This window comes from Caulobacter sp. SRI_014 (assembly GCF_057586315.1).
Genome location: NZ_JBYCZQ010000015.1, coordinates 1 through 57,671 on the forward strand (window position 1 = coordinate 1; position 57,671 = coordinate 57,671).

44 protein-coding genes and 1 pseudogene (1 of these 45 running past the window's edge) are annotated in these 57,671 nt (G+C 67.1%); 27 read left to right on the top strand and 18 right to left on the bottom strand.

Annotated features, from left to right (window positions below):
- The 7 genes from AC2YG9_RS21705 to AC2YG9_RS21735 all read left to right on the top strand — a co-directional run.
- On the top strand, window positions 1-1,118 hold a 1,118-nt coding region (locus AC2YG9_RS21705; RefSeq protein ID WP_487300088.1), incomplete at its 5' end, for a hypothetical protein.
- An 80-nt stretch (window positions 1,119-1,198) separates the two neighbouring features.
- Window positions 1,199-1,462 (top strand): flagellar biosynthesis protein FliQ, encoded by a 264-nt coding sequence (gene fliQ / locus AC2YG9_RS21710; RefSeq protein ID WP_487300089.1) that lies wholly within the window; start codon window positions 1,199-1,201, stop codon window positions 1,460-1,462.
- An 8-nt stretch (window positions 1,463-1,470) separates the two neighbouring features.
- Complete coding sequence (gene fliR / locus AC2YG9_RS21715) at window positions 1,471-2,238, top strand: flagellar biosynthetic protein FliR (RefSeq protein ID WP_487300090.1); 768 nt, start codon at window positions 1,471-1,473, stop codon at window positions 2,236-2,238.
- A gap of 3 nt (window positions 2,239-2,241) precedes the next feature.
- Window positions 2,242-3,327 (top strand): flagellar biosynthesis protein FlhB, encoded by a 1,086-nt coding sequence (flhB, locus tag AC2YG9_RS21720; RefSeq protein ID WP_487300091.1) that lies wholly within the window; start codon window positions 2,242-2,244, stop codon window positions 3,325-3,327.
- 85 nt (window positions 3,328-3,412) lie between these two features.
- Window positions 3,413-5,479, top strand: coding sequence for a cell cycle histidine kinase CckA (cckA, locus tag AC2YG9_RS21725; RefSeq protein WP_487300136.1), 2,067 nt, complete (start codon window positions 3,413-3,415; stop codon window positions 5,477-5,479).
- 38 nt (window positions 5,480-5,517) lie between these two features.
- Window positions 5,518-6,111 (top strand): hypothetical protein, encoded by a 594-nt coding sequence (locus AC2YG9_RS21730; protein ID WP_487300092.1) that lies wholly within the window; start codon window positions 5,518-5,520, stop codon window positions 6,109-6,111.
- A gap of 40 nt (window positions 6,112-6,151) precedes the next feature.
- Entirely contained in the window at window positions 6,152-6,703 is a 552-nt protein-coding gene (locus tag AC2YG9_RS21735) for a hypothetical protein (protein ID WP_487300093.1), read from the top strand.
- Window positions 6,704-6,866: 163 nt separating this feature from the next.
- Here AC2YG9_RS21735 and AC2YG9_RS21740 read toward each other — a convergent pair whose 3' ends face one another.
- Window positions 6,867-8,180, bottom strand: coding sequence for a calcium-binding protein (locus AC2YG9_RS21740; protein ID WP_487300094.1), 1,314 nt, complete (start codon window positions 8,178-8,180; stop codon window positions 6,867-6,869).
- 220 nt (window positions 8,181-8,400) lie between these two features.
- Between AC2YG9_RS21740 and AC2YG9_RS21745 the strand changes: the two genes are divergently transcribed.
- Window positions 8,401-8,721, top strand: coding sequence for a hypothetical protein (locus AC2YG9_RS21745; RefSeq protein ID WP_487300095.1), 321 nt, complete (start codon window positions 8,401-8,403; stop codon window positions 8,719-8,721).
- A 3-nt stretch (window positions 8,722-8,724) separates the two neighbouring features.
- On the opposite strand, the gene AC2YG9_RS21750 is transcribed toward AC2YG9_RS21745, so the two are convergent.
- On the bottom strand, window positions 8,725-11,178 hold the full coding sequence (locus tag AC2YG9_RS21750) for a hypothetical protein (RefSeq protein WP_487300096.1): 2,454 nt from the start codon (window positions 11,176-11,178) through the stop codon (window positions 8,725-8,727).
- A gap of 233 nt (window positions 11,179-11,411) precedes the next feature.
- Between AC2YG9_RS21750 and AC2YG9_RS21755 the strand changes: the two genes are divergently transcribed.
- Entirely contained in the window at window positions 11,412-13,244 is a 1,833-nt protein-coding gene (locus AC2YG9_RS21755; RefSeq protein ID WP_487300097.1) for a DUF885 domain-containing protein, read from the top strand.
- A gap of 112 nt (window positions 13,245-13,356) precedes the next feature.
- On the opposite strand, the gene AC2YG9_RS21760 is transcribed toward AC2YG9_RS21755, so the two are convergent.
- On the bottom strand, window positions 13,357-15,177 hold the full coding sequence (locus tag AC2YG9_RS21760; protein WP_487300098.1) for a trypsin-like serine protease: 1,821 nt from the start codon (window positions 15,175-15,177) through the stop codon (window positions 13,357-13,359).
- 20 nt (window positions 15,178-15,197) lie between these two features.
- Window positions 15,198-16,187: a hypothetical protein gene (locus tag AC2YG9_RS21765; protein ID WP_487300099.1), complete on the bottom strand. Its 990-nt coding sequence runs from the start codon at window positions 16,185-16,187 to the stop codon at window positions 15,198-15,200.
- Window positions 16,188-16,407: 220 nt separating this feature from the next.
- Between AC2YG9_RS21765 and AC2YG9_RS21770 the strand changes: the two genes are divergently transcribed.
- Together AC2YG9_RS21770 and AC2YG9_RS21775 are read left to right on the top strand one after the other, a co-directional pair.
- Window positions 16,408-18,363, top strand: a complete 1,956-nt coding sequence (locus AC2YG9_RS21770) for a winged helix-turn-helix domain-containing protein (protein WP_487300100.1) — start codon at window positions 16,408-16,410, stop codon at window positions 18,361-18,363.
- 39 nt (window positions 18,364-18,402) lie between these two features.
- A pseudogene (locus AC2YG9_RS21775) lies at window positions 18,403-18,504 on the top strand (DUF885 family protein); the annotation flags it as partial.
- A 4-nt stretch (window positions 18,505-18,508) separates the two neighbouring features.
- Here AC2YG9_RS21775 and AC2YG9_RS21780 read toward each other — a convergent pair.
- The 4 genes from AC2YG9_RS21780 to AC2YG9_RS21795 all read right to left on the bottom strand — a co-directional run bounded on the left by AC2YG9_RS21780 (window position 18,509) and on the right by AC2YG9_RS21795 (window position 26,023).
- Entirely contained in the window at window positions 18,509-18,901 is a 393-nt protein-coding gene (locus AC2YG9_RS21780; RefSeq protein WP_487300101.1) for a hypothetical protein, read from the bottom strand.
- A gap of 27 nt (window positions 18,902-18,928) precedes the next feature.
- Window positions 18,929-24,466: a hypothetical protein gene (locus tag AC2YG9_RS21785; protein ID WP_487300102.1), complete on the bottom strand. Its 5,538-nt coding sequence runs from the start codon at window positions 24,464-24,466 to the stop codon at window positions 18,929-18,931.
- A gap of 90 nt (window positions 24,467-24,556) precedes the next feature.
- Window positions 24,557-25,462: a CsgG/HfaB family protein gene (locus AC2YG9_RS21790; protein WP_487300103.1), complete on the bottom strand. Its 906-nt coding sequence runs from the start codon at window positions 25,460-25,462 to the stop codon at window positions 24,557-24,559.
- A 195-nt stretch (window positions 25,463-25,657) separates the two neighbouring features.
- Entirely contained in the window at window positions 25,658-26,023 is a 366-nt protein-coding gene (locus tag AC2YG9_RS21795) for a hypothetical protein (protein ID WP_487300104.1), read from the bottom strand.
- Window positions 26,024-26,236: 213 nt separating this feature from the next.
- Here AC2YG9_RS21795 and AC2YG9_RS21800 point away from each other — a divergent pair, with 213 nt between their 5' ends.
- Window positions 26,237-27,331, top strand: a complete 1,095-nt coding sequence (locus tag AC2YG9_RS21800; protein WP_487300105.1) for a hypothetical protein — start codon at window positions 26,237-26,239, stop codon at window positions 27,329-27,331.
- Complete coding sequence (locus AC2YG9_RS21805; protein WP_487300106.1) at window positions 27,328-27,987, top strand: response regulator; 660 nt, start codon at window positions 27,328-27,330, stop codon at window positions 27,985-27,987. Before AC2YG9_RS21800 ends, AC2YG9_RS21805 begins: the two co-directional genes overlap by 4 nt.
- Here the strand turns inward: AC2YG9_RS21805 and AC2YG9_RS21810 are convergent.
- Both AC2YG9_RS21810 and AC2YG9_RS21815 read right to left on the bottom strand, forming a co-directional pair.
- On the bottom strand, window positions 27,984-29,756 hold the full coding sequence (locus tag AC2YG9_RS21810) for a sensor histidine kinase (protein ID WP_487300107.1): 1,773 nt from the start codon (window positions 29,754-29,756) through the stop codon (window positions 27,984-27,986). The genes AC2YG9_RS21805 and AC2YG9_RS21810 overlap by 4 nt on opposite strands.
- A gap of 402 nt (window positions 29,757-30,158) precedes the next feature.
- Window positions 30,159-31,781: an EAL domain-containing protein gene (locus AC2YG9_RS21815; RefSeq protein ID WP_487300108.1), complete on the bottom strand. Its 1,623-nt coding sequence runs from the start codon at window positions 31,779-31,781 to the stop codon at window positions 30,159-30,161.
- A 219-nt stretch (window positions 31,782-32,000) separates the two neighbouring features.
- Between AC2YG9_RS21815 and AC2YG9_RS21820 the strand changes: the two genes are divergently transcribed.
- From AC2YG9_RS21820 to ppc, 5 genes are all read left to right on the top strand, one after another.
- Window positions 32,001-33,149 carry an amidohydrolase family protein gene (locus tag AC2YG9_RS21820; protein ID WP_487300109.1) on the top strand — a complete coding sequence of 383 codons (1,149 nt, stop codon included), beginning with the start codon at window positions 32,001-32,003 and terminating at the stop codon, window positions 33,147-33,149.
- A gap of 126 nt (window positions 33,150-33,275) precedes the next feature.
- Window positions 33,276-34,346, top strand: a complete 1,071-nt coding sequence (gene recA, locus AC2YG9_RS21825; protein ID WP_487300110.1) for a recombinase RecA — start codon at window positions 33,276-33,278, stop codon at window positions 34,344-34,346.
- 301 nt (window positions 34,347-34,647) lie between these two features.
- Entirely contained in the window at window positions 34,648-35,481 is an 834-nt protein-coding gene (gene kduI / locus AC2YG9_RS21830) for a 5-dehydro-4-deoxy-D-glucuronate isomerase (RefSeq protein ID WP_487300111.1), read from the top strand.
- A 10-nt stretch (window positions 35,482-35,491) separates the two neighbouring features.
- Window positions 35,492-36,247: a 2-dehydro-3-deoxy-D-gluconate 5-dehydrogenase KduD gene (gene kduD / locus AC2YG9_RS21835; RefSeq protein WP_487300112.1), complete on the top strand. Its 756-nt coding sequence runs from the start codon at window positions 35,492-35,494 to the stop codon at window positions 36,245-36,247.
- Window positions 36,232-38,904, top strand: a complete 2,673-nt coding sequence (gene ppc / locus AC2YG9_RS21840) for a phosphoenolpyruvate carboxylase (RefSeq protein WP_487300113.1) — start codon at window positions 36,232-36,234, stop codon at window positions 38,902-38,904. Before kduD ends, ppc begins: the two co-directional genes overlap by 16 nt.
- A 97-nt stretch (window positions 38,905-39,001) precedes the next feature.
- Here ppc and AC2YG9_RS21845 read toward each other — a convergent pair whose 3' ends face one another.
- A complete protein-coding gene (locus AC2YG9_RS21845; RefSeq protein ID WP_487300114.1) occupies window positions 39,002-40,339 on the bottom strand; it encodes a pectate lyase family protein in 1,338 nt (445 codons plus the stop codon).
- 267 nt (window positions 40,340-40,606) lie between these two features.
- On the opposite strand from AC2YG9_RS21845, the gene AC2YG9_RS21850 reads away from it, so the two are divergent.
- The 5 genes from AC2YG9_RS21850 to AC2YG9_RS21870 all read left to right on the top strand — a co-directional run bounded on the left by AC2YG9_RS21850 (window position 40,607) and on the right by AC2YG9_RS21870 (window position 47,590).
- Complete coding sequence (locus AC2YG9_RS21850) at window positions 40,607-43,555, top strand: TonB-dependent receptor (RefSeq protein WP_487300115.1); 2,949 nt, start codon at window positions 40,607-40,609, stop codon at window positions 43,553-43,555.
- A 95-nt stretch (window positions 43,556-43,650) separates the two neighbouring features.
- Window positions 43,651-44,322, top strand: a complete 672-nt coding sequence (locus AC2YG9_RS21855; RefSeq protein ID WP_487300116.1) for a bifunctional 4-hydroxy-2-oxoglutarate aldolase/2-dehydro-3-deoxy-phosphogluconate aldolase — start codon at window positions 43,651-43,653, stop codon at window positions 44,320-44,322.
- Window positions 44,319-45,422 (top strand): PfkB family carbohydrate kinase, encoded by a 1,104-nt coding sequence (locus AC2YG9_RS21860; RefSeq protein WP_487300117.1) that lies wholly within the window; start codon window positions 44,319-44,321, stop codon window positions 45,420-45,422. Before AC2YG9_RS21855 ends, AC2YG9_RS21860 begins: the two co-directional genes overlap by 4 nt.
- Window positions 45,423-45,492: 70 nt before the next feature.
- Entirely contained in the window at window positions 45,493-46,716 is a 1,224-nt protein-coding gene (locus tag AC2YG9_RS21865) for a hypothetical protein (RefSeq protein WP_487300118.1), read from the top strand.
- Entirely contained in the window at window positions 46,703-47,590 is an 888-nt protein-coding gene (locus tag AC2YG9_RS21870; RefSeq protein WP_487300119.1) for a hypothetical protein, read from the top strand. The genes AC2YG9_RS21865 and AC2YG9_RS21870 overlap by 14 nt, the downstream gene beginning before the upstream one ends.
- 35 nt (window positions 47,591-47,625) lie before the next feature.
- On the opposite strand, the gene AC2YG9_RS21875 is transcribed toward AC2YG9_RS21870, so the two are convergent.
- Window positions 47,626-48,132, bottom strand: a complete 507-nt coding sequence (locus tag AC2YG9_RS21875) for an RcnB family protein (RefSeq protein WP_487300120.1) — start codon at window positions 48,130-48,132, stop codon at window positions 47,626-47,628.
- Window positions 48,133-48,521: 389 nt separating this feature from the next.
- Here AC2YG9_RS21875 and AC2YG9_RS21880 point away from each other — a divergent pair, with 389 nt between their 5' ends.
- Entirely contained in the window at window positions 48,522-48,791 is a 270-nt protein-coding gene (locus AC2YG9_RS21880) for a sel1 repeat family protein (protein ID WP_487300121.1), read from the top strand.
- A 9-nt stretch (window positions 48,792-48,800) separates the two neighbouring features.
- On the opposite strand, the gene AC2YG9_RS21885 is transcribed toward AC2YG9_RS21880, so the two are convergent.
- The gene (locus tag AC2YG9_RS21885; RefSeq protein WP_487300122.1) at window positions 48,801-49,562 is read right to left on the bottom strand and encodes a polysaccharide biosynthesis/export family protein; all 762 of its coding nucleotides are present in this window, start codon (window positions 49,560-49,562) and stop codon (window positions 48,801-48,803) included.
- An 88-nt stretch (window positions 49,563-49,650) separates the two neighbouring features.
- On the opposite strand from AC2YG9_RS21885, the gene AC2YG9_RS21890 reads away from it, so the two are divergent.
- The 3 genes from AC2YG9_RS21890 (at window position 49,651) to AC2YG9_RS21900 (ending at window position 52,827) form a co-directional block, all read left to right on the top strand.
- On the top strand, window positions 49,651-51,153 hold the full coding sequence (locus tag AC2YG9_RS21890) for a GumC family protein (protein ID WP_487300123.1): 1,503 nt from the start codon (window positions 49,651-49,653) through the stop codon (window positions 51,151-51,153).
- Window positions 51,154-51,206: 53 nt separating this feature from the next.
- Window positions 51,207-51,908, top strand: a complete 702-nt coding sequence (locus tag AC2YG9_RS21895) for a P-loop NTPase family protein (protein ID WP_487300124.1) — start codon at window positions 51,207-51,209, stop codon at window positions 51,906-51,908.
- A 124-nt stretch (window positions 51,909-52,032) separates the two neighbouring features.
- Window positions 52,033-52,827: a hypothetical protein gene (locus AC2YG9_RS21900; protein ID WP_487300125.1), complete on the top strand. Its 795-nt coding sequence runs from the start codon at window positions 52,033-52,035 to the stop codon at window positions 52,825-52,827.
- On the opposite strand, the gene AC2YG9_RS21905 is transcribed toward AC2YG9_RS21900, so the two are convergent.
- The 5 genes from AC2YG9_RS21905 to AC2YG9_RS21925 form a co-directional block, all read right to left on the bottom strand.
- Window positions 52,734-54,017, bottom strand: coding sequence for an O-antigen ligase family protein (locus AC2YG9_RS21905; RefSeq protein WP_487300126.1), 1,284 nt, complete (start codon window positions 54,015-54,017; stop codon window positions 52,734-52,736). The genes AC2YG9_RS21900 and AC2YG9_RS21905 overlap by 94 nt on opposite strands.
- Window positions 54,018-54,163: 146 nt before the next feature.
- Window positions 54,164-54,913 carry a polysaccharide deacetylase family protein gene (locus AC2YG9_RS21910; protein WP_487300127.1) on the bottom strand — a complete coding sequence of 250 codons (750 nt, stop codon included), beginning with the start codon at window positions 54,911-54,913 and terminating at the stop codon, window positions 54,164-54,166.
- On the bottom strand, window positions 54,913-55,842 hold the full coding sequence (locus tag AC2YG9_RS21915) for a glycosyltransferase family 2 protein (protein WP_487300128.1): 930 nt from the start codon (window positions 55,840-55,842) through the stop codon (window positions 54,913-54,915). The genes AC2YG9_RS21910 and AC2YG9_RS21915 overlap by 1 nt, the downstream gene beginning before the upstream one ends.
- Complete coding sequence (gene hfsF / locus AC2YG9_RS21920) at window positions 55,839-57,287, bottom strand: polysaccharide biosynthesis protein HfsF (protein WP_487300129.1); 1,449 nt, start codon at window positions 57,285-57,287, stop codon at window positions 55,839-55,841. Before hfsF ends, AC2YG9_RS21915 begins: the two co-directional genes overlap by 4 nt.
- 4 nt (window positions 57,288-57,291) lie before the next feature.
- Window positions 57,292-57,671, bottom strand: the end of a protein-coding gene (locus tag AC2YG9_RS21925) for an exopolysaccharide biosynthesis polyprenyl glycosylphosphotransferase (protein ID WP_487300130.1). The gene runs 1,177 nt beyond the window's last position; only the last 380 of its 1,557 coding nucleotides appear in the window; its start codon lies beyond the right edge, outside the window; the stop codon is at window positions 57,292-57,294.

Sequence of the window (57,671 nt, forward strand, 5' to 3'; positions counted from 1 at the left end):
GGCAACCGTCGACTGCGAAAGAATGCGCGGTCTACACTGGAACTCAAGGAGGCGAGTTGCTGGAGATGACTCTAATTGCTGCCTTTATCAGCGCTGACCATGTTCGCGTCATCGGGGACATTCTGGTGACAGACGAAGGTAGTGGTGCCTCCGAAACCCTTCTGCATCCGACCAAGATAATTCCCTTTGAGAAGGGCTCCTCCGGCGTAGCGGCACTGATTCAAAAGGTTGTCGTCATATCGCCGCAAAAGGTGGTTCTGTGGGCCGGCAATGTCGACAGGGCGCTGAAAATACTCCGAGTTCTGGAGGAGGCTGACCGGACAAATGTTGGCGGAAGTGTAGTCGAAGTCCTTCGCGAGTTTGGCTTGGAAGAAGAGGATTGGATCGATGTAAGTGTTATATTCGTCGAGATTGGTGACCGGCGAATATACCATAGCTGGATAAACGCTTCGGAACGTCGCTTAGAGGACGGTCTTTTGCTCTTTGCGGGGAGCGGGGCGGACGATTTCCTGACAGGTATTCAAGTCGATGATCCGGCCTTGGAGCCAGAGAATCCGACTTGGCAAAAGTTGATGATGAACGTCGCCCGCGCCATCGGCTCTGACGATTTCAACAACCTTCCGCGAAGCGCCGACTATGGTGCGTGGTTCGAAGTTGTAGACTACGCAAATGGTGAATTTCAGAAAATTCCCCTAGCGATGATCCGGTGGGACGTAGTTGGTACAGATTTAGTTGACGTACGAAGCTCATCGCTTTCTTACTATGATGGATTTAACATAATTGTTGAAACAACATTCTACAAAGACACGCCGGAAGTAGAGCGAGCGATGCGAATGATCTCGCCAGATCCACTTTGGCGAACTCCGATTACATATGATCGGGTGAGTAAGATGATTTCCCCGGATCGGGCATATCGCCACTCATTCCACATCGTTGATGGTGCAGCTGCTGAGGCGGTGATGGTCGCCTATTGCGAACATTCTGCTGAGGATCTCACCTATAGGGGCCTTAGCGGGTTGACTGTGGCAGGCACCCTTTACGAACGAGTTTGCTTGTTCGTTGATCGCGCTCAGCGTCCTGAGAACATGGTTGGAGTGCCAGCGAAGTTTCAGATCTGAAGGGGGCCTTCGTAAACACCCGTTAACCATACTGCGCCAAATCTTGAGCCTCGTTTTAGATTCCACTGTGAGGCTTTCCCATGAACGGCGCTGAGGTGCTCGACGTCGGCCGCGACGCCATCTGGCTGACCATCCAGCTGTCCGCGCCGGTGCTGATCGTGGGGCTGATCGTCGGGGTGGGGATCGGCCTCATGCAGGCGCTGACGCAGATCCAGGAAGCGACCCTGGTCTATGCGCCCAAGATCGTCGCCATCTTTGTCTCGCTGCTGCTGTTCCTGCCGCTGATGGGCGCGCTGATGAGCGGCTTCATGAAGAATATCGCCGCCCGCATCGCCGGCATGTAGGGGCAGGCGTGGAAGCCTACGCCACCGCCGCCCAGGTCTATTCCGCCGGGCTGATCTTCGCCCGGGTCGGGGCGTTGGTGATGCTGATTCCGGGCATCGGCGAGCAGAGCGTGCCGCCGCGCATCCGCCTGTCGTTCGCCCTTCTGATGTGCCTGGTGCTGGCCCCGCTGGCGGCGCGCAATGTCTTCGTGCCGGCGACCATGGGCGATGTCGGCCTGCAGGTGATCCGCGAAATCCTCATCGGCCTGACCATCGGCATGATCATGCGGCTGTTCCTGTCGGCCCTGGCCACGGCGGGGGAGGTGGTGTCGATCCAGACCACCCTGGGCTTCGCCCAGACCGCCAACCCGATGCTGGGCCAGCCGAACGCGACCCTGTCGACCTTCCTCAGCCTGATCGGCGTGGTGCTGATCATGACCACCGATCTGCACCACCTGTTCATCGGGGCCATGGCCAACAGCTATGAGCTGTTCCCGCTGGGCAAGGCGGGCATTCCGGTCAGCGACGCGGGGACCCTGGCGGTGAGGACGGTGGCCGGCAGCTTCGCTCTCGGCATCCAGCTTTCGGCGCCGGTAATCGTGTTCTCGCTGATCTTCAACCTGGCGGCCGGCCTGGTCGGGCGGATCATGCCGCAGTTCCAGATCTATTTCGTCACGTCGCCGCTGGCGGTGATCTTCGGCCTGTCGATCTTCGCCCTGTCGCTGGGGCTGGTCGGGATGGTCTGGGTCGGCCGTTACCGCGACCTGATCGGCGTCTTCGCCGGCACGGGAGGCTGATCCGTGGCGGAAGACAACGAAGCAGCCTCGAAAACAGAAGAACCAACACCCCGGAAACTCGAGGAAGCCCGCAAGAAGGGCGACGTCGCCAAGACCCCGGACCTGCCGCAGATGTTCAGCTTGGCCGCCGTGGCCGGGGTGATCCTGATGGGCGGCGGCTGGCTGGCCACCGACATGACGGCGAAGCTGTTGCCGTTCATCGCCCATCCCGAAGCGATGGACATGTCCGGGACCGGCGGGGTGGGGATCGCCAGCCAGGCGATCATGGCCGGGATGCCGGCGCTGGTCGTGGTGATGGTCGCGGCCATGCTGGCCGGGATCGCCGGCAATGTGGTGCAGCACGGCCTGCTGTTCACGGCCGAGAAGATGAAGCCCGACTTCAAGAAGGTCAGCCCGATGGAGGGCTTCAAGCGCATCTTCGGGCCCGACGGGCTGTTCCAGTTCCTCAAGAGCTTCCTGAAGATCGGGGCGACGGGGGCGGTGACCTGGATGGTGCTGAAGCCCCACGCCCATGAGCTGCAGGCGCTGGCGGCGGCCGATCCGGTGGCCATCCTGCCGGCGACCATGGCGCTGGTGAAGGCGCTGTTCTTCGCGGTGCTGTGCTTCCTGCTGGTGACGGCGGGGGCCGACTGGCTGTGGCAGCGGGCCCGGTTCATGAAGCGGATGCGGATGAGCCGCGAGGAACTGAAGGACGAGTACAAGCAGTCCGACGGTGACCCCCACATCAAGGCCAAGCGCAAGCAGATGCAGATGGAAGTCTCGCGTCGGCGGATGATGCAGAACGTGCCCAACGCCACGGTGGTGGTGATGAACCCGACCCACTACGCCGTGGCCCTGCGCTACGAAGCCGGCGAGACGGCGGCGCCCGAATGCGTGGCCAAGGGCCTGGACGACCTGGCGCTGCGGATCCGGGCTCTGGCCGAGGAGAGCGGTGTGGCGGTCATCGAGGACCCGCCGCTGGCCAGGGCGCTGTATGCGGCGACCGAGGTCGATCAGGTCATCCCCGAGGCCCACTACCAGGCGGTCGCCAAGATCATCGGCTTCGTCATGAGCCAGAAGCGGGCCGAGCGGGCGAAGACCTTGCGATGAGCACCCGGTGGGCCCGATTCGGGGCCGGTTCCATTAACGAGTATCCTCCCCAATGAGTGATTCGACGCTGACCCCCAAGGAGCCGATGGCCCGAGCGGATATGAGCGAAAAGCGGAAGTTCCGGTTCGATCCCCTGGTGGGAGCGGCCGCGGTCTTCTTCGTGCTGGCGGTGGGGTTCGCCGCCTATCCGGCGCTGGAGGCCGGGATCGAGACCCTGGCCGGGCTGCTCTTGCTGATCGGGCTGGCCGGTGTCGCCTGTCTGGGACTGTTGGCCTTCCGGGCGTCAGGGACGCAGACCGAGGCGGACGATACGCCGATGCTGGAAGCCATGGTCGAGGCGCTGCCCGAGGCGGCAGCCGTGGCCGGGCTGGACGGCAAGATCATTGCGGCCAATGAGCATTGGGGCGCCGAGCTGGGCGCCGGCGGACGGCTGCCGCGCAACGGCCAGGCGGCCGGGCTGTACGGCGCCTTCAACCGCGCGCGCCGGGGACTGCCGGCCCATACCTCGCTGAAGCTGAAGGATGGCGACCGTGACCTGACCGTCGCGCCGCTGGGGCCGGGCCGGTTCCTGCTGCGGCTGGCGGCCGAGCGGGCCCAGGCGCTGCCGCCGACCGAAATCAGCGCCAAGGCGCTGGCCATTCCGACGGCCGATGAGGCAGGACTGGACGCGCTGGCCGCCGCCTCGCCGTTCGGGGCGGCGTTGCTGGACGGGGCGGATGTGTTCACCGCGAAGATCGTCGAGGCCAACACGGCGCTTGGCGAGATTACCGGCGGGGCGGCCAAGCCGGGCCTGGTGTTCGGCGAGCTGGTGGCGGAGAGCTCGCGGCTCGATGCCGGTCTGGGGGCGGCCGAGGGGCGGGCCGGACCCTTCGAGGTACGGCTGAATCATGACAACACGCGGATCGGGCATCTGTACCTGAACCGCCAGGGCGGGCGGCTGACGGCCTATCTGGTCGACGTCTCCGAGCAGAAGCAGATCGAGCTGCAGCTGGCCCAGGCCCAGAAGATGCAGGCCATCGGCCAGCTGGCCGGCGGGGTGGCCCACGACTTCAACAACCTCCTGACCGCCATCCAACTGCGGCTGGACGAGCTGCTGCAGCGCCATCCGTTGGGCGATCCTTCGTATGAGGGACTGAACGAGATCCGCCAGACCGGGGTTAGGGCGGCGGACCTGGTGCGCAAGCTGCTGGCCTTCAGCCGCAAGCAGACGGTGCAGCGCGAGGTGCTGGAGCTGGGCGAGCTGATCAGCGAGTTCGAGGTCCTGTTGCGCCGCTTGCTGCGTGAGGACGTCAAGCTGGTCACCGATTATGGGCGCAACCTGCCCCTGGTGCGGGCCGACAAGAGCCAGCTGGAGACGGCGGTGATGAACCTCGCCGTCAACGCCCGCGATGCGGTGCGGGCGGCGGGCAGCGGCGGCACGGTGCGTATCCGCACGGCCCGGGTGACCCACGTCGAGGCGGCGAGCATGGGCTACAACGGCCTGCCGATGGGCGACATGGCCCTGATCGAGGTCAGCGACGACGGTCCGGGGATTCCGCCCGAGGTGGTCGGCAAGATCTTCGACCCCTTCTTCACCACCAAGCCGGTGGGTGAGGGCACGGGCCTGGGGTTGGCGACCGTGTACGGTATCGTCAAACAGTCGGACGGCTGGATCCACGTCGAGAGCGAGCCGGGGCAGGGGGCGGTGTTCCGCATCTTCCTGCCGGTGCACACGCCGGTGGCCGGGGCCCTTCCCGTGGCCGAAGTGGTCAAGCCGGCCCGCCAGGCGGCCCGCGACCTGTCGGGCGTCGGCCGCATCCTGTTCGTCGAGGACGAGGACGCCGTGCGCGGGGTGGCCGCCCGGCTGCTGCGGGCGCGGGGCTATGAGGTCATCGAGGCCTGCGACGGCGAGGAGGCCCTGGAGCTGTGCATCGAGCACGCCGGGACCATCGACCTGTTGATCAGCGACGTGATCATGCCGGGCATGGATGGGCCGACCCTGCTGAAGAAGGCGCGCATTCATCTGGGCGATGCGCCGGTGATGTTCATCAGCGGCTATGCCGAGGCCGAGTTCAGCGACCTGCTGGAAGGCGAGGAGGGGGTGTCGTTCCTTCCCAAGCCGATCGACATCAAGACCCTCGCCGAACGGGTCAAGCAGCAGATCGCGGCCTAGGGCTGGGCGGCCTGGCGGGCGTCGGCTAGGGTCGCGAGATGTTCAAGCTTCGTGTTTTCGCGCTGGCCGCCTTTCTTCTGACCGGCCAGGTCTCCGTCAGCGCCGCGCAGACACTGTCGGTTCCGCCGCCGATGCTGCCGCGCGGCGAGCCCGCGCCGGCCGACGCCGGTCAATGCATGTGGGATCGCCTCCCCGCCGCGATCAAGACGGAGGCGCTGCAACAGGAGAGCGGCATCGCCGCGCAGCTGTGGATCATTGATGCCCTCAAACAGTCGGAATACGGGGCGCTCGAGGTTTCGGCCAGGGCGTGCGGCGTAAGCGATGAGCAATTCAGGTCGGCCGGGCGGCGGCTGGCCGGATGGATGGGACGGGTCTGGTCGGAGGACCATCTGGCCGGACGGGTGTCCGCCGCGCAGCTGGACGAGGCCTATCGGTCAATCCCCGCCGCGGACAAGACAGTGCTGATGTCTGACTCCAGGCAGAACGAGGCGCTCAAGCCGGCGCGCAGGTCGGCTTTGATGCGGTTCTTCGACAAGCTGGGCGTCGATCCGCAGAATGAGGACGGGACGACCGTTCTGTTCTATCTGCTCTCGCGGCTTGGCGATGAGGCCGATCTGGCCGCCGGCCTGTGAGACCGTTGGCCTGACGGTCGACCTCGTCTAGGCTCGGCGGATGAGCAAGCTTCGTCTTCTGGTTCTCGCCCTGGCCCTCTGCGCCGGCCAGGTTTCCATCAGCGGCGCCCAGGCGCAGACGCTGGCGGCCGATCAGGCGCCGCTCACGGCCGGCAGCTGCATCTGGGGCAGGATGCCCCAGGCGCTGAAGGATCAGGCCGTGGCCAAGGATACGGCCATGGAGGGTCTGACCCTGGTCATGGAAACCCTGACAGACGGCGAGATCGAGGCGTCGGCCAAGGCCTGTGGCGTCGCCAACCACCAGTTCGGCTCGGCCGGGGAACGGCTGACCCGGTGGATGTTCAAGTCGTGGGCCGAGAAGAAGCTGGAAGGCGTCGCGTCGGCGTCGCGGCTGGATGCGGCCTATCGGGCCATCCCCGCGGCCGACAAGGCGTTGATGAAGGCGGGCTTCCTGCGCAAGGGCGACTACCTGGACACCGAGAACGCGGCCTTCGCGCGGTTCTTCGCGGGGCTGGGACTGGATCCGGGCAACGCGGCCCAGCGGACGCCGGTGTTCATGTACCTGGCGTCCCGGGTCCGGGACGAGGTCTAGGCTCTCCTGGAAGGTGGCGGGCACATGATACGGGCGCTTCGCCGTCTCTGCCGATCCAGAGGCCTTAGGCGAGGCGCACTGTAGGGCGTTGCAAGCCCGCAGGGGACGTGACGGGCCGCCGCGCGACAGGCCGTCGCGCCGGCGCCCGAAACGGGGCTTTCGGCTAGAGAATCCAGTATTCGAAGTTGTTGTCGAACCCGGTGCCGTAGCTCTCCATGCGGACCTGATAGTCGACCCTGCCGTCGCCGGTGACATCGACCTTGGCGTACCACCAGTTGCCGACTTCGGTCAGGGTCATCTGGCCGGCCTGCTTGGTGAAGGCGGCGACGATGACGAATTCCTGATTGCCGTCGAGGTTGGCGTTGGCGTCCATCCGCTCCCAGTCGAGCCAGTCGCCGTTGCCCATGCCGTAGATGGTGTCGGTCTCGAGGGCGGCGTTGAACAGGGAGTCGTCATTGATCTCGAAGGTGTCGCCGCCGCTGCCGAAGTCGGCGTACATGATGTCGTTGCCACGGCCGCCGACGACATAGTCGGACCCGTCCCGGCCATCGAGGACGTCATTGCCGTCGTAACCGTAAAGCCGGTCGTAGTCCTGGTGGCCCTGGATATTGTTGTTCAGGGCGTTGCCGTAGCCGCTGAGCCAGGGTTGGGCCGAGTCCAGCAGCACCAGAGCCTCGACGTTGTCGGGCAGGCGGATGGAGTCGAGGCTGCGGATGATGTCGTAGCCGCCGCTAGCGTCTTCCGTGATGGCCAGGGTCGGCGGGGCCATGAAGCTCGTCATGTTGTAGTCGACGATATAGACGTCGTTGCCGGCCCCGCCGATCATCACATCGGCGGCGTCGCCGTAGAAGGTGTCGTTTCCGGCGCCGCCCTCCAGGCGGTCCAGACCCGCGCCGCCGTCGAGGATGTCGTTGCCGTCGCCGCCGTAGAGCTGGTCGGCGCCGGCGCCGCCCCAGGCTTTGTCGTTGTCGGCCCCGCCGTAGAAGATGTCGTCGAACAGGTCGCCGTAGAAAGTGTCGGCCCCAGCCTCGCCGTAGACGAATCCGCCGCCGTAGGTGCCCGTGCCGTCGCCGGCGTGGAGGATGTCCGCCCCGGTCCCGCCGTAGAGGATGTCTTCGCCCGCGCCGCCCCGCAGGACGTCGTTGCCGTCGCCACCCTCGAGGTAGTCGTCGCCGTCGCGGCCATAGAGCTGGTCGGCGCCGGCCTCGCCGGCCATCACATCGTCGCCCGCGCCGCCGTCGAGCGTATCGTTGCCGATCCCGCCGAAGACCTGGTCGTTTCCGTCGCCGCCGAACACGCGGTCGACGCCGCCGAAGGCGATGATGTAGTCGTCGCCGCCTTCGCCCTGCAGGGTGTCAGCGCCCTCGGCGCCGACCAGGTAGTCGTCGGCGTCACGGCCGAAGATGATATAGGCGGCGGTCGCACCGATCGGAGCCCGAAGGTCGTCCTCGCCCGGAGTTCCGTAGATGGTCGGCATGGCTCAACTCCCCCTGATACGCGGGCGGCGTGCGGCAGGCACGCGGCTCCAGTTCCCCATTTTGCGTTTTCGAGGGTCGTTTACGGGTGTTAACAGGAAGTGACTGTTTCGGCGAAAACGCCTCATTCCGGGCGGCCGACAGCGTCTTGGTTTTGCCTCAGAGACCGATGATCCTGCAAAGGCGCTGGCGATGCGATCCGCCAGCGCCTAAGGAACATCCGTGAACGACTATATCGAACTCGAAGGCGCCGATGGCGTCGCCCTGCGCTTTCGGCTCAACACCGATCTGGCCGAGCTGCCCGCCATGGCAGGAAACTTCGTCTGCGTGCGCCGCAAGGACGGCGCCCTGGACGTCATCTGCGCCGGCGCGGCAGGCAGCCTGCAATCGGCCGCCAAGGCCTGGAAGGCCGCCAAGGACAAGGGCGCAGAGGCGATGTATGTGCGCCTGAACGTGGCCGGCGCGACCCGCACCCAGGAGCTGGAAAGCCTGGTCGAGCGCTATCGTCCGCCGCAGGTGATCAGCGAAGGGCCCCCTGCGTAGGGGTCAGAGCGACCAGCCGGCGGAGTCGCCGGTGACATCCCCATTGATCTTCATCTGATAGTCGACCCGCGCATCGCCGTTGAGGTCGAGCCGCAGGGTGGTGATCCCGGCCGCGAAGGTCAGGGTCATCTGGCCGGCGACGCGGGTGAAGGCGGCGACCAGGGTGAAGGCGTTATCCGACCCGCCGGCCACGGCGTCGATCTGTGAGAGGTCGATGATGTCGCCCTCAGCTGTGCTGAAATCGAAGACCTGGTCGGTTTCGAGGGTGGCGCCGAAGGCGTGGGCGACACGGAAGTCGTCGCCGCCGGTGCCGCCGCGCAGGAGGTCGTTACCCTCGCCGCCGATGATGGTGTCGTCGCCGTCGTTGCCATTGATGGTGTCGACCCCGCCCAGGCCCAGCAGGAAGTTGTCGCCGCTGTTGCCCTGCAGGTTGTTGGCGCCGGCGTTGCCCGTGCCGTTGGCGTTGCCGCCGCCGCCCAGTTCGAGACCCTCGATGTTGTCGGCCAGGGTCCAGGTGAGGGCGGTGCGGACGATATCGAAACCTTCGCCGGCGGCCTCGATGGTGGTGTCGCCAGCGTCGTCGACGATGAAAACGTCGTTGCCGAGGCCGCCGGTCATGCTGTCGGGACCGGCGCCGCCGTCGATGTAGTCGTTGCCGCCGCCGCCGGAGAGGGTGTCGCCGGCGGTGTCGCCGTCGAAGCGGTCGTTGCCGTTGCCGCCGTTGAGCTCGTCCGTCCCCGCCCCGCCGAACAGCTTGTCGGCCCCTTCGCCGCCGTTGAGAATGTCGGCCCCGTCGTCGCCCGTCATCACGTCGCCGCCGTCGCCGCCGAACAGCTGGTCCTCGCCATTGCCGCCCGAAAGGGTGTCGCCCAGGGCGCCGCCGTCGAGCACGTCGTCGCCGTCGAGGCCCGAGAGATTGTCCTTGCCGGCGCCGCCGCTGAGGGCGTCATCGAACCCACCGCCGCTGAAGGTGTCGTCGCCGGTGGTGCCCGTGAAGCTGATGTCGCTGGGGTCTGCGTAGATGACATAGACCGTGCCGTTCAGGCCGTTGGCCCAGGGGGCGGCGATGATCAGGTCGCGGCCGCCATCACCGTTGACGTCGCTGGCGTCGAGCGAGAAGCCGAGCTGGCCGGTGCTGACCAGGCCGTTGATGCGGAAGCCGTTGGTCCCGTTGATCGAGCCGGTGGTGAAGTTGCTCCAGCCGCTGGCCTTGCCGTAGACGACATAGGCGACGCCGGTGTCGGCGTTCTCGCCATCATGCTGGTCGGCGCCGAACATGAAATCGTCGAAGCCGTCGTTGTTCAGGTCGCCGATGCCGGTGACATCGCGGAAGCCGGCATAGTTGCTCGTGCCGTAGACGCGGAAACCGTTCGTGCCGTCGAGGTCGTTGAGGGTCAGGCTGGCGCCGAAGCCGCCGTTCTTGCCGAACACGACGTAGACGGCGCCGTCGCTGTAGTCGCCGTAGCCGTAGGCCAGCACCGCCACGTCAGCGAAGCCGTCGCCGTTGACGTCGCCCACGGATGAGACCGAACTGCCGGCGAACTGCAGGTTGCTCGAGGAAACGATGGCGAAGCCGTTGGTCCCGTCGAGGGTGCTGATATTGGCGCTGGCGACGAAGGGATTGGTGCTGCCGAAGATAACAAAGGCGGCGCCGCGGTAGCTGTTGCCGTTGGGCGATCCGATGATCATGTCGTCCAGGCCGTCACCGTTGACGTCTCCGGCCGAGGCGATGGATTCGCCGAAGCGGCTGTTGCCGCCGCCGGTCAGCCGAAAGCCGTTGGTTCCGTCCAGGCCGGCCGGGTCGACATCGGCGGTAAAGGCCGTGGACTTGCCGAAGATGACATAGACCTCGCCGCCGACCGGGGTCTGCCAGGCGCCGACGGCGATGTCGTCGATGCCGTCGCCGTTGATGTCGCCGATGCCGGAGACCGCCCTGCCGAGCTCGCCGTAACTGAACTGGCCGGGAACCCGGAAGCCGTTGGTCCCGTCGAGGCTGGAGAGATCGAGCTGGGCCCCGAAGTTGCCGGTCTTGCCGAAGACGACGTAGGCGGCGCCCTCGTTGCCGTTGACAGTGGTGTTGACCCGGGCGGCGCCGATCAGGAGGTCGGTGACGCCGTCGCCGTTGACGTCGCCGGCGTCGGAGACGGACCAGCCGGCGTAGTCGTCCTGGGCCACGCCGTTGATGCGGAAGCCGTTGGTCCCATCGAGGGTGGAGAGGTCGAGGTTTGCGGGGAGGCCGCCGGTGTCGCCGTGGATGACGTAGACGCGGCCGGCCTGGGTTCCGCCAGTCGTCGGCGCGGAGATGGCGCTGACTACGAAGTCCCGGTAGCCGTCGCCGTTCAAGTCGCCCGTACCGGTGACCGCGTATCCCGTCAGGGAAGCGGCGGCCGCCGAGCCGATGACGAAACCGTTGGTCCCGTTGAGGCTGCTGACGTTGAAGTTGGCGGGGAAAGGCATGGGTGGGGCTCCCGCGCGGGCCCGGACATTGGGCGACCCGCGTTACGCGGAGCCTAGGCTCGTACGGTGAAGCCCTCAACGTGAGCGCCGCTCAATATGAGCGCTGGCGGCCCGAAATGAGCGGGCGCCCATTACGTCGAATTAACGCCCGGCCCGTTGCCGCCGGGGGAAGGGCGGCTTACCCCTGTCGGCCTGCAAATTCGGCGCACCGCGCCAATGGGGAGCTGTTTTCAATGATGAACCGCCGCGAACTCTTCGCCTCCGCCACCGCGCTCGCCGCCCTTGCCGCCACGCCGCGCCTGGCCAACGCCGCCGCGCCCACGGGCGAGGCCGCCAAGATGTACGCCATGTTCGACCGGGCGATGGACGAGGCCATGCGGCGCTCGCCGGAGCTGCCGACCTACCTCGGCATCGACAACGGTGCGATGGCCTGGAGCAAGAGCCTGCTGAGCGACAATTCGGCGACTTCGCTGGCCGAGGGCCGGGCGCAGAACACGCAGCAGCTGGCCGAATTGCGGGCTATCGACCGCAAGCAGCTGACCGGCATGGACGCGGTCAACTACGACACCGTCGAGTTCGTGCTGTCGGTGCAGGACGAGGGCAACCGCAAGTTCGCCTACAACAACGGCGGCTCGGGCGCCCCCTATGTGCTGAGCCAGCTGACGGGCAGCTATCAGTCGACGCCGGACTTCCTCGACACCGCCCACAGCATCGAGACCAAGGACGACGCCGACGCCTATCTGTCGCGCATGGAGTGCTTCGCCCGCACCCTCGACAACGAGGCCGAGACCGGCCGCCGCGATGCGGCCATGGGCGTCATCCCGCCGGACTTCGTGCTGGCCAAGACCCGCACCCAGATGGAGGCCTTCCTGGCCACCAAGACCGGCGAAACCACCCTGGTGTCCTCGCTGGTCCGCCGGGTGGGCGAGAAGAAGATCGAGGGCGACTACGCCCGTGTCGCCGGCGCCCTGTACGACGAACGCATCCGTCCGGCGCTCGAGCGTCAGCTGGAGCTGGTCAAGAGCTGGCAGCCGAAGGCGGTGCATGACGCCGGCATCAAGCGCCTGCCGAAGGGCGACGAGTACTATGCGGTCAGCCTGAAGAACTACACGACCAGCGACATCACGCCCGAGGAGGTCCACAAGATCGGCCTCGACATGGTCAAGAGCCTCGGCGCCAAGGCCGACAAGCTGATGAAGAAGGCCGGCTACACCAAGGGCACGGTCGGCGAGCGCTACGCCGCCATGGTCGCTGACCCCAAGCAGCACTGGCCCAACACCGACGAGGGCAAGGAAGCCCTGCTGGTCAGCCTGAACGAGCAGGTCAAGGCGATCACGCCCAAGCTGCCGCAGTACTTCGGCCAGCTGCCCAAGGCGCCGGTCGAGATCCGACGGGTGCCCAAGGCGATCGAGGCCGGCGCGCCGGGCGGCTACTACAACTCGCCGTCGCTGGATGGCAAACGGCCCGGCATCTACTGGATCAACCTGCGTGACAGCGGCGAGCAGCCCAAGTTCCTGCTGCCGACCCTGACCTATCACGAGGCCATTCCGGGCCATCACCTGCAGCTGGCCCTGAACAATGAAGCCGGCGATCTGCCGCTGATCCGCAAGGTGATCGGCTTCTCGGGCTACAGCGAGGGCTGGGCGCTCTACGCCGAGGAACTGGCCGTCGAGATGGGCATGTACAAGGGCGACCCCGTCGGCGAGGTCGGCATGATCCACGACGCCATGTTCCGGGCCGTCCGCCTCGTGGTCGACAGCGGCATGCACTTCTACGGCTGGAGCCGCGAGCAGGCGGTCAAGTACATGGTCGACAACATCGGCGACCAGGAGAGCGCGGCGATCACCGAGATCGAGCGCTACTGCGTGTGGCCGGGCCAGGCCTGCAGCTACATGGTCGGCAAGATCACCTTCCTGGAACAGCGGGCGCGGGCGAAGAAGGAACTGGGCGGCAAGTTCGATATCCGCAAGTTCCACGACTCCGTGCTGCTGTCCGGCGGCACCCCGCTGAAGGTGCTGGAGAACGTGGTCGGCGATTACATCGCCGCGACCAAGGGCGCGAAGTAGGGCAGGAGTGCAGGGGACAGGTGATCTCAACCTGTCCCCGCCCGCGCCTGGCCCATCTTGATGGCGTCCTGCTGACGGGGATCGGCCCGTCAGCAGGCCTCATTGGCAGTTCTCAGTCGTAGAAGTAGGCGTCGCGGATCGCCCCGTCCGGGCCGGCGAACCACAGCTCCATGGCGTCCGGGAATCGGGACACGGCCGTCACGCCACCGCGTCCGGAGGCCCGCCCCGCAGGCAGCAACTCGAACCTCCTCCAGGTCCCGCCCTGGTACCAGAAGGCGTCCTGAAGCGATCCGTTCGGCGCGACCCACCAGATTTCCAGGGCGTCGGGATTGCGCGATACCGCGCCGATCGCGGTTTCGGCGTGGGCTGCTCCGGGCGGAGCGACCCGTTGGCGCGTCCAGGCGCGGCCTTCGTACCAATAGGCGTTCTCGATCGAGCCGGTCGGGCCGGTCCACCAGATCTCCATGGTGTTGGCCCGTCTGGCGAGCGCCGCGATCTTGGAGCCGGCGGCGGCGCTGCCGTCGGGCGCGATCTGATGGCGTGTCCATCGACCGCCTTGATACCAATAGGCGCCCTCGATCGAGCCGCGGGGCCCGATCCACCAGATCTCCATGGTGTTCGACGACCGCGTAACCGCCGCCAGGCCACCGCCCAGGGCGGCCGCGCCCGGGGGGGCGATCTGCTGGCGCGTCCAGCGCCCGCCCTCGTACCAGTAGGCGTTCTCAATGGAACCCTCGGGGCCGATCCACCAGATTTCCATGGTGTTGGGCAGGCGGGCGAGCGAGACGACGGCGCCTTGGTCGGCCGCCGCCCCCTGGGGCGCGATCTGCTGGCGCGTCCAGCGCCCGCCCTCATACCAATAGGCGTTCTCGATCGAACCCTGGGCGCCGATCCACCAGATCTCCATCGTGTCGGGACGCCGCGCCACCGCCGACACCGCCCCACTGGCCGAGGCCGAACCGTCAGGCGCGATCTGCTGGCGGCGCCAGTTCGCCCCTTCGTACCAGTAGGCGCCCTCCAGGCCGCCCCGCGGACCGACCCAGAAGACCTCCATGGTGTTGCGCGCCCGCGAGACAGCGTCGAACTCCGCCGTACTGGATCCGGCCCCGTCGGGAGCGATTTCCAGATTGCCCCAGCGGGGCGGCTGGTCGCGGATCGTCTGCAGGATCTCGTCGCGCAGGGTGATGAGGGGCGCGCTGTTGCAGCTGGTGATGTTGGTCGCCCAGGGCCATTCTTCCGGCTTGTCCGGCGCGAAGACGCCGACGCAGGAGGACTGCACCGAGGCGATGCCGAGATGGGAGCCGTTCGGCGCGGTGACGAAGTCCGGCCCGCCGCTGTCGCCGCCGTGTCCGACCGCGCCGCCGGAGGCGGGAATGGTGATCACGGCGTTGTTCGCGACGCTCGCCTCGGCCGTGATGGTTCGGTACTGGCCGTCGGAAGGGGCCGGGGTCACCGTCGCCCCCGACACGGTGGCGAAGCCGTGGATGCCGCGCCCGTACTTGGTCAGATAGTTGCCGGCGTCGGGATCGTAGGGCTGATGGTAGATGAGCTGCAGGGTGGTGTAGTCGAGCTCCTCGCCGATCTGGATCAGCGCCACATCCAGCCCCCGCCCACCGAACCGCACGTAGCGGATAGGGCGGCCGACCTTCGTGGTCCAGGCGGCGCGAATCTCGACGCTGCTCGGAGGGATTTCGACTCCGGTCTTCTTGTCGCTCAGGCAGTGGTCGGCGGTCAGCACCCAGTATCGATTGAGCAGGGTCCCGCTGCATCCGACCGACACCGTGACAAGGCCCAGTTCGCGCTGACGCGCGACGGGGACCAGCTCGGCGCCCACGAGAGGCTGGCGGACCGTCCTGATGGGCTCTGCCCCGGCAGGCCCGCTTGTGACGAGGCCGAGCGCGCACAGGGCGCCGACAAGAAGAGTTCGTTTCATGGGGATTGTCCTCGCCTCCATCATTGAACCGTGCGGGATGCAGCCAACTCGTTCTCCCGGCGCACGAGCGCGCGGACGTCGGGCGTCACGCAAACCAGATCGCCGTCGAAGGCCTGTCGCCAGACGAACCCGGCGGCGCAGCTTTGCGCGCCGTAGGGGCCGTTCGGATTGACCCGCGACCGGGCCGTCGCGTTCTCCCGGCGCACGCGATCACGCGACTCCGGCGGAACGCAGACGAAGTCGCTGGGCGAGGCCTCGCGCCAGACAAAGCCGCTTCGGCAGCGCCGGGCGGCGAGGGGCGCCCCGATCAGGCTCTCGCGGCTGACGATCCTGGGGTCAGCCTTGATCGGCGCGGGCTTGGCAGGAAGATTCAGCGCGCCCGGCAGCATCACCATGCGCGCCGGGGAGGGGGCGCAGATCAGGCCGATCCGATCGACGTAATTGCCCGCGGCGCCGTAGATGCCGACAGCGATGTCGCCGGCGTCGCAACGCGGCATGACGTTCCAGTTGTAGTCGACGGTGGTCGACGAGCCGACGCCCGGCTCGGCCTCGCGGTCCCGGCGGTCGGCGATCGAGGTCCCGAACTGCTCCGGCCCGATACGGCGGGTGGTCCGGGCGGTGTCCCGCGCCGTGACGCAGGCCGGAACCAGCAGCGCCACGTTCCCGTATGAATTGGGCGCCCGTTCGACAAGCAGCGCATTGAGCGCCGAACTGTCCTGACAGCGAATCTCGGCCTGGCCCCCGCCGCTGCCTCCGTGCATCGGTCCGACCCCCGGCTCGAGAAAGACCCGGCGTTTGACATCCCAATGGGCGCACAGGGGCGCGACGGCGTCGATGAAGTCGCCCGCCCGCGCGCGCAGGCCCACCAGATAGTCGCCCTGTGCGCAGCGCAGCGTGAACGGCGTTCCCCCCGGTCCGCCCTGGCTGCGGGACTGGTAGTCCGCCGCTGAAGCGCCGCCGGCGGACGCCAACATGGCGAACCCCGCGTAGAGGCCGATCAATGGCTTCATGACATTCCGCTCCCTTGAGATCGGGAACAGGGTGACCGTTTCGGCCAGGAGAAACCCGGATGATTGGCTGATGATTTGCCGATGATTGGATGATCTGCGGCGCTGCGGGCCGACGAGCCGGGCGACTGGGGGAGCGCGGCGTGCGCCGATTGCGCAACCGGGCGAGGGGCTGCAATAGTGGGGCCGGGGGGGCGACGCGTGCGATCACGTCGAACAGGTCATGGCTGACGGAGCACGGTCGACCGCCGACGGGGCCGCCCCGATCGACCTCGCCGCCAGCGCGGACGCGGCGGCTGGCCCGCTGCTGATCCGGCCGTCACTCTGCGAAGTCCAGATCGGCGATCTGACCGAAAAGCTCGAGCCTAGGGTGATGCAGGTCCTGGTGGCGCTTCATCGCGCGGAGGGGCGGCTGGTTTCGAGGGACGATCTGATCCAGCTGTGCTGGGGCGGCCTGATCGTCACCGACGACGCCATCAACCGCGTCCTGGTGCGCCTGCGCCGGCTCGTCGCCAAGACCCGTGGACGGGTGAGGATAGAGACGATCCGGTCGATGGGCTATCGGCTGATCGCGGAGTCGGGGACGGCGGCGGCAACGCCTTCCTTGCGGACCCGCAGAGGAATGGTGATCTCGATTTTGTCGACCGTCGCGGTTGCCGCGGTCCTGGCGGGGGCGGTCCTGCTTTGGCGCCCGGCGCCTGACGAGCGGCTGGCCGTGCTCCCGTTCCGTGCGGAGCCCTCCTTGCGCACCGTGTCCGAAAGGATGGCCGAACGGGTCCGCGGCGCGCTCAGTATCGGCGACCTCGACACCCTGGCGCGGGTGCGTCCGGAGGACTATCGGAGTGAGGAGATGTCGCGCCGGGCCGCCCGCGACTCCGTGCGGTTCGTCCTTGACGGCGTCGTCATCCGGGAGGGCGACGACCTGGTGGTCACGATGCAGGTGATCGACGCCCCCGCCAACCTGGCGCTCTGGACCAAGGAGTATCGCCGCCCCCGCTCCGAAGCGCTCTGGCTGGAAGAACAGATCGCGGCGCACGCCGCCGAGGTGCTGCGCTGCGCTCTCGTGTCACGGCGCCAGGGCGACGCGCCGGTCAAGCCGGCGGTCATCGCCGCCTTCATGCGCGCTTGCGACAGGGTCGAGCAGTTCGAGGCCGGCGGCAGCGACATGCTGGCCGCGGCTCGCGAGCTGACCGTCCGGGCGCCGCGGTTCAGCCGGGCATGGTCGATGCTCGCCGTTTCGGCCGCGATGGCCGCCGTCAACGTCCCGGCGACGCGGGCGCGGGCCCTGCGGACCGAAGCCAGGCAGGCGGCGGAGCGCGCCCAGCAGCTGGACCCGTCCAATGGCGAGAGCTTCCTCGCGCTTTCATTCCTGTTGCCGGAGGGGAGCGCCTTCCAGGAACGGGACGCACTCATCTCGCGGGCCATCAAGGTCGACCCGACCCTGTCGGACGCTCATGTGGTCCGCGCCGGCCTGCTGATGGAGGTTGGGCGCACGTCCGAGGCGCTGGCGCACCTGCGCGACGCCGCGGCCCTGGATCCGCTGGCGCCAAGCCACTGGGTCGCGCTGGTCCCGGTGCTGAGCACCAACGGGCAGTTCGCCGAAGCGGCGCGCCTTCGCGAGCGGCTGCTGCAGGTCTGGCCCCAGTCCCCCGCCGCGCGGCACAACGCCTTCAAGAACCGCATGTTCAACGACTCTCCGGCCGAGGCGCTGGCGATGCTGGATCGCGGGACCGTCGCGTTTCCTTCACCGGTGCAGTCGGCGATCCGCCAGTTTCTGGAGGGATTGGTCGCCCGGGATCCTTACCGGCTGAGAGCCTCCGCCCGGGCGCTGAACGACCTCGCGCGCCGCGGAGTCTACGACCCGCGCATCGCGATCTCCAGCGCCTCGATGGCCGGCGACCTGGACCTCGCATTCGACCTTTCGGGCGCCTACTACGCCGGCGCGCTCTCGGGCCTGAGCCCGTCGACGCCCGCCCGCGCGGCCACGTCCCATTTCATGTTCCTGCCCCCGGCCGAGAACATGCGGCGCGATCCAAGGTTCATGCAGCTCTCGGCGCGGGCAGGCCTCATCACCTACTGGCGCGCCACGGGGGTCTGGCCCGACTTCTGCCGGCGACCCGGCCTGCCGTACAACTGCGTCACCGAAGCGGAAAAGGCCCTTCCGCCCGGACGCGGATAGAAAGCCCGGGAGACAAGGACTTCTGCGACAGGGTCCGTCGGCGAGGTCGGCATGATCCACGACGCCATGTTCCGCACCGTGCGCCTCGTCGTCGACAGCGGCACGCACTACTTCGGCTGGAGTCGCGAGCAGGCGGTCAAAGCGCTCATTTCCTGTCGGTCGAGGACAGGCCGCAGACCAGGGTGTTCCTGACCACGACGGTGTCTCCGGCGCCGCCTGACTGACCGGCTGGATAGCTGACCACCCAACGGCAAGGCGGCGGCGGGGACGACGGCTTCGGCTCGCTTACCGTGCACCGTACGGACGCGGGAATGGCGAAGCTTTGCGTCAGGCTGCCCGGGGCGGTGGCGAGCACCGTGAAGTCAGGGCCGGTCGAACAGTCGATGTTGAGCCGGAAGGAGCCGGCCGGCGTCGGGCGACCGGTGGTGTTGACGATCTCCTTGACCACCTGCAGGCGGCCGGGAATTGCAGCGGCCTGCCCCGCACCGGCCGCCAGGAGCGGCAACGCCAGGAGCAGCGCCAGTGCAGGTTTCAGCATGGGATACTCCTGGGTTGGGGGCTGGGATCAGAACAGGGTCCCGTTGACGCTGCGGGTGTTGTTGGCGGCATTAGGATCGGTGTTGCCGATGGTGGTGACCGTCACCGTGTAGTTGAAGGCCGAACCGATGGCGGTGGACGGGTAGGAGGTCCGCAGCGTCAGCGGGATGAGGCCGCCGCTGTAGCCGGACGGCACTGTGTAGATGCACTGGAAGGCCGACCAGGTGGTCGGGCTGCAGTTCCAGTTGGGCGAGTTGACGACGGTCATCGGCGAGAAGGTGCTGGTCCCCCAGGCCGAGGTCAGTGAGCCGTTGATCTTGATCTGATACCCGGGAATGACCGCCGGATTGCTGCTCACATAGATCAGGTAGTCGTTGAAGCCCGGGGCGCCCGGGGCGGCGATGAAGTTGCTGTCGACGCCCATGTCGAAGCGGGGCGGGCCCATGCCGGCGCAGGAGGTGGGCAGACCCGGCGCGTTGAGCCGGGCGCAGTTGGTATCCGGCGGGATCGGCGGCTGCATGTCCATCCACAGGGTGGCGGAGATCATGCCGTTCTGCGGGATCGTGACCAGGCCCGAAGTGCAGGTCATCGGTTGCGACCCGCCGCAGGTCCAGCCGGCGGGGAAAGGTGCGACCAGGGAGACGTTGCCGGTCGGCGATCCCAACGAGGTGACCAGATCATAGAATGTCACCGTCCCGATGTAGGCGCCCGGCCCGTTGTTGAAGACGCGAATCTTGAAGCGGCAATGGATGTCGGGCGGGGTTCCCGTACAGTCCTTCTCCACGACTTTCTCGATCGACAGGACCGGTGGCGTGCTGTTGACGAAGGTGATTGGCACACAGGAGGGCCCGGGCTGGGCGGCGTTGACCGGGGCGGTCAGCTGCGCGCAGTTCTGGGTCGGCAGCACGGGGCTGCTGATTGTGAAGGTGGCGTTGAAGCTGGTGTTGGCGCCGCCGGCCAGGGAAACGTTCCCTTGGCACGAGGAGGGTGAGCCCGGCGTGCAGCTCCAGCCGCCGGAGACACCGCTGATCGAGATGCCGTTGGCGGGCGCGTAGGTGACGGTGTCGCTGAGGGTGACCGGGCCGTTGTAGGGAACCGAGCCCGCGTTGGTGACCGTGAAGGTGAAGGTGCAGATCACTCCGACGTTGGTGTTCTGGCAGGGGGCTGCCAGCGTTTTGGTCAGGGACAGGTTGGGCGACGGCAGGGGGGGCAGGGTGACCGTCACGCAATCGGTGTTGTTGGCCGTACTGCTCTCGCCCAGCGGGGTGCTGGAGGTCGAGCTCGGATAGGCGGCCACGGTGGCGCAGTTGGTGTAGCCCGGCAGCTGCGGCCCGGTGAAATAGAAGGGGTGCTGCATGGGGACTGTGCCGCTGGTCGGCAGGCCGTTCGGCAGCGGGTGGGTGCAGACATAGTTGATGGGACCGGTGACGGGCGAGGCCGGGGTGCAGGTCCAGAGGCCGGTGGGGGAGGTTGCGATCATGCCGGCCGGGAGGCTGTCACTGATGGTCAGTTTGCCGCCGGGCGGTATCGGGGGACCGAGATTGGTCACCAGCATGTTGAAGAGGCCGCCGCCGTTGTAGCTGGCGGTGTTGTTGTAGAGGCTCTTGTCTATCGACAGGTCGTAGATGACGGGGGTGGGCCGGACGACCTCGCCCTTGATGCAGCTGCGGTTGTCGCCTGGCGCCACGTCCGGGGCGGGCCGGATCTGGCCGTTCTGGTCCCTGAAGCCGATGATGGCGCAGTTTGTCCAGGGACCATAGGCGCCGGCCCTTGCGGTGATGGTGATCGTCGGGAAGGGGCTGGTCGGCGGCACCGGCGGACCGATGTAGTCGCAGTTGACGGTGAAGGGCGGCACCGTGTTGGGGACGTTGCAGGTCCAGTTGGGACCACCGTTGACCACAACCGGGCTGCCGAAGTTGATCGGCAGGCTGTCGGTGATCGCCAGGCCCATCGTGCTGGTGACGGTCGCCGGGCCGGTGTTGAACGGCGACAGGGTGAAGGTGGCGATCTGGCCGCCCTCGATCACGGAGGGGCCGGTCTTGACGATGCGGACGTCGACCTTCTTCTCTTCGGTCACCTTGCCGTCGACACAGCCCTGGTTGTTGCTCGGGACGGTATCAAGGGTGGCGGGGTTGATGCTGATACGGGCGCAGTTGGTGTAGGTCGCGGCCTTGGTCGCCACGACGCTGACCGTGATCGGCGGCATCAGCCCGGTGACCGGCGCGCCGATGTAGGTGCAGCTGACATTGAGACCGCTGCTGGCCGAGCAGTTCCAGTTGGGACCGCCGCTGACGGTCGCCGGGGCGCTGAAGGGCGGATTGGGAACCGTGTCGGTGACGACCACGCCGCTGCTGGCGCTGACTGCTCCGGGGCCGTAGTTCATCGGGGTCAGGGTGAAGATGGCCGTCTGGCCGACGATCAGCGGGCCGGGGCCTTGTTTGCGGATCGCGAGGTCGGATTTGGCCGGGCCGATCGGGCCTTTGACGCAGCTCTGATTATTGCCCGGGGCAGTGTCGGGACCGACACCGGTCAGGGCGATCTTGCCGCAGTTGTAATAGTGCCCGGCCTTGAAGGGGACGACCGTGATGACGATCGGCGGCATCGGGCCGATGATATTGCCGCCGATGTAGGTGCAGCTGACGCTGAGTCCGACGCTGGCGGAACAGTTCCAGGCCGTGGGCAGGGCGGTGATCGTGGCCGTTCCGCTGAAGGCCGGGCTAGGCACCAGGTCGGTGACCACCACGCCGCTGGCGGCGTTGACCGGCGTCGGCCCGAGGTTGGTCGGGGTGAGGGCGAAGGTCGCGGTCTGGCCGACGGTCAGGGCGCCGGGGTTCGACTTGGCGATGCCGACATTGTAGGCGGCCGGTTTGACGACCTGGCCCTCGATGCAGCTGGTGTTGTCGTTCGGCTGGACGTCCGGGGCCGGGGCGACAATCCCGTTGGGCTGCCTGAACCCGACAATCGCGCAGTTGCTCCAGGGGCCGGAGGTCACGGCCTGGGCGGTGATGGTGATCGGCGGGAACGGCGTCCCCGCCGGCACGGGCGGGCCGACGTAACGGCATTGCACGCCGACGGGCGAGCCCGTGCCGACTGTACAGGTCCAGTTGGGCAGGTTGGAGGCCACGACCGGCGCTCCGAACTGGACCGGCAGGAGATCAGCCACATAGAGGTCCGAGCCGGCGTTGATCGTCGCGGGCCCGTCGTTGTTGGGCTTGAGGGTGAAGGTCGCCGTCTGGCCGACGGTCAACGACGTCGGCCCCTGCTTGCGGATGCTGACGTCGACGGCCTTGTTCTCGCTGACCGGTCCCTCGACGCAGTCCCGGTCATTGCGGGGGTTGGTGTCGCGGAAGCGAGTGAGGGCGATGTCGGCGCAGTTCAGGTACTTGCCGGGCTTCACAGTCATCGCGGTGACGGTGATGGGCGGCAGAGCCTGGCCCTGTCCCACGGACGGTCCGATGTAGAGACAGCTGACGTTGAGACCGGTGCTGGCCGAGCAGTTCCAGTTGGGGCCGCCGCTGACCGTGGCGGTTCCACCGAACGGCGGGTTGGGCAGGGTGTCGGTGACGACCACGCCCGTGCCGGCGTCCACCGGCGACGGGCCGACGTTGTAGGCGCCGAGGACGAAGGTCGCGGTCTGGCCGACCGTCAGGGGGCCAGGCCCCTTCTTGTCGATGCCGACATCGTAGCTTCCGACGGGCCTGGGACGGATCGAGCCGCCGATGCAGAATTTGTTGTCGCCGGGGCGCACGTCCCTGCCGTTGCGGAGGCTGATCTCGGCGCAGTTGGTGTAGGCGCCGGGCGGGCCGTTGGCGACGGTGTTGATGGTGATGGTCGGCAATGGCGAGTTGGCGCCGAACGACGTGGTCGCTGTCAGGTTGCAGGTGACCAGATAGGGGCCGGAGCCGGAGACGTTGCAGTTCCAGCCGAGGGCGGAAATGGTCGGCGGCCCGAAACCGGCGGGAAGCAGGTCGGTGACGGTTACGCCGGTCCCGCTGCTGACCGACGAGGGACCCGTATTGTAGGGGCTGAGCGTGAAGGTGGCGGTCTGGCCGATGGGGGTGGCGGAGGGACCGGCCTTGCGGATCAGGACGTCGTAGCCTGGCTTGGGCGGCTCGACGCGGCCATCGACGCAGGCGCGGTCATTGCGGGGATTGGTGTCGCGGCCCCGGCGGATCGAGACCACGGCGCACTGCTTGTAGGTTGGTCCAGGGCCGGCGGTGGCGGTGATGGTCAGGCCCGGCAGGGTCTGACCGAGCGGTACTGGCGGGCCACTGTAGTTGCAGGTGACGGTGGGCAGGCTGACGGAACAGCTCCAGCCGGCGCCGGTCCCGGTCACCGGTCCGGTGAAGCCCGCGGGCAGCGTATCGACAATCTGTACGCCGGCGGCGCTGTTGACCAGTCCCGGTCCATTGTTGGTGATCATCAATTCGAATGCCGCCGGTTGGCCGGAAACGACGGGACCGAGAGACCTCTTGCCGAGCGACAGGTCAATCGCGCGCGGCTCGCCGCCGCCGCCGTTACTGCTGCCGCCGCCGCCGCCGCTTCCGCCGCCGCCGCCGATCGGACCTTCAATGCACGCCCGGTCGTTGGAAGGGTTTTGGTCGATGGTTCCACCCGTCCGCACCACAGCGCATTGCACATAGCCACGGCCGTTGCCGGCCTGGACGCTGATGGCCAGCTCGGGGAGTGACTGCCCGGCGTTCACGGTCGGAACACCGCTGTAGGTGCAGGTCACCGTCGGCAGGCTCGTCACGCAGGTCCAGCCGACGCCGCTATAGCCCAGGACTGGCGCAAAGCCATTTGGCAAGGTGTCGATGACCTGGACGCCGGTGGCGGCGGTTACCGGGCCAGGACCATTGTTGGTCACGGTGATGCCAAAGCTGATCGGCTGCCCGGCCACCACAGGCCAAAGCGCCCGCTTGGATATCTTCAGGTCGATGGCCCGTGGATTCGGTCCGGGTCCAGGCTGCACAGGTCCGCGTGGCCCCGACGGCCCTGCCGTCGGCGAATCTACCGCGCCCGTTGATCTCGGATTGCCCAATCCGCCGCCCACAACGATCGCGGACTGCAGGTTGCCTGAAATGCACGACTGGTTGTTGCCGGGCGCACCCCCGTCCGGCACGACGGTGGATTGAACGATCGCGCAGTTGTTAAAGGGACCGGCCACCGCGGCCTTGGCCCTGATGATGATCGGCGGAAAACTGCTGCCAGGCGGAATCGGAGGACCCATGTACTGGCAGGTGACGGTCTGTCCGACGATGGCGCAGGTCCACCCTGGCCCAATAGCGGTGATCGGAGCGGTGAAGTCGCTGGAGACGACGTCGGTGACCTTGACGCCCTGACCCATCGGGATCGTGCCGCCATTGCGGACGACCAGCCTGAACTCGGCGACCTTGCCGACCTGCAGCGGCCCGGTCGACTGCTTGCCGATCGCAACATCACCGACCGCGGCCGAGGCTCCGGCGACGGGCCCACGCCGGTCAGGGGCCTGCGCCAGAGCGGCGCCGGCGATGGCCAGGGACAGCAGTCCGCCGAAGGCGGCGGCGGCGAATTTGGCGAGCTTCATGGCGTCTCTCCCGGAGAGCGGATTTGAAGTCAGTCGAGGAACCGGACGCACCGCGTGGTGGTGGTCCGAAGGGGTGTGTGGCGGTGGGCCTTACTCGGCCTTGATCATGTCGCCGCGCGCCGGCGGCTGGCCGTCGACCATCTGGCCGATGGAAATCTTGTCGCGGACGGTATCGACGCGGACCGTTCCCAGCCGTTCGAAGCTGACGTCGAGCACCGCGTTGGTGCCGGGATCGGTCAGGGTCTCGCCCTGGCGGAAGACGGTGAAGACCATGCCGGCCTGGACGTTCTGGTCGGCGCCGGCGTTGAGATAGACTTGGCCGGCCCGGTTATCGACGACCAGGCCGGTCCAGGGGATCGAGCCCGCGTCGAGGACGATTTTTTCCACCGCCTTGCGGATGGCGTCCTCGCAGGCCTTGCCCAGCGCGGTTTCCCGAAAGCCGTTGAGGCCCAGGGTGGCGCCCTTCTTGTTGACCAGACCGGCATCCACACCCTGGCTGCTGGCCGACCCGGTGGCGTTGACGGTGGAAACTACCTGGCCGGTGGTGGTGTCGATCAGGCGCAGGGAGATGGTGACGGTGGCGGTCTTGCTCCGGGCGCCGGCCCCCAGCAGGCCGCCGCCGAGTCCGCCGATGCTGAGGCCCCCGCCGCCGGCGTTGGGGTTGTACTTGGTGATGGCGCCCTTGATCAGGTAGCGGGCGCCGATCATCCGGTTCGACTGCGCCGCTGTTTCGGCGGTGGTGGCCCCGCTCTGGCCCAGCTGTTGTTCGGTCTGGATGCTGGACAGCGCCGCGCGCTCGACGACAACGAAGCGACCGTCCTGGATGAGGACATCGGTCAGAAGGGCGGTCAGGCCATCGGCGGCCACCAGTCCGGCCGTGAGCTCAGCGCCGCCGAACACGTCGACGGCGGCGGTCTTTTTCAGTCCGGTGAAGGCGGGTTTGGGAGCGGGCTGGGCATGGGCCGCGAGCGGGGTCGCGACGATGAGGGCGGCCATCAAGACCCGGAGAACACTTCGGAACACCACTGGAAAACCCCCTTGGAACATTGTCTGCGCGCCTCCCCCGAAGCGGTTAACGATCGACCCAAAGCCGAGTCCGAGTTCCGCGAACATCGTTACCGCGCCACCCTGTTCCTTTCGGGCCGATGGTGGCACCCCATGATCATGGGGTGGGCGTCCGGAGACGGAGGCCTAGTTGCAGGGCTGCGCCTGGACCGAGCAGCTCCGGCGGGAGCTGAGGTAGCCGCCGGCCTCGCGGCAGGTGAAGGCGGCGTTGCGGGCATTGCCAAAGGTGGCGTAGGCAGGGCCGAACGACGCCTGGACCTTCCTGGACCAGTTCAGCTGAGCCTCGGATCGGGCTCCCGGATCATTGCCGGCTTCCCCCTGTCCGGTGACCAGGATCGGCCCCGCGCCGGGACCCGGGCTTGCCGCCGGCTTGGGAACGCCCGGCTGGTACATGCAGAGTTTTACGGTCCCCGACCCCAGCGATGAGCCGGCTTCGGTGGCCACCATGCCCTGCGCCGTCGCCAGGAAGATCGCGAGGGCTGTTGCTTGCATCAGGTGTCTCCGACCGGGTCCGAAAATCCAGGGGAACGCGCCAGACCTCTGACAGCCGGTCCCGCAGTCTTCGTGTTTCGCGCCAGCCTGTCGGAACCCCGGCCGCGATGACACCCCAGGATCATGGGAAGGCGCTTGCGATCGATTGCCGACCGCGCGCCGGATGCTAGTGTGAGGCTTCAATTCGCTCGGGGGGAGCTGATGCGAGCGTCCGTGATCTTGCCGATCATGGTCCTCTGCCTGTGCGGGGGCCTGCTGACAATCGCCCGATCAGGAACCGCTCCGGACGAGCCGGTGGCTGGGCCACGCACGGGTATGGAACTCTTGCGGCAGTACGAGTGTCGACGAGCCGAGACCAAGGTTGTGCTTGTCAGGGGCAAGGAGGACAATTTCTCTCCTGAAGGCTCGGAGCCCCTGTTCCTTCGCCCAGGTCGGGACACCATCAGGACGGCGTCCCTTGTGCGAGGCGGATCCTACGACCAGAGCCAGCCGGACCGCGGCGTCATGGACTCCTTCCGGACGCCGGCGCGGATTGCCAAGGGTCTCTTCGTCGTTAGCGTGAAGCCTGTCGGCTCCAACCAGACGGATTCGATTGCCATGGGCCGCCTCGAAACCACCTCAGGCCGCCTGCTGTTCAGCAAGGGAGTCGTCAGGCTTGGTGAAGGGGACGAATGGGGTGTCGATGGCTCTCTGCGCTTTGCGGAGCTGGGTCACATACCGCTGAACAGGCCAGACCCCGACGATCCTTCCCGAACGCTGCTGGATGAGTTCGGCGACCGTGCAGAGCCGGACTGGCTGGACGTCTGGATCCATGACGATACCAGCGTTGATTTCATGGGCCTGGCGGTCTGTGTCAAACCCCCGGGGGGCAAGGGACTGGCCCTGTCGGTGAGGCCGGCCGCGAACGAGTACGCCCCGGACATCATCACCTTCAGCTGCAATGTCGGCGACAACAGTACGCCGATCTGTGACGCCATCTTCGGCGATACCCCTTGCGGCGCCGCCCTTCCCGTCGCGTGCCTGCGTCCCGGCCAGATTCCGGCTCCATCATCCCACTACTGGGATCGGTGGAACTGGACCGGGGGCGACATCGCCCTGACCCGGCCCGTGGCGGCGGCGAGGTTTGCTTCGATCAGGGATGTTGACCGCTACTGTGCCCAGAGCTTGGGGCCTGGGTGGCGAACCGCAGCGATGCACGACGGTGGGCGGGCCGGCGGAATCGCCGGTCGGGGCCAGGCGCCCGGCGGTCCCACCCGCGCCTGGGTCGACATCGTCGACCAACCCTACGGGACCTGTTGGACACGATGAGCGGCGCGCCCAGCCTCGTCGGCATTCTGGAGGATGACCCGGAACTTCGGCTGTACCTCGAACAGATCGTCCGCGAGTCCGAGGACCTCCTTCTGGCGTTTTCGGCGGGGACAGTCGCCGCCGCCACGGCCCAGATGACTGAGGTCCGGCCTGATCTCTGCCTCGTCGATATCGGTTTGCCGGATGGCAGCGGGCTGGACTTCATCGTCTGGCTGAAGGCGGCGCATCCGACACGCTGCCTCATCCTGACGGTGCTCGGGGATCGTGAGAGCGTCCTCAGCGCCCTGAGGTCGGGAGCGGACGGTTATCTGCTGAAGGACACGCCGCCGGAACAGCTCCGCCGGGCGATCACGGCCACTATCGCCGGGGAAACCCCGCTCAGTCCGCAGGCCGCGACCTATCTGCTGAACATCTTCAAGGCCTCCGCGCCGGCCCCGGAGGAGAGAGACGCAAGCCTGTTGACGTCAAGGGAGGTGGAGGTCCTGAAGCTTTTCTCGCGGGGGCTCAGCTACCGGGAAACCGCGGGGATACTTCAGGTTTCACCTCACACCATCGGCGATTACGTCAAGGCCATCTACGGCAAACTGAGCGTGCATTCCCGGACCGAAGCCATCTTTGAGGCGCGGCAGCTGGGCCTGATACGACCGCTGGACTAGTCACCGTCGTCCCAGTCAGGGCGGTCGTCCGGGATCACGATAACCACGCGTGTTCCGGACGAGGTCCCGGCCGGCTCGAAGCTGAGGGCGCCGCCCAGCCGGCCGGCGCGATAGGCCATGTTGCCCAGGCCCTTGCCCGTCCTTGTCCGTTCAGGATCCAGACCGACCCCATCATCAGCAACCTCGATCCGCAGGCCCCGTGCGCCGGCCCGGCGGATCAAAACCTTCAGGTTCTGGCCCCCGGAATGACGGGCTGCATTGGTGACCGCCTCCTGCAGGAGCCGATACAGGTGCAAAATCCAGCGCGGATCTTCGGCCTGGTCACCTAGGTCCTCGGACTGATCCCAGATCAGGGTTAGTCCGGCGGCCTCCACCTGTGGTCCGGTCCGCGATCGGAAGGCGGCAAGGGCGGAAGACAGGCTTTCGCCGACCGCGTCCAGGGAGTCGACGACCAGGCGCAGGTCGGTCAGCCCGCCCATGAGTTCGTGCTCGATCTGGTCAATGTCGATGCGACGGGTGCGGACACGGGCGATCAGCGAGGTCAACGTCCCGCCGAGACCATCGTGCATATCCCTCGCCAGCCGCTGACGCTCCTCAAGGATCGTCGAGCGGCGCATTTCCTGGTTCAACGCCCGTGAGGTCGCCTCGATCTCGACCCGCTGGAGCCGAACCAGGCGGGACAGGTCCAGGTTGGCCAAGGCCAGGCGGACAAGCGTCCGCCCGGCGGTTACGCCTGACGCCAGGGCCAGCGCCGCGGAGAGAAGTCCCAGTCCAAGGCCGTAGACCACTTCGAGCCTGAGGATCCAGAGACCCGAAAACGGCTCGAACGCGGTCCAGAGTGCGCTCGCGACGGTTACGGCGCACAGCCCCGCGAGCATGCCCGCCGCGATCTCTGCGAGCCGCACTCTGATCCCCTGGGTGGGCAGGACAGAGAGAGGACGATTGAACCCGGCGCACAGCAGTGAGAGGACTGCCAGGGCGAGAAGCAATCGATCAATCAGCAGGCGCCATGGATCGAGGTCGGCGGGGAGCATGGCTCCGTCAAGCGCCGCCCGGCAACCCGCAGCCGCGGCCGCCGCAGACAGGGCCAGAAACCAGGTCCGTGAAGACGCCGAGAGCATCGCGGTCAGCGCAAGAACGGCCGCGAACAAGGCCAGAGGCGCGGCGAAGGCATGCGCCAGCCGCACCCAGGCCGTCAGCCTGGCGATCATCGGAGCGATCGCGGCCTCGCTTGCAAGCACGGGCGGGGCGGCCAGAACCCGTCCCTGAGCGCCCGAGAGGACAACATCGACCCGGTTCAGTCCGGGCCGGAAGTATTGCTCGGGGATGGCGGCGGTCATCGGCCGAAAACTCGACAGGGCGAGGTATCGAGGCCCGGCCGGCGCTGCCGGCACCTCGGCGCCATTTACAAACACCGTCGGTTCGCCGGCGGCGGCCGGGAGAAGCAGCACATGGGCGCCGGGTCCAGGCCTCGCCGGCACGACGCCGGAGATTTGGACTGACGGCTTCGCCCAGGGCAGGTGATCTATGCGCCCGGGGCGTTCGCCAACCAACGGGCGTGCGGGCTGTCCATCCGGCGCCGGCTGGAGCCAGTAGATTGAATGGGTTGGCAGAGCGGCCCTGTTGACGTCGGCGTCCGGCGGCAGGGTCAGAAACGCGGCTCCGGCAAGGGCGAGCAACATGGCCGCCGCGCCGCCGGCCATGGCGCCCCGGGAGCGGTGTCGCGGGTGCTTTGATCCATCGGCGCGGACGGCCGTAGCGTCATGCATCAGCCCGGTGTCTCCCCCACAGTCCCCGAGCATGACAAACAGTCGCTGCCGGCGCCAGCAACTTGGCGGTCCGGCGGAACCTCTTGCTCAAGGTCAGTCCGAGTGGGCCATCTGTTCGGTTGAATGAAAATATAGAGCATGGCGGCATACGGGTATCGCCGCCGCCGAAGCCGGGCTGGCGGACTCCCCTGGCGACTGGCCGATCTGGGCCAGAGCGGCGGTGTAGGCGCCGGCGAGCAGGGCCGCGCAGGAGGCGGCCGTGATAATGGTTGGCTGGCGTTGCATGGTCCTCGAAGCCCTTCCTGAAATGACCCTCGAGAACGACGTTATGCGCACCTTGGGTGTGCGCCATCGCCCGGGCGGCTCATCCGGACGGCCTAGAGGAGGAGGCCGGGTTTGGGCCTAGCCCCAGCTCTCCGACGTGCCGGTGCGGCGGGCGTTCATCGGCGCGGCGTGTTTGATCGGCTGCCCGGGGGTTTCGCTCGGGCGGCCGTAGTACCAGCCCTGGGCCATGTCGACGCCGGCCTCGCGAACGGCGGTCTCGACCTCCTTGGTCTCGACCATCTCGGCGACGGTGCGGACCTTGAGGTCCTGGCACAGCTTGACGACGTGGCGCACCAGGGCGGCGTCGCGGCCACCGCCGGCCAGGTCGCGCACATAGCGGCCGTCGATCTTCACCACATCGACGGTCAAGGTCTGCAAATAGGCCAGCGAGGCCGAGCCGGCGCCGAAGTCGTCGAGGCAGACAACGCTGCCGGTCGAGCGAAGCGCCTGGATATGGCGGTTGGCCTGGGCCAGGTCGTCGATGGCGGCGCTTTCGGTGATCTCCAGGATCAGGCGTTGGGCGAGGCCGGGAGACTTGGTAATCAGACGCTGCAGGCCTTCGACGAAGGGCCCGGAGCCGATGCTGCGGCCGGAGATGTTGACGGCCAGGCGCAGTTCGCCCGTGCGGTCGCCCTTCAGCCGGCGGATGGCCTGTTCGAGGACGGCGCGGTCGAGTTCTTCGATGAGATCGAACTCTTCGGCCATGCGGACCATGGCGAAGGGGCTGGCGTTGTCCTCGAAACGGACCAGGGCCTCGTGGTGATGCAGGCTGCCGTCGGCCAGGCTGACCACCGGCTGGAAGGCCAGGGCGAAGCGGCGCTGGCTGACCGCCGCGCCCAGTTCGCCGGCGCGTGCCAGGGTGCGGCGAACCGAGCGGTTCATGGCGTCGGCCATCGATTGCGGCGGCACGTCCTTCAACCCCTCGGCCATGAAGTCGTCGAGGGCGTAGCGCATGGCCCTGGCCAGTCGGCCGGGCGAGGCGATTTCCAGCGGCACCGACTGCACCTTGCCGGTGATCGGCGAGGCGCCGCAGGCGGTGGCGATGGCGCGGCTGAGGCGGCGGGCCACCAGGTCGGGGGTCTCGCCGGCCTCGCGCAGCAGGGCGAAGCGCTCGCCCTCCAGCCGGGCGGCGGCGCCGTGCTGGCCGGCCTCGGCGCGCAAGGCGCCGGCGACGCGGGCGTCGAGGGACTTTACCTCGGCGGCGGGCAGAGCCCTGCGGGCCTCCTCGAGTCCGGCCAGGTCGATCATCGCCAGTTCCAGCTCGCGGCCGGCCAGGTGGGCGGCCTCGGTCAGGCCCCGGGCGACGGCTTCAAAGCCGGCGCGGTCATGCATGCCGTCCTCGCCGCCACGAGTGTTAGGCAGGGGCGCGGCGATCAGGGCGCAGGAGATGCGGCCGCTGTTGCCGGGCAGCTTGCGCAGGGTGACGGCGGCGCCGTGCGCGCCGGCGCGGGCCAGGCGCAGAACGGCCGGTCCGCGACGCTGGCCCTCGTCCAGGCATTCGAGGATGGCGCCCAACAGCTGGACGTCCGTCTCGTCGAAAATGGCGCCGAGGGGTTGGCCGGCCAGGCCGCTTTCCGGGACGCCGAGCATCGACTGGGCAGCCCCGACGGCTTCCAGCACTGTGCCGGAGGCGTCGAGTTCAAGGAGCAGATCGCCGGCCGCGAAGGCAAAACCGAGCAGGGTGCGCGAGGAGGTAGCCAAGACAGAACTCCAGACAGGACTGCCTTGCTAGCGTCAGGTGCTTAAAGGGGTGTTGTCACACCGGTGCGTCAGCCCGTCACAGCACGGAATGTGTATCCACAATCCGGGCATTCTGCCCCCTGTCGAACACACCGGCCCTATCGAGACTCCACAAACAGGGCGGCTGCGGCTACTCTTCGAATAACCGGTACGGCAGAGACCGATTTGGAGGAGGCCGCGATGTCCTACGCCCAGGGGCGCGTCATGAACGACGCCGACAGCCACATCATGGAAAGCGAGGACTGGCTGAGCGCCAATGCCGACGCTGCCGTGCGCGACCGCCTGATCCCGCTGCGGCTGGAGGCCGGCGGGGCCGGGGCGGCCGAGGCCATCCGCCGGGCCAAGGCGCGGCAGACCGACGAGGCGGCGACGGCGGCGATCGCGTCCAACGTGGTCTCGGGCCCCAAGGGCTGGGGCGCCTATGGGGCGATGAACCCGGACGAGCGGCGTCGGGCGCTGGACGACCTCGGCTTCTCGCGCCAGCTGGTCTTCACGACCTTTGCCGGCAGCCAGTTCCTGCGCAGCGACGACCTGGAAGTGAAGTACGGCGGCTCGCGGGCCCTGAACCGGGGCATGGCCGACTTCTGCTCTGGTGACAAACGGCTGATCCCGGTCGGAATGGTTCCGCTCGATGATCCTGCCCAGGCGCTGATCGAGGTCGATCTGGCGATCAAGGCCGGCATCGGGGCTATCTGGCTGCCGGCCAGCCCGGCCGGCGGGCGCTCGCCGGGCCACCCGGATCTTGACCCGGTCTGGCGCCGGATGAGTGAGGCGGGCGTGCCCTTCATGCTGCATGTCGGCGGCTCGCCGCCGGTGCTTGACCCGGCCTATCAGAACAATGGTCATCCCCGGCCCACCGACTGGCTGGGCGGCGGCGAGAACCTGCGGGCCAAGGACTTTTTCGTGCTCAGCTTCGCGCCGCAGATGTTCCTCTCGGCCCTGGCCCTCGACGGCGTCTTCGACCGCTTCCCGAACCTGCGGGGCGGGGTCATCGAGCTGGGCGCCGGCTGGGTTCCGGACTTCATGCGTCGCCTCGACCAGGCCTGGAAGAGCTGGAAGAAGACCGATCCGGTGGTCGGTGGTTTGAGCCGTCCGCCCTCGGAGTTCATCCGCCGGGCCGTGCGCTTCACCCCCTTCGCCACCGAGGACGCCGGGCTGATCATCCGCGAGGGCGGCGAGGAGCTGTTCCTGTTCTCCAGCGACTTCCCGCACCCGGAAGGGACAAAGGACCCGATCGGGCGGTTCGAGGCGACCTTCGAGGGTCTGTCGGAAGAGGGCAGGGACCGCTTCTACCGCAGGAACTTCGACGACATGTTCCTCACGGCCTGAGCCGGTGTTCCGCAAAAATGTTCTCGCCGAAAACGAGAACATATTGCGAACGAGAACAAACCATGTACTTATGCCCTCAACGCGCCGGGCGGGCCGGCGAGAATCGTGGGACAAGGTGGAAAGTACATGGCTAATCAGGCGGCATTGAAGCTCGTGGGTAAAGACGACGGTGACAAGCAGCGCGCGCTCGAAGCGGCGCTGAGCCAGATCGATCGGGCGTTCGGCAAGGGCTCGGTGATGAAGCTGGGCGTGAAGGGCAAGATCGAGGAGATCGAAAGCGTCTCCACCGGTTCGCTCGGCCTCGACATCGCACTCGGCATCGGCGGCCTGCCCAAGGGCCGGATCATCGAAATCTACGGCCCGGAAAGCTCGGGCAAGACCACCCTGGCCCTGCATGTGGTGGCCGAGGTCCAGAAGGCCGGCGGCACCGCCGCCTTCGTCGACGCCGAGCATGCGCTGGATCCGTCCTACGCCCACAAGCTGGGGGTCAACCTCGACGAGCTCCTCGTCTCGCAGCCGGACACCGGCGAGCAGGCGCTGGAGATCACCGACACCCTGGTGCGGTCGAACGCCGTCGACATCATCGTCATCGACTCCGTGGCGGCCCTGACGCCGCGCGCTGAAATCGAAGGTGAGATGGGTGACAGCCTGCCGGGTCTGCAGGCCCGTCTGATGAGCCAGGCGCTGCGCAAGCTGACCGGCTCGATCCACAAGGCCAAGACCATCGTCATCTTCATCAACCAGATCCGCATGAAGATCGGGGTGATGTACGGCAGCCCGGAGACGACGACCGGCGGTAACGCCCTGAAGTTCTACGCCTCGGTTCGCCTCGACATCCGCCGCACCGGCTCGGTCAAGGTCCGTGACGAGATCATCGGCAACAACGTCCGGGTCAAGGTCGTCAAGAACAAGGTGGCCCCGCCCTTCCGCGAAGTCGAGTTCGACATCATGTACGGCCAGGGCATCTCCAAGCTTGGCGAGATCATCGACCTGGGGGTGAAAGCCGGGGTCATCGAGAAGTCGGGCAGCTGGTTCTCCTGGAACAGCCAGCGCATTGGCCAGGGCCGCGACAACGTCCGGGAGTTCCTGAAAGCCAACCCGGACATGGCCGCCGAGATCGAGGCCCAGGTCCGCGGCAAGTCGACCGATATCGAGGAAGAGCTGCTCGTCGGCCCGACCGAGGAAGACGACGTCTAGGCTCAAGCCTCGAGCGAAATGCTCGCGGCCGGCCGGGGATGAGGCGCCGATCCACCCTCGTGCGCCCATCCCGCCCCGCACTTGGCGGGCCGCAGCTAAAGGACGTCCGCCGAAAGGCGGGCGTCCTTTTCTTATGGGGACAGGTACGCCTCCGGCTGTTGGCGGCTGCTGATCAACGATGCGCGGCGCGAACCGGTCCCCACCGGCAACGGCTCCTGCTAAAGTCGTCAGCGACGCTTGCCACAAGTCATGACACCGGTTACCTGACCGGAAACACGATCTCTCGGGAGGACCTCGTCACATGTTCGCCAAGACCCTTCAGGCTACCCATCCGGACATGATGGACGGCGCCACAAACGACCAACTGCGCGACCGTTACCTGCTGACCGGTCTGTTCGTCGATGGCCAGGTGGTGCTCAACTACAGCCACAACGAACGCTTCGTGATCGGCGGTGCGGTTCCCGGCGCTGCGCCTCTGAAGCTGCCCGACCAGACCGAACCGGCCAGCGCCGCCGGCCATCCGTTCCTGGAACGCCGCGAGTTGGGCATCATCAACGTCGGCGGAGCCGGCAAGGTGACGGTCGATGGCCAGGCCTTCGACCTGGGTCCCCGCGATGGTCTCTATGTCCCGATGGGCACGAAGGACGTGGTCTTCGAAGGGGAGGGCGCCCGCTTCTACCTCGCCTCGACCCCGGCCCACGCCCGCTTCGAGGTCAAGAAGATCGACATCACCCAGGCCACGCCCCTGGAGCGCGGCTCGCTGGAGACCTCCAACGAGCGGACCATCTACCAGTACATCATCCCCGGCGTCTGTCAGTCGGCCCAGCTCCTGCTCGGCCTGACCATTCTGAAGACCGGCAGTGTCTGGAACACCATGCCGCCCCACCTGCATGACCGCCGTTCGGAGATCTATTTCTACTTCGACCTCAAGGGCGACGAGCGGGTCTTCCACTTCATGGGCGAGCCCGACAGCGCCCGCCACATCGTGGTCGCCAACGAGGAAGCCGTGGTCAGCCCGCCCTGGTCGATCCACATGGGCTCGGGCACCGCCAACTACGCCTTCATCTGGGCCATGGGCGGCGAGAACCTGGACTACACGGACATGAACGTCCTCGACATCTGCCAACTCAAGTAGGGTCCGCACCATGAGCGACCTCTTCAGCCTGGCCGGCCGTACCGCCATGGTCACCGGCGCCAATACCGGCCTTGGCCAAGCGATGGCTGTCGCCCTTGCCGAGGCCGGGGCCGACATCGTCGCCGTTGGACGGTCGGCCGTGACGGAGACCGAGGCCGCCGTAAAGGCGACCGGTCGCGGCTTCCACTTCATCCAGGCCGACCTTGGCCAGCCGAACATCTCAGGCGACGTCATCGCCGCCGCCAAGTCGGCTGCCGCCGCGCCCGACATCCTGGTCAACAACGCCGGCATCATCCGCCGCAACGACGCCCTCGACTTCACCGAAGAGGACTGGGACGCGGTCATGGATGTGAACCTGAAGACCGCCTTCTTCCTCTCCCAGGCCGCGGCCCGTGAGATGGTCCAGCAGGGCGCCGGAAAGGTGATCAACATCGCTTCCATGCTGTCTTTCCAGGGCGGCGTGCGCGTGGCTTCCTATGCGGCAAGCAAGAGCGGCATCGCCGGTCTGACGCGGCTGCTGGCCAATGAGTGGGCGGCCAAGGGAATCAATGTGAACGCCATCGCGCCCGGCTATTTCTCGACCAACAACACCACGGCCTTGCGGGCCGATGAGGCGCGCAACAAGTCCATCCTCGAGCGCATCCCGGCCGGCCGTTGGGGCCAGCCGTCGGACCTTGGCGGCGCGGCCGTGTTCCTGGCCTCGGCGGCCTCGAACTATGTGCATGGCGCCATCCTGCCCGTGGACGGGGGATGGCTGGCCCGCTGACCGGTTCGTCCGCCTCCAATGGCCAGGTCCGCAAGAACCTGAACCTGCTCGGCGACCTGCTCGCCGAGGCCATCCGCTATCTGGACGGCGAGGACGCCGCCCGCCTGGTCGAGGCCGCCCGCGCGGCGGCCGAGGAGGGCGGTGAGGCCCCGCATCTGGGCTTCCTGTTCAATGCGGTGACTCCGTCGGAAGCCTCGCTGCTGGCCCGCGCCTTCGCCTGCGCCTCGATGCTGGCCAACATCGGCGAGGATGTCGCCGGCCGCCGGCAGGAGGCCGAGGCCGAGAGCCTTGCCGAAATCGCCACCCTGGCTGACGCGCTGAAGGCCCTTGGCCCCTCCGGGCGCCAGGCGCTGGACGGCCTGTCGGTCACCCCGGTGCTGACCGCCCATCCGACCGAGGTCCGCCGCCGGGCCCTGGTTGAGCGCCAGGTCGAGATCGCTCGGTTGATGGCCCTGCGCCGGCATCACCTGCCGCCGGACCTCGACCGTCAGATCCGCGAGGACCTGTTCCGCGAGACGGCCCTGCTCTGGCGCACGCGGCTGTATCGCCCCGAAAAGATCACCGTCGCCGACGAGATCCGCAATGCTCTCTCGGTGGTGCGCACCGCCATCCTTCCCGCGCTGATCGAGCTCTACGACCGCTGGGGCGAGGAGATCGGCGAGCTGGGCCCAATCCTCAAGCTCGGCACCTGGCTGGGCGGCGACCGCGACGGCCACCCCGGCGTCGGGGCCGAGACGCTTGCCCTGGCGCTGCGCTCCCAGGCCCGGCTGATTCTCGACCACTATGCCGGCGAGGTGCGCCGCCTGTGGTCGGACCTGGCCATCTCCACCGCCTACGGCCCGGCCTCCGAAGACCTGCTGGCCCTGGCCATGCAGGCCGACCAGCCGAGCGTCCATCGCCTCGACGAGCCCTATCGGCTGGCCTTCGAATGGATCTTCGACCGCCTGTGCGCGACCTCGGTCAAGCTGACCGGCGTCCGCGTCGCCTATGCCGTCAGCCCGCCGGACGGCCCGGCCTATGGCTCGCCGGACGGTTTCATCGCCGACCTCGAGATCATCCGCGCCTCACTGGAAACCCATGGCGGCGCGCGCCTGGTCGGTGGCCGCCTGAAGACGCTGTTGGCCCTGGCCCGCGCCGCCGGCTTCCACCTGCTATCGGTCGACCTGCGCCAGAACTCGGATGTCCATGAGCGGGTGATCGCCGATCTGCTCAACCAGGCAGGCGGCGCCAAAGACTATCTGGCGCTCGACGAAGACGCCCGCGTCGCCATCCTGCTCGAGGAACTGGCCACCCCGCGCCCGCTGCGCTCGCCCTTCACCGCCTACGGCGAGGAGACGGCCCGCGAGCTCTCGATCATCGATGCCGCCGCCCGAGCCATCGCCGACTACGGCCCTGCCGCCATCGGCGCCTATGTCGTCTCCAAGTCGGCCACGGTGTCCGACATCCTCGAACCCCTGGTCTTGCTCAAGCAGGCCGGTCTGGTCTGGGGTGGAGCCCAGCCGCGCGCCGCGGTGCGGGTCAGTCCGCTGTTCGAGACCATCGGCGATCTAGAGGCCGGGCCTGCCGTGCTGCGCGCCTGGCTGGAGACCGACGCCGCCAAATCCCTGCTCGGCGCCTCGCCCGTGCAGGAGGTAATGGTCGGCTACTCGGACAGCAACAAGGACGGCGGCTACGTCGCCTCCCGCTGGGGCGTGGCCCGGGCGGCCACTGCGCTCGCGGCCGAATGCGACCGCCTGGGCGTCGGCCTGCGCATCTTCCACGGCCGCGGCGGTTCGGTCGGACGAGGCGGGGGCCCCGCCGCGGAGGCCGTGCTGGCCCAGCCGCCGGGCACCGTCCAGGGCCGGTTGCGGATGACCGAGCAGGGGGAGATGATCTTTCGCCGCTTCGGCGACCAGCCCACCGCCCGCCGCAACCTCGAAGGCCTGACTGCCGCCGTCCTCACCGCCACCGCCCGACCGCGGGACGCCGTGCCGGCAAAGGCCGTTGAAGCCATGGACGCCCTGGCGGCCGGCGCCTTCGCCCACTACCGTGAGCTGGTCTACGACACCCCGGGCTTCGAGGACTTCTTCTGGTCGGCGACCCCGATCGCAGAGATCGTCACCCTCAACATCGGCAGCCGGCCGGCCTCGCGCACCAAGAGCCGCAAGATCGAGGATCTGAGGGCCATTCCCTGGGTGTTCAGTTGGTCGCAGGCGCGGGTCATGCTGCCGGGCTGGTACGGTCTGGCCGGCGGGGCGCAGCGGGCGGGCCTGGAGCCGGCCCGGCTTGCCGAGCTGGCGGCGGAGTTCGACATCGTCGAGGCCCTGCTGTCGAACATGGAACTGGCCCTGGCCCAGAGCGACATGAGGCTGGCGGCCCGCTATGCGGCGCTGTGCGAGGACCGGGCCAGCGGCGATCCAATCTTCGACACCATCCGGCGCGAGCACGACGCGGCCGTTGACCTGGCCCTGGCCATCCGGGGCGGCACAAGGCTGCTCGACGACCGGCCGGACCTGGCCGAGTCGGTGGCATTGGCGGCAGGCTCGGTGGGCCCCCTCAACCACCTGCAGCTCGAACTGCTCAGTCGTCGCCGCAAGGGCGACGACAGCGAGGAGACGCGGCTGGCTATCCAGCTGACCGTGACCGGCATCGCAGCAGGCCTGCGCAACACCGGCTAACCTGATCGCTTGACCCCTCCCGCTTCGATCCGGCCAGCGGCGACCTGGTAATCATCCTGGCCGGAAGCCTGCTCGGCTGGCTGACTCGCCGACGGCCTCAGGCCAGGCTGGCGAGATAGGCCTCGAAGTTCGTCCAGCCATCGCCGTCCTTGTCGCCCGCGCCATCGGTTCCATCGACCGGGTTGAGCCCGTGCTGCCGCTCCCAGGCGTCGCCTATGCCGTCGCGGTCCATGTCAGCCGGGGCGGGGCCGCCCTTCAGCACCGGCCAGCCGCCGACGTCCTGTTCGCTGTCGATCAGCCCACCGCTTCGGTCCCGCACGCCGGCAAGGATGCGCAGATCGACCGCATCGCGAACCTTCGAGGCGCCGGCGCGGTCGAGTACGGCCCAGGAGGCGACATCCGCGCTGGTGGTGGTGACATTCGACGCAGCGAGGGGGCCGCTCGCCCTATAGCCCGCCGGCGGCTTGCAGCCGACCAGGCTCCAGGGATCGGCGGGAACCATCCCGGCCATGCTGTTGCCTTCGAACCAGGCGCGCGACAGGCTGTTGTCCTCGCAGAAGGCCAGGCCTTGGCCGCCGCTGGAAGGCCCCGGAAAATAGCTGTTGCCGATGAAGTCATACGCCGCATGCGCCGCCGTGTCGGCGTTGTAGCCGGCATGGCCGCCGCCCCAGTTGTAGAAGACGTTGTTGCGGAACTCGATGAAGGGGCCGACCGGGTCGACCTCCGGGCCGTTGTAGTTGCCGGGCCGGGGCATGCGCGCCTGGTGGTTGGCCCAGAGGTTGTGGTGGAAGCTCATCCGCGCCCCGTAGCCGCCCCGGATCAGGCTGCCGTAGCCGTGGCGGCCCTTCTCGTGCAGCGAGCGGTTCAGGCTCTCGGCGATCAGACTCCACTGCACGGTGACGTCATAGACGCCGTCCTCGGGCGGGCTGTAGCGGCTGCCGACCGACAGCGTCTCATCAACCGACCAGCTGGCCGAGATGTGGTCAAGCACGATGCGGCTGCCGCGCGAGACGGTGACCGCGTCCTCCTGCACCCCCGACTCGCTGCCCAGCCGCACGCGAAGGAATCGCACCACGACATCGTCGGCGGCGACGACCAGCGGCTGGTCGGCCAGGGTGATTCCCTCGCCCGGAGCGGTCTGGCCGGCGATGGTGATCCGGCCGCGCGATATCTTGAGAGGCGATTTCAGGCGGATGGTTCCCGCGGTTTCGAACACCACCGTGCGCGGCCCCTTGGTCTCGACCGCGGCCCGTAGGCTACCCGGGCCCGCGTCCTCCAGATTGGTCACGAAAAGCACCGAACCGCCGCGCCCGCCTTGGGAAAACCGTCCGTGGCCCTCGGCGCCGGGAAAGGCGGGCAGAGGTTCGGCGGCGTCGGAGGGGACGGCCAGGGCGGCGAGGGCGGTCCCCATCAGGCAGGCGGTCAGGCGGCTCAAGTTCAAATTCTCCCGGTAGGTGAACTTCGGTGGAAGTTCGGCGGAGGGGCTTGTCAAATCGTTCGAAACTGAGATATCAACGGCGATGATACCGGTGTCAAACAAGTTCTGACTTGCAATGACACCGGTGTCAAAACTTCCGAGCGTTGCCAGGAGGGCGGCGGTTCGGGATCGTGTCACAGGTAGGACGACGGCGGCGCCAGACCGCGAACGGCCTGAAAGGGGAGGGACTACAAGGTGTCCAACAAGGATCGTTCGCGCACTTCCATGCTGCGGTATGGCGCGCTCCGTTTCGGCGCTTCGCTGGCGGCCATGACCGTGGCGCTCGGCGCCGCCGGCTATGCCTCGGCGCAAGACACGCCGGCCGCCGACGACGCCGACGTCGATGAAGTCGTCATCAAGGGCTTCCGCGGGTCGCTGGCCAGCGCCGTCGAGGTGAAGCGTCAGGAAACCACCGTCGTCGACGCCATCAAGGCCGAGGACATCGCCGACTTCCCCGACCTGAACCTGGCTGAATCCATCCAGCGCATCCCGGGCGTTTCGATCGACCGTGACGCCGGCGAGGGCCGCTCGATCACGGTCCGCGGCCTTGGGGCCGACTTCACCCGCACCCGCATCAACGGCATGGAGGCCCAGGCCACCACCGGCGGCACCGACAGCTCGGGCGGCGCAAACCGCGGCCGCGGCTTCGACTTCAATGTCTTTGCTTCGGAGCTGTTCAACAGCATCACCATCCGCAAGACCGCCGCCGCCGAGACCGAAGAAGGTTCTCTGGGCGCCACGGTCGATCTGCGCACCACCCGGCCGTTCGATTACGACGGCTTCCAGATGGCGATGAGCGGCCAGTACGGCCTCAACGACCTGTCGGAAGAGTGGGACCCGCGCCTGGCCTTCCTGGTCAGCAACACCTTCTTCGACGACAAGGTCGGCGTCCTGGCCTCGATCGCCTACAGCGAGCGCAACCTGCTCGAAGAAGGCTTCAGCTCGGTGCGTTGGGAACGCGCCACCGACAACGGCGGCTTCTGCAGCCCGCTCGGCTTCGCCCCGCAAAACCCGACCAATAGCGGTTCGACCGGCTCCTCGGCGACCAACTGCGCCACGGGCGTCGCTCGCCCGGCCAACACGGCGGCCAACAACGCCGCCTACACGACGGTCAACAGCGCCAACGTCTTCCATCCGCGCCTGCCGCGCTACGGGCGGCTGGTGCATAGCCAGGAACGCCTGGGCTTCACCGGCGCCATCCAGTTCAAGCCGACCGACGACACCACCTTCAGCTACGATGTCCTCTATTCGAAGCTGGACGCCACCCGGCAGGAAAATTTCCTGGAATCGCTGTCGTTCAGCCGCAACGCGGCGGCCGGCGGCAAGACCCAGATCCACGTCCGGGACGCCGTCGTCGAGAACGGTGAGCTGGTCTATGGCGTGTTCGACAACGTCGATGTGCGGTCGGAGCAGCGCTACGACGAGCTCACCACCGAGTTCACCCAGCACACCCTGACCTTCGACCACAAGTTCAACGACAGCTTCAAGATGCGGGCCTACGTCGGCAACGCCAAGTCGGAGTTCGACAACCCGGTCCAGACGACGGTCACCTTTGACCGCCAGAACATCCAGGGCTTCAGCTACGACTTCCGCGGCAACCGCAACACGCCGCTGATCAACTACGGCTTCGACGTCTCCAACCCGGCCAACTGGGACTGGCGTCAGACCGGCACCACCGTGCCGCGCTCGGAAATCCGTATCCGTCCGAACGGCGTCAACACCGAGTTCAACTCCGGACAGCTCGACTTCGTGTGGGACACCACCGACTGGCTCACCCTGAAATTCGGTTACAACATCAAGTCCTACGAGAGCGACAGCTTCGACTTCCGCCGGACCGATGAAACCGTGGTTCCGGCCCTGCCGGTCGGCACCACCGTGGCCAACATCGCCAGCGTGCTGAGCGGTTTCGGCTCGGGCCTCGGCCAGCCGGGTGGCAACGACTCGAGCTGGGTGGTGCCGAACCTCAACGCCATCGCCAGCCTGTTCAACATCTACTGCAACTGCAACACCGGCGTCCCCGGCGGCGACTTCACGCTGACCAGCTTCACCAACGGCAACGCCCGCGGCGGCAACCGGTCGATCAAGGAAGAAGATCGCGCCTGGTACCTGCAGGGCGACTTCCGCTTCGACCTGTTCTGGGACATGCGCCTGCGCGGCAACCTCGGCATCCGGGCGGCCAACACCCGCCTCTACGCCGAGGGCTACAGCTCGACCGGCGGCGGCACCAAGGTTCACGGCACCAACGAGTACGACAACTACCTGCCGTCGCTGAACCTGGCGCTGGATGTCACCGACCAGTTCATGGTCCGCTTCGGCGCCGCCAAGGTCATGGCCCGTCCGCAGATCGGCAACACCCTGGCCGGCACCAACTACCTGGTCCCGACCACCTCGCTGGCGGCCTCCAGCCCCAACTTCACCGCCACCATCGGCAACGTGAAGCTGAAGCCCTTCGAGGCCAACACCTACGACCTGAGCTTCGAGTGGTACTTCGCTCCGGAAAGCCTGGTGTCGCTGTCGCTCTTCTACAAGGACATCGACACCTACATTCAGGTCATCCGCCAGGATCTGCCCTATTCGGACCTGACGGCCTTGAACGGCAGCGCCTTCGCGCCCGGCTTCTGCCTGCTGGCCAACAGCTGCAGCCCTTCGACCGTCTTCCAGCTGACCACCGCGGTGAACACCGAAGGCGGCCCGCTGAAGGGCTTCGAGATTAGCTACCAGCAGCCCTTCACCTTCCTGCCGGGCCCGTTCGCCAACCTCGGCGTCCAGCTGAACTACACCTACGTCCAGTCCGAGATCGATTACTGCAGCAACGCCCTGTGCACGACGGTCGTCACCGACGACCTGATCAACCTGTCGCCTAGCGCCTACAACGGCACCCTCTACTACGAGGATGACCGCTTCAGCGCCCGGGTGTCGGCGTCGTACCGCGAGGGTTACCTGCAGAACGTCCCGGGCCGGAACGGCAACCTGACCGAGGGCAAGACGGAGACGTTCAACGTCGACGCCTCGGCCTCGTTCAAGATCACCGACAAGCTGATGGTCACCGTCGAGGGGCTGAACCTCTCAGACGAGTTCAACCGTCAGTGGGTGGGCGGCGACGGTCGCGAAAGCACCAGCGTCTATCACCACACCGGCCGCCAAGTTTACTTCGGCTTCCGGTACACCTTCTAGCTTACCTCCTTGCGCAAACTGGGCGCCGGGAGTTGACCCCGGCGCCCAATTTTTTCGTCTAGGTTGGCGCCCTCAGAAGTTCACAGGAGCGCGTGATGACTCACGACCGGATGTCCGTACTTGCAGCGATGATGAAGCAGGGGGTTATCCCGGTCTTCTACCACCCGGACCCGGAGGTCTGCGTCAACGTCATCCAGGCCTGCGTCAACGGTGGCGCGCCCTGTATCGAGTTCACCAATCGCGGCGACTTCGCCTCCCACGTCTTCCTCGATGTGGCCCGTCACTTCGCCAAGGCCGATCCGCGCGTCATCATGGGTGTCGGCTCGATCGTCGATGCGCCGACGGCCGGCATCTACATCGCCAATGGCGCGAAGTTCGTCGTCGGTCCCATCCTCAACGCCGACGTCGCCGTGGTCTGCAATCGGCGGATGATCCCCTACAGCCCGGGTTGCGGCAGCGCCTCGGAGATTTCCTATGCCCAGGAGCTGGGCTGCGAGATCGTCAAGGTCTTCCCCGGGACCCAGGTCGGTGGGCCGGAGTTCGTCAAGGCGGTGCTCGGGCCCATGCCCTGGACCCGCATCATGCCCACCGGCGGCGTCGATCCCACCGAGGACAGCGTCAAAGCCTGGTTCGGCGCCGGCATCGTCGCGGCCGGCATGGGCAGCAAGCTGATCACCCAGGACCTGCTCGACGCCAAGGACTGGGGCGGCATCGAAACCAAGGTCCGCGAGACCGTCCAGCTGATCGAGAAGCACAGGAAAAGATGAGCGATATCCTCAACCTCCGTCCGGCCAAAGACTGCCGCTGGGATTGTGTGTCCTTCGGCGAGGTGATGCTGCGGTTCGATCCGGGCCACGGTCGGGTGCGCAATGCCCGCCAGTTCAACGTCTGGGAGGGGGGCGGCGAGTACAACGTCGCCCGCGCCATGCGCAAATGCTGGGGCAAGCGCGCCGCGGCGGTGACGGCGCTGCCGGTCAACGATCTGGGCTGGCTGGTCGAGGACCTGATGATGCAGGGCGGGGTCGACACCAGCCACGTGATCTGGCGCGAGTTCGACGGCATCGGCCGCAACACCCGGGTGGGCCTGAACTTCACGGAGAAGGGCTTCGGCGTCCGCGCCGCCCTCGGCTGCTCCGACCGCGCCAACTCGGCGGCCAGCCAGATCGCGCCAGGCGAGGTCGACTGGGAAAAGCTGTTCGGCGAGGAAGGCGTGCGCTGGTTTCACACCGGCGGCATCTTCGCGGCCCTTAGCCCGAATACGGCTCAAGCGGTCATCGAGGCGGTGAAGGTGGCCCGCAAGTACGGCACCATCATCTCCTACGACCTGAACTACCGGGCCAGCCTGTGGAAGAGCCAGGGCGGCAAGCCCGGGGCCCAGAAGATCAACCGCGAGATCGCCCAGTACGTCGATGTGATGATCGGCAACGAGGAGGACTTCACCGCCTGCCTCGGCTTCGAGGTCGAGGGCCTCGACGAGCACATCAGCGCCATCGACCCGGCCAACTTCAAGACCATGATCGCCACGGCGGTGCGCGAGTTCCCCAACTTCAAGGTCGCGGCCACGACGCTGCGCAACGCGAAGACTGCGACCTTCAACGACTGGTCGGCCATCCTCTGGGCCGGCGGCGAGTTCTACACCTCGCAGATGCGCGAGAACCTGGAAATCTTCGACCGGGTCGGCGGCGGCGACGGCTTCGCCTCGGGGCTGGCCTACGGCTTCCTGGAGGGCAAGGGACCGCAGGCGGCGGTGGATTACGGCGCGGCCCACGGGGCGCTGGCCATGACCACGCCTGGCGACACTTCGATGGTCCGCGCCGCCGAGGTCGAGGCGGTCATGCACGGCAAGGGCGCGCGGGTCATCCGGTGAACGCCACGTTGAAAAATCAACGTTCTCCTTAATTCACTTTCACGCTATGGTTGCCTTCTTGGAGGGGGCTATGGCGGCTTTGGAAATCGGCGAGGACCCACTGCGGCGGCACAGTCGCGTGGCCAGCATACTGGTATTGTTGGCAGTGCTGCTTGGGTGCGCAGCCTATGGCTTTGTAGGGCCACGGGCCCCGGTTGGAACGCCGATAAACGCGCCTAGCTTGGTGCTGTTCTCGCTCTGTGCCGCACTATTCTTCTTTGTTTTCCGATACCCTTTGGCCTTCAACGGCAGGAAATCTTGGCGGACCAACCTCGCAAACTTCCTTTGCCATATCGCCCTCGCTGTTGGATTCGGGCTCTTTTTTCACGCGGCCGTGGACGCTGGCGTCATGAGCATCGACTCGTTCGACGGCAATGAGGGCTTCTTCAAGATTGTCTTTCTGCTCTTCCTGGTTCCCGTCGCTGTTGGCACGTTCGTGGCGTTCTTTCTGCAGACAATACTCCGGTTCCCTGGATTGTTGCGGTTTCGATGGCTGATGGCCGGCGCGTTCGTCTTGGGCGCTTGCGTGGCGATCGTCCTTGAGTTCCTCGGTCCAGACAACACGCCGATGGTCTACTTGTCCGCCATAGTCGTACTTGCGGTTGGTCTGTTGTCGGTAGCAGTCGGGCTGTTCGCGGTCGCCAGTGAGTTGCCGCTCCGAAAGATTATATTTGATACGTTTCTGGTAATCGCAGGAATCTCGGCATATCTCGTTTTCAGTAAGCCGCTCATCGAGGCGATGACCAAAGCATCCAGTAGTTCAATTGAAAGCGACACACTTAATCAAATCGCACTCTTGTCAGCCATACTTCTGGGCCTTTTTGTCCTGGAGGGTTTTCTCGGCTTGGCGGGTCATTGGCTTGGACGATCACGGCGACGCAGGCGAGAGGATGACAACCGACCTGACAACCCCAGTCTGATCCTGTTTCTGGGGAGGTCTGTTGTTGCGCTGCTTTCCAACTTCTCAGTTCTGCTCACGCCCCTGGCGTGGCTGTCTTATCTGAGGAGTTCGGTCTTTTTGCAGCATCGTCTTGACGCCCGTTACGCGGTGGATCGGGCAGGGCGAAGACTTTCATTCTATTCAGGCGTGGCCGCCACCATTTGCTACCTGTTTTTGCTGTTTGGCGCGTTCTTCGCGATGAACGCATCCGGCGGTCGACCGAATGGCCCGGTGCTTGCTGTCGCCCTGATGGCTGCGGCGTTCTGCGTCTGGTGGCAACTTCGGCGGATCAGTCTCTATTATGAGAACGCTTAATCTTGCCCTGATCGTTCTTGGAATCGTTCTTTGCCTCGGGGCAGGTCAGGCCGCGACCTGTACCGAAGGCCCGTTTCTATTGGAGGTCAATCAAGGCCAGGATCGCGTCACCGTCGGATGGAACAAGCCTGCCGGATTGGAGGGGACCGACGTCGAACTGGAAATATCCGAACTCAGTCCCATCCTCACACGGCGGGGAAAGATAAAGGTCAAAGGGGGCGCGACGGCATGGGCATCGAGTTCTCGTAGGGCCTTGGGAACTGGTTTGTTTGACGTGAAGTCGCCGACGCAATGGACTGACGCAGGGGTGCTCACGCCCGGATCGGAATACAGCCTGCGGTTCAAGTTCATTTCTAAGGACAAGGCCTCCAAGAATCGGGTCGTGCACTGTGTCACCACGAAAGTTGCGCTCACCTCTTCGCACGAACCAAAGAGGCCTTCGCTGTTGGGCGATGCCAGGCTGGCGACGATCGGGCTCGCGGGCCTCTTCCTTGGACTCGTGATCCTGCCCGGTGCATTTTTCCTGTTTACCGCCGCGCCAGCTCTAGCGGATACGCCCAGAGCGCTTCGGGGAGATATCGAGATCAAATCCGCTTTGCGGCGCTATGCAGGCGATCGCTCAATGAAAGGGTTTGTGCGCACTCTTTCTTTCGTCGGTGCATGCCTGTTGTTGATCAAGACCCGCCTGCCCTTGATCTTGGCCGCCCAGATTGATCCAGAGGATGTTGGGTTTCTGGAGCGCGCGCTTGGCATTCTCGGTCGAATGAGCCCTCAAGAATGGCGTCTTGATCACCGCAACCTGTTGAAGGAGGCCACCGGTGGGAAGGCGGCCAAGCCTGTGAAGGCTAGGTCAAAGAAAAGCGCCCCGCCGTAACCGGCGAGGCGCTCCCTTTGCACACAAGAGCCGCCCTAGCGGGTGATGACTTCGAAGATCAGACCGGTCGCGATGGCGGCCAGCAGATAGTCGTTGCCCGAGCGGTACCAGTAGTAGCCGCGCGGCGGGGCGCGCAGACGGTAACGACCGTAGTCGTAGATCCGGTAGTCGTTCGAGCGGTAGTAGCTCGGCAGATAAGCGCCCCGGCGCCAGGCGGCGTAGCCCGGACGGTAGTAGGGATCGCTGTAGTAGGCGCTCGGCGGCGGACCGTAGTACCAGCGGTTACGGTAGTAGTAGCCGTTGTGGCGGGCGCGGTCCCAGCGGGCCTCGCGACGATCGCGGCGATAGTCGCGGCGGTCCTCACGGCGGTCCTGGCGGTAGTCCCGGCGATCTTCGCGCCGCTCGCGGCGATAATCACGACGGTCGTCACGGCGATCATCCCAACGATCACCACGGCCCTGGGCGGCGGCGTCGGTGGCGACAACCAGCATCGGGCCTGAAACACAGGCGGCGGCGGTCAGAGCCAATATCAGACGTTTCATGGTCGACGTCCTCCTTAAGGTCGACTGGGCGGTTCCCAAGGGAGGAAGACCGCACGTTTTACCCTCGACAGGCGAACAAGGTGAATCGGTGCGCCTGAACCGAGCCTGAACGGACGTGTCAGGAATGTCGTTCCAAGGGTGGTCCTGGGACCCCTCCAAAACCTTACCGGGCCTCAGCGGGATTCATCCCCGCGCAAGCGGTGTAAACGTAACTCTACCAGTCCCTTACCTGCGTCCTAACAGCCTGAAAGTATTTCGGAAAAAATCGCACAAAACGTCACAACGGCGTTCGCGGTTAACCCTGAATTCAGGAACGCGGCTCTTTCCTCATACCCGTGATCAACACGAACCGGCTGCCAGAACGGCGCCAAACAACGGGATACGGCATCATGATGATGAGCCACGACACCGACGCCCACATGCCCCTTCCGGGGCCCGATAGCTCGGGCGACGAGCTGTTCCGCATGGGCATGCTCTACTCGACCGGTCAGGGCGGCGCGCCGCTCGACTACGTCTCGGCCCATATGCTGTTCAACCTCGCGGCGATGCGCGGCTCGATCGAAGCCAAGCTGTACCGCAAGGAACTGAGCCAGGAGATGGCCTCGGACGAAGTCGCTGAAGCCCAGCGTCAGGCGCGCGAATGGCTGGCCCGGGCCTGATCTGATCTTTTAGCGATTGCTCTGCGGGTTCAGATCATAGCTGAACCCGAAGCTGATCGGGATCAGGTCCCGGAAGTACTGCTGCAGGAACAGGTTCGCCTCGGCGATATCGCTGCGCGGCACATAGACCAGATCGAAGCGGCGCAGCGGCACAAGATCCGCACCGCCCTGGTTCGAGCCCTTCAACAGATCCACAGTCCGCCGCATGAACCGCCCGTCGGCGGTGCGGCGCAGGATGACGACCTGCTTGCGCTTGGCGGTGGTGTTGAAGCCGCCGGCCATGGCCACCGCCTGCAGCGCATTGATGTCGCCGGGCATGTCATAGATGCCGGCCTTCTGGACCTCGCCATAGACGAAGACCTTCAGCGGCTGGGCGGTCTTGACCCCCACCGTGACCTGAGGTCGCAGCAGCTCGCGCGCATAGGCCTGTGAGATCGCCGCCTCGATCTCGGGCAGGGTGCGGTCGCCGACCATGACGCCGCCGATCAGGGGCAGGGCGATTCGACCGTCCGGCTGGATGAAGCCGGTCTTGTTCAGCTCCGGGGCGGAGGCGATGGAGATTTCCAGCTCGTCGCCCGGATAGACGCGGTAGGCCGGCTCGGCCTCGCTCCAGTCGGCATAGGCGATATCCGGGAAAGCCTGACCCCTCGGAGCCGCTGTAGGCCGCCCCTTGTCTTTTCCGCTGAACGGCCACGCCTGCGCGGCCAGGGGCGCTCCCGCCGCCAGGGCGACGACGCTTACAGCTGCAACAAGGATGCGCGCGCGGATCATGGTGCAAAGGTTAAGGAGAATGGGTAACGGACCGTTAATGCCGCCCGCGCCAGGGTGCCCTTGAAGAGAGGGCGTTTCGCAGAATCGCATGGCCTACGCCGGCAGCTGGACCAGTGTACCGCATGACCCGCCGGCCCGCGCCGACTGGGCCGGTCGGCCGCGCTATGCGGCCAGCGACTTCATCACCCTGCTGTGGCGCGAACTGCCGCTGATGATCGGCGTCTTCCTGGTCATCTTCCTGATCGGGGCCGGCTTCGCCATGACCCTGAAGAAGTCCTACACCGCCGGTTCCAGCGTGCTGGTCCAGCTGGGCCAGGAATATGTCTACGAGCCCCGGGCCGGCGACGCCGCCCGCGGCGCCGTTCCCGACACCGACAGCATGGTCGCTTCGGAAACCGAAATCCTGATGAGCGCCCAGCTGCGTGAGCGGGTGCTGCGAAAGATGGGACTGGCCACGGTCTACCCCACGGCCGGCGCCGCCTACGACGCCGCCCCGGCCGCCGAGAAGCCGTTGGTCATGGCCAAGGCCGTGTCGGACATGGGCGAGAAGATGAGCGTCTCGGCGACGCCGCAGAACCCCATCGTGCGGGTGACCTTCGAGCATGAAGACGCCGACATGGCGGCCAAGGTGCTCAACACCTACCTCGAGGAATATCTGACCTACCGCCGTGGCGTGCTGCAGCAAGCGACTTCGCCGGCCCTGGAGCGCCAGCGGGTGCTGTTCGAAGGTCGGCTGGCCGAGGCCGACGCCGCCTATCAGGAGTTTCTGGCCAACAATAACCTCGGCGACTTCATGGCCACCAAGAACAGCATGACCCAGCTGATCGGCCAGCTCGAGGGCCAGCGCTACACCCTCGACGCCAGCATCCAGGAGCGGCAGGGGCGCCTCGGCAGCCTCGACGCCCAGCTGGCCGGCATCGCTCCGACCAGCAACGTCTACAGCGACATCAACACCGCCGATACCGACAAGCTGGCTTCGCTGAAGGTGCAGCGGGAAGACCTGCGCAGCCGCTACACGCCCGACAGCCAGGCGCTGGTCAACATCGACGCCCAGATCAAAACCCTTGAGGCCGCCGTCGCCTCGGGACGCACCACCGCGCCGGGCGCCCGCCGCATCGGACCCAACCCGGTCTATCAAACCCTGCAGACCGAGAAGATCCAGCTGACCGCCGAGATCGCCAGCCTGAAGAGCGCCCGTGACGCCAATATCGCCCAGTACGGCGAGGCGACGACCAAGCTGCAGCAACTGGCCGAGCTGGAGCCGCAGTTCACCGAGCTGACCCGCGACCGTGACCTGTTGCAAACCTCGGTCCGCGACTTCAGCGCCAAGGAACAGCAGGACGAGGCGGCCCGGATGATCGCCAGCGAGAGCAACGACAACATCCGCATCGTCGAGCGCGCCTCGCCTCCGCCGAAGGCCGCCAGCCTGAAGCGGCCGGTGCTGGTGCTGGCCTTCCTGTTCGCCGGCTTCACGGCCCTGTGCGCGGGCCTGCTGCGGATGTTCCTGCGGCCCGGCATCCCGACGCCGGCCTCGGCCTCGCGCACCCTGGACCTGCCCGTGCTGGGTGCGGCGCCGCTGAAAGCGCGTTGATACCTCAGATAAGCTAGGCTGGCTGTCGCAGTGCGTGTTTGGCGATTCGACGAATGGTGGATTTGAGCGGCGAGATGGGGGGGCTGTGGGCGACGCTCGGCGCGTCCACGCCCGGCCGCGCGCGCGTCGTTCAGTTCGTCGCCGCCCGTGAGAGGGAAGGGACCTCAACCGTCGCCCGCGAGTTCGCCCGCTTCGCCGCCCGGCGGGCCGGCAAGACCGTCTGGCTGATCGATCTGGACCTGCAAACCTCGCCCCAGGTCACCGCCATCACCGCCGATCCCGGCCACTACGGGGCCTTGGGCAAGCCGGTCTCGGCCAGCCCGGACGGCAGTTGCTTCCTGACCGTCCAGCCGCGCCGCGCCGATGCCGAGGGCCGGCCCATCCCCGACGCCCGCTACGTCGCCGCCTACAAGGTGGGCGAGGCGAACTGGTGGGTCACCCGTTTTCGCCGCGAGGTCCTCAAGGGCCGCCAGACGGTCCACGTCCTGCCCAGCGGCGACTACTGGGCCGCCCTGCGCAAGCACGCCGACCTGATCGTTGTCGATTCTCCGGCCGCCGACCGCTCGCAGGCCGCCACCACCATCGCCCCCTTCATCGACCAGACCGTGCTGGTCGTCGCCGCCGACCAGGCTGACGTCCGGGCCCCGGCCCAACTGCGTGACGCCATTGCGGCGGCGGGCGGCCGGGTGGCTGGCGTCTTCTTCAACCGGGCCCGGATCGAACCGCCCGGTTTCCTGCGCCGAATCCTCTCCTGATTTTTGACGCCGGTTGGCCCGAACCGTGCTGGGCAAGGCGAGAACAGCAGGAGTCCGTCTCATTCCGGGGCGGGCTCATCCCGGAATTCGCGTCATGCCACATATCCTGTCCCAGAATCCGACAATGGGCGTCCTGACCATCCTCGCCTTCCTCATCGGCGCGGGCCTCGCCCTGCTGCCGCGCAAGACCGTGGCCAGCGGCGCGGAACGAGAGCAGGCGATCCTGGTCCGGTTCGGCATCGGGGGGCTGCTGTTCCTCTGCCTTGGGCTGTTCCCGCTCAACGTCGCCAACCACCTGCTGGCCGAGCGCTTTGCCTGGATCTTCGGTTCGGAGACCTTCGACGGCGGCCTGGTCGAGACCCTGACGGTGGCCTTCTACGGTGCGACCATCATGGCCATCGGCGTGCTGTTGGCCCGTCGGTCGGGCGAGGCGGCGACCCTGATCTGGCGCACCATCCTGATCCTGGCCGTTCCGACCCTGATCTTCCTGATCGGCGAGGAGATGAGCTGGGGCCAGCACATGCTGGGTTTTGCGACGCCCGAGGGCCTCCGGGAGGCCAACCTGCAGAAGGAAGCCAACGTCCATAACCTGGTCTCGCCGCGCGTCTATGACGCCCTCTATCAGGCTATCGGCTTCGTCCTGATCCTCGCGCCGGCCGCCGCCCTGTCGCCGCGGCTGATGAAGCTCTTGGGTCCGCTGGGCGCCGGCGCGCGGCTGGCCTTCACCTGGCCGGCCCTCTATCCGCTGTTCGCCCTGACCGGCTTCCTGCTGCAGCACGAGGTGTTCGAGGAACTGGCCGAGCTCAGCCTGGCCGTTACCCTGTTCTACTTCTTCGCCGCCTTCGACGCGGTCGAGCGCTCGTCCGGCATCGCCAGCCGGCAGGCAATCATGACGAACAGCGCCCATTCGCCATCGTGAAAGTCGTAGATCGACACCTCGGTCAGACTCATCATCGTGAAGATCAACAGGTAGGGCAGGGCGAGATAGGCCACCTCCCGGTGGTAGGTGGCCGCCACGGTGCGTAGCAGGGTCAGAACGTAGGTCGCGCCCCACAGGACCAGGCCACCGACGCCCAACCCGAACCAGACCTCCAGCCAGCCGTTGTGGGCGTGGCCGGCCGTGAAACCGGCGTCATGGGCGATCCAGCGGGCCGGCTCCCAGGGATCGCGATGATCCCAGAGGACGCCGTAGCCGAAGCCCTTGACCGGGTCGTGTTCCTGCATGGCGTGGATGGCGGCGGTCCAGATCTCGGTCCGGCCGGTAAGGGTCGTGTCCTTGTTGAGCAGCCCGAAGATCATGTCCGGGGCCAGCACAAGGACGGCCGCCAGCACCGCCGCGGCGCTGACCCCCAGCCAGGTCCCGACCACGGCCATGGCCGGCCCGCGCCGGAACAGGCCGACGACGGCGACGCCCAGTATCCCCAGCAGCAGGCAGAGCAGGGCGGTCTTCGACGTCGACAGCAGCACCAGGGCCGCGCAGCCCGCGAACAGCCCGGCCCAGATCCACCGTCTTGGCGGGGCCAGCACGGCTGCGGCGAGGCAGAACATCGCCCCCAGCGCCATCATGCCGCCGAGGCCGTTCTTCTCGGTCCAGACGCCTCGCCAGGCGCCGGGGAAGAGTTCGGTCATGATCCCAAGCCTTGGGGGCACGATGGCGAAGACGGCGCTCATGATCATCAGAAGGGCGAACTGGCCGGCGACCATCTCGGAAAGTTGGCGCAGGTTCCAGCGGGCGGCGATGACCGTGCCGGCCAGGGTGGTGAAGCTGAGCGCCAGCACCCGGCGCAGGGTCGCCCCGCCGTCAATCGACCACAGGCAGGAGGCGGCCGCGAGGGCGACGGTGGCGTAGATGATCGGTGTACGGCCCACGGCCTTGAAGGCCCGCACAGGGTCCATGGCGATCAGGAGGATGGTCGCGCCATAGGCGGGCAGGAAGCCGTACTTCAGCGCCACCAGCTTGGTCGGATCGGCCGCCCACCCCGTCAACGGCGCCGCCCAGCCCTGCATGTAGGTGAAGATCACGAAGCAGGAGAGCGCCATCTCGAACATCACCGGGATGTCGAGGCGGCCGGTCCGCGCCGGCGGGCTGAAGGGGACCGCCAGGGTCATCGGAGAACGAGGGCGCTTGCGTTGGGCATGGTCTGTCGGGCGAAGGAGACCACGAGTCCGCTAACGGACCAATCGTGGGAGGCCGCGCATTCTGTCGCGTCGCCCAATCCTTAACGGCGCAGCCGTATACCGGTCGTTAACGAAACTCAGAGGCCGGCCCGGGCCGCCCCTTGCGCCATGGTCACCACGTCGAAGGACGCTCTGGCCTTCCCGGCGAGCCGCGCCAGGGCCTGCGGCGTGCAGCCCCAGGCCGACGGCGTGTCAGCGACGTCGTGGGTGTAGAGGATCAGCCAGGCCTTGCGTCGGGTCGCCTCGTCCATCCAGTGCAGGGCCCTGGCTTCACCGTCCTCGCCTTCGATGCCGACGGCGGGCAGCTGGTTGGCGTCGGCGCCGTCGGTGACCAGGCCGGCCTGGACGGTGCGCAGGGTCTTGAAACGGCTGCCCAGGGCCCTCTTGGCGGCGAAGGAGACGTCGCCGTAGGGGTAGGCGAAGCTGACCGGGTCCGGAGCGCCGCGCTCGGCCAGGGCGACGCCGTTGCGGGCGACGTCGGCGGCGATGGTCGGCTGGTCGGCCTGGCCGCAGTCGAGGTGGCTGTAGGTGTGGCAGGCGACCTCATGGCCGCCGGCGGCCAGGCGGCGGGCGTCTTCCGACGAGCCGTAGCGGCCCATGGGACCGTCACCGTCCTCGAGGCCGGCGCAGATGTAGAAGGTCCCGCGCAGGCCGGCCGCTTCCAGCACCTGGGCGCCGGCGAGGGCGGCTGTGGCCGGGACGTCGTCGAAGCTGAAGGTGATCATCGGCCGGTCGAGCGACAGGCGCAGCGGCTTACGGAAGGCCAGGCGGGTGTAACGGCGGCGCAGCTTGCCGCGCAGGGATCGGTCGGCGGAATAGGCGTCCATCAGACGACCTCGGCGTAGAGGGCGGCGCGGTAGAGCCGCATGGCGAAGGCGCGGGCGCCGGCCGGCAGAACGCCGGTCAGGGCGGTCAGGCGGGCGGCCTCGCGCAGCAGGCCGCGCAGGGGCAGGTGTCGGATCAGTCGGGCCACCTTGAAGCTGGCGTAGCCGCTGACGACGTCGGGGTGCGCCTCGACGACGCGGGCGAAGTTGGCGGCCGACTGGCGGTACTTGCGGACCAGGGTCTCGGCGGTGTCGAGGCCCAGATGGCTGGCCGGAATGTCCGGATGAAGGATCGGCCAGCGCCGGGCGACCCGCATGGCCCACTCGACGTCCTCCCAGCCCCAGCCGGTGAAGCGCTCGTCGAAGGCGACGGCGTCGAACACGTCGCGGTGGACCAGCAGGTTGGAGGTGAAGACGTGCTTCTCCGGATTCTCGGCGCGTTGCCCGGCGGGCAGGCAGTCGCTGCGCTCTGCCATGGCCCGGTGCAGGGCAAAGCGCCGGTCGGAGGGCGTGCGCTTGAAGGAGAAGCCGCCGAAGGCGACGGCGGAGTCTTTCGCCGCGATGGCCAGCCAGTCGGCGACGAAGGTGTCGCTGTCGGGCAGCATGTCGGCGTCGAGGAACAGCAGGTGCTGGCCCCGCGCCTCCGAGGCCAGCCGGTTGCGGCCCTTGGCGCGGCCGGCGTTGGCGGCCAGCCGTACGAAGCGGGCGGGGCAGGGCAGGGCCTGGACCGTCTCGGTGATGCGGGTCGCCAGGGCGGCGTCCTTGCCGCCGTCGTCGAGCAGGACAATCTCGATATCGGGGGACTGAGCGGCCAGTTCGCGCACCAGCTGGGCCGGGTCGTCGCCGAGGAAGGGGATCAGGACCGACAGGCGCGGTTTGGCGCCGGCCCACAGGGAATTGTCGATGATCCAGTCGCTGGCCTGGGCGGTCATGCGGCGGCTCCCGGACGCAGGGTGCGCAGCAGGGTCCGGCCATGGCTGCGCAGGCCGCCGGCGTCGAGCATCCAGGCGGTGACGCCATAGGCCAGGGCGCCCAGGCCGGCCTTGAGGGCCAGTTCTGGAACCTCATCGATGTCGGGCAGCAGTGAGACCACCAGGATCATCGGCAGGCAGGCGAGGCCCGCCTTGAGCAAGGTGTCGATGGGCAGCGGCAGGGCGATGACCCGGCGGCCCAGCGTGAAGGACGCAACGGCGCCGGCGGCGTAGCTGGCCGTGGTCGCCCACATGGCCCCGTCGAGGCCGAAGTGGGGCACCAGGGCGAAGTTGAGCGCCAGGTTGAGGCCGGCCGGGAAGGTCATGGCCGCCATCAGCAGACGGGTGCGCTGGCCCAGGGTGAAGGCCTGGTGCAGGTAGTAGGTGGTGATCCCCGAGAAAAAGCCGCCGGCGGCGATCCAGGGCACCACCCGGGCGGCGCCCTGGGCCAGCTGGGGCCCGATCAGCAGTTCCGACAGGGGCAGAGCGACGAGGGCCAGGCCAACGGCGGCCGGCAGGGTCAGGAGGACCATGAAGCTGGCCTGTTCCTTCGCCGTCTGAACCAGGGCCGCCTTGCCGCCGCGCTCCAGGGCCGCGACCATGGCCGGTCCGCCGGCCATACCCAGCCAGACGAAGACCACGTCCTGGGTGCGGTTCGCGAGGCTGTAGCCGGCGTGATAGACGCCGACGCTGGCCTCGCCGAGAAAGGCGGCCAGCACGAAGCGGTCTGTGCTGGCGATGACCAGCGACAGGATCAGCGACAGGGAAATGGGCACGCCGTACTGGGCGTAGCTCTTCGCCCGCTGCGGCTGCCAGTGACCGCCCTTGAACAGCTTCAGCTCGCCCGGCAGCACGAAGACCAGGCAGATCACCGCGATCACCGCCATGCCCAGCAGGGCCGAGGCCCCGCCCATGCCCATGGCCGCCAGGGCCGCGCCGATGGCGAAGCCGCCGATGGTCTGGACGATGTCGAGGGTGGCGGCCGAAGCGACCTCGCCGTCGGCCCGCCTACGCTCCTGCACCAGGCGGATGCAGCTGCGGAACAGGATGGCCGCCAGGCCGGCGCTGATCGCGACCCGCAGCGAGTGCTGCAGTGGGGCCAGCCAGGCGACCATGCCGGCGAGCAGAGGGAAGCCGAGACCCAGCATCGACCAGGCCCGATAGACGGTCATCATGTGATCGGCCGTCTCGCCCCGCTCCCGCGCCTGGGCCTGGAAGCGGGCCATGGCGGCTTCGGTCCAGGTGAAGAGGGCGGTGTGGCTGAGAACCATGGCCGAGTAGGCGATAGCGTAGATCCCGTAGTCGGCCGGGCTGAGCAGGCGGGTGAAGACGACAATGGTCAGCAACCCAACCAGGCCCTGGGCCAGGTTGACAGGCAGATAGCCAAGGACGCCGCGCCAGAACATTAGTTCAACGCACCACGTGCCGGTCGCCCAGCAGGCAGGGAATGGTCATGGCCATGATGTAGAGGTCGAGCCAGAAGGACTGGCGCTCGATGTAGTCGATGTCGAGGGCCACGCGGCGCTGGACCAGCTCAGGCGTGTCGACCGGGCCGCGCGAGCCGTTGACGGCGGCCCAGCCGGTCATGCCGGGCTTGAGGCGGTGGCGGTGGGCGTATTCCTCGACGAGGCGCGAGCTCTCGGTGTCGCCGGTCTTCATGCCGACGGCGTGCGGGCGAGGGCCGACCAGGCTCATCTCGCCGGCCAGCACGTTGAACAGTTGGGGCAGCTCGTCCAGGCTGGTGCGGCGGATGAAGCGGCCGACCGGGGTGACGCGGTCGTCATCGCCGG

Coding starts and splice junctions, on each gene's coding strand:
- fliQ (WP_487300089.1), top strand. CDS start 1,199: ATGAACGGCGCTGAGGTGCTCGACGTCGGCCGCGACGCCATCTGGCTG.
- cckA (WP_487300136.1), top strand. CDS start 3,413: ATGGCCCGAGCGGATATGAGCGAAAAGCGGAAGTTCCGGTTCGATCCC.
- AC2YG9_RS21730 (WP_487300092.1), top strand. CDS start 5,518: ATGTTCAAGCTTCGTGTTTTCGCGCTGGCCGCCTTTCTTCTGACCGGC.
- AC2YG9_RS21735 (WP_487300093.1), top strand. CDS start 6,152: ATGAGCAAGCTTCGTCTTCTGGTTCTCGCCCTGGCCCTCTGCGCCGGC.
- AC2YG9_RS21740 (WP_487300094.1), bottom strand. CDS start 8,180: ATGCCGACCATCTACGGAACTCCGGGCGAGGACGACCTTCGGGCTCCG.
- AC2YG9_RS21750 (WP_487300096.1), bottom strand. CDS start 11,178: ATGCCTTTCCCCGCCAACTTCAACGTCAGCAGCCTCAACGGGACCAAC.
- AC2YG9_RS21755 (WP_487300097.1), top strand. CDS start 11,412: ATGATGAACCGCCGCGAACTCTTCGCCTCCGCCACCGCGCTCGCCGCC.
- AC2YG9_RS21760 (WP_487300098.1), bottom strand. CDS start 15,177: ATGAAACGAACTCTTCTTGTCGGCGCCCTGTGCGCGCTCGGCCTCGTC.
- AC2YG9_RS21765 (WP_487300099.1), bottom strand. CDS start 16,187: ATGAAGCCATTGATCGGCCTCTACGCGGGGTTCGCCATGTTGGCGTCC.
- AC2YG9_RS21770 (WP_487300100.1), top strand. CDS start 16,408: ATGGCTGACGGAGCACGGTCGACCGCCGACGGGGCCGCCCCGATCGAC.
- AC2YG9_RS21780 (WP_487300101.1), bottom strand. CDS start 18,901: ATGCTGAAACCTGCACTGGCGCTGCTCCTGGCGTTGCCGCTCCTGGCG.
- AC2YG9_RS21785 (WP_487300102.1), bottom strand. CDS start 24,466: ATGAAGCTCGCCAAATTCGCCGCCGCCGCCTTCGGCGGACTGCTGTCC.
- AC2YG9_RS21790 (WP_487300103.1), bottom strand. CDS start 25,462: ATGGCCGCCCTCATCGTCGCGACCCCGCTCGCGGCCCATGCCCAGCCC.
- AC2YG9_RS21795 (WP_487300104.1), bottom strand. CDS start 26,023: ATGCAAGCAACAGCCCTCGCGATCTTCCTGGCGACGGCGCAGGGCATG.
- AC2YG9_RS21805 (WP_487300106.1), top strand. CDS start 27,328: ATGAGCGGCGCGCCCAGCCTCGTCGGCATTCTGGAGGATGACCCGGAA.
- AC2YG9_RS21810 (WP_487300107.1), bottom strand. CDS start 29,756: ATGCATGACGCTACGGCCGTCCGCGCCGATGGATCAAAGCACCCGCGA.
- AC2YG9_RS21820 (WP_487300109.1), top strand. CDS start 32,001: ATGTCCTACGCCCAGGGGCGCGTCATGAACGACGCCGACAGCCACATC.
- recA (WP_487300110.1), top strand. CDS start 33,276: ATGGCTAATCAGGCGGCATTGAAGCTCGTGGGTAAAGACGACGGTGAC.
- kduI (WP_487300111.1), top strand. CDS start 34,648: ATGTTCGCCAAGACCCTTCAGGCTACCCATCCGGACATGATGGACGGC.
- kduD (WP_487300112.1), top strand. CDS start 35,492: ATGAGCGACCTCTTCAGCCTGGCCGGCCGTACCGCCATGGTCACCGGC.
- ppc (WP_487300113.1), top strand. CDS start 36,232: ATGGCTGGCCCGCTGACCGGTTCGTCCGCCTCCAATGGCCAGGTCCGC.
- AC2YG9_RS21850 (WP_487300115.1), top strand. CDS start 40,607: ATGCTGCGGTATGGCGCGCTCCGTTTCGGCGCTTCGCTGGCGGCCATG.
- AC2YG9_RS21855 (WP_487300116.1), top strand. CDS start 43,651: ATGACTCACGACCGGATGTCCGTACTTGCAGCGATGATGAAGCAGGGG.
- AC2YG9_RS21860 (WP_487300117.1), top strand. CDS start 44,319: ATGAGCGATATCCTCAACCTCCGTCCGGCCAAAGACTGCCGCTGGGAT.
- AC2YG9_RS21865 (WP_487300118.1), top strand. CDS start 45,493: ATGGCGGCTTTGGAAATCGGCGAGGACCCACTGCGGCGGCACAGTCGC.
- AC2YG9_RS21870 (WP_487300119.1), top strand. CDS start 46,703: ATGAGAACGCTTAATCTTGCCCTGATCGTTCTTGGAATCGTTCTTTGC.
- AC2YG9_RS21875 (WP_487300120.1), bottom strand. CDS start 48,132: ATGAAACGTCTGATATTGGCTCTGACCGCCGCCGCCTGTGTTTCAGGC.
- AC2YG9_RS21880 (WP_487300121.1), top strand. CDS start 48,522: ATGATGATGAGCCACGACACCGACGCCCACATGCCCCTTCCGGGGCCC.
- AC2YG9_RS21885 (WP_487300122.1), bottom strand. CDS start 49,562: ATGATCCGCGCGCGCATCCTTGTTGCAGCTGTAAGCGTCGTCGCCCTG.
- AC2YG9_RS21890 (WP_487300123.1), top strand. CDS start 49,651: ATGGCCTACGCCGGCAGCTGGACCAGTGTACCGCATGACCCGCCGGCC.
- AC2YG9_RS21895 (WP_487300124.1), top strand. CDS start 51,207: ATGGTGGATTTGAGCGGCGAGATGGGGGGGCTGTGGGCGACGCTCGGC.
- AC2YG9_RS21900 (WP_487300125.1), top strand. CDS start 52,033: ATGGGCGTCCTGACCATCCTCGCCTTCCTCATCGGCGCGGGCCTCGCC.
- AC2YG9_RS21905 (WP_487300126.1), bottom strand. CDS start 54,017: ATGACCCTGGCGGTCCCCTTCAGCCCGCCGGCGCGGACCGGCCGCCTC.
- AC2YG9_RS21910 (WP_487300127.1), bottom strand. CDS start 54,913: ATGGACGCCTATTCCGCCGACCGATCCCTGCGCGGCAAGCTGCGCCGC.
- AC2YG9_RS21915 (WP_487300128.1), bottom strand. CDS start 55,842: ATGACCGCCCAGGCCAGCGACTGGATCATCGACAATTCCCTGTGGGCC.
- hfsF (WP_487300129.1), bottom strand. CDS start 57,287: ATGTTCTGGCGCGGCGTCCTTGGCTATCTGCCTGTCAACCTGGCCCAG.